The organism is Flavobacterium muglaense, from assembly GCF_014305155.1.
Taxonomy (GTDB): Bacteria; Bacteroidota; Bacteroidia; order Flavobacteriales; family Flavobacteriaceae; genus Flavobacterium; species Flavobacterium muglaense.
Window position 1 is genome coordinate 57672 of record NZ_JACRUK010000008.1, and the last position, 49041, is coordinate 106712.

Annotated in this window: 45 protein-coding genes (1 of these 45 cut by a window edge); 12 read left to right on the forward strand and 33 right to left on the reverse strand. The window is 34.1% G+C overall.

All coding sequences use genetic code 11. The features are described from left to right. Positions 1–1376: the beginning of an ABC transporter permease/M1 family aminopeptidase gene (locus H8R24_RS05555; RefSeq protein WP_187017565.1), read on the reverse strand. The gene continues 2275 nt to the left of window position 1, outside the view; 1376 of the gene's 3651 nt are visible here — the first part of the coding sequence; it begins with the start codon at positions 1374–1376; its stop codon lies beyond the left edge, outside the window. Then, the gene (locus H8R24_RS05560) at positions 1370–2254 is read right to left on the reverse strand and encodes an ABC transporter ATP-binding protein (protein ID WP_187017564.1); all 885 of its coding nucleotides are present in this window, start codon (positions 2252–2254) and stop codon (positions 1370–1372) included. Before H8R24_RS05560 ends, H8R24_RS05555 begins: the two co-directional genes overlap by 7 nt. A 165-nt stretch (positions 2255–2419) precedes the next feature. On the opposite strand from H8R24_RS05560, the gene thiL reads away from it, so the two are divergent. After that, on the forward strand, positions 2420–3466 hold the full coding sequence (gene thiL, locus H8R24_RS05565; protein WP_187017563.1) for a thiamine-phosphate kinase: 1047 nt from the start codon (positions 2420–2422) through the stop codon (positions 3464–3466). Positions 3467–3511: 45 nt separating this feature from the next. Here thiL and H8R24_RS05570 read toward each other — a convergent pair whose 3' ends face one another. The 6 genes from H8R24_RS05570 to H8R24_RS05590 form a co-directional block, all read right to left on the reverse strand. Continuing rightward, positions 3512–4168 (reverse strand): response regulator, encoded by a 657-nt coding sequence (locus H8R24_RS05570; RefSeq protein WP_225876771.1) that lies wholly within the window; start codon positions 4166–4168, stop codon positions 3512–3514. Positions 4169–4206: 38 nt separating this feature from the next. Continuing rightward, entirely contained in the window at positions 4207–6258 is a 2052-nt protein-coding gene (locus H8R24_RS05575; RefSeq protein WP_187017608.1) for a tetratricopeptide repeat-containing sensor histidine kinase, read from the reverse strand. 103 nt (positions 6259–6361) lie between these two features. Next, positions 6362–6628: a 3-oxoacyl-ACP reductase gene (locus H8R24_RS05580; RefSeq protein ID WP_187017561.1), complete on the reverse strand. Its 267-nt coding sequence runs from the start codon at positions 6626–6628 to the stop codon at positions 6362–6364. A gap of 175 nt (positions 6629–6803) precedes the next feature. After that, entirely contained in the window at positions 6804–7610 is an 807-nt protein-coding gene (locus H8R24_RS05585) for a LytR/AlgR family response regulator transcription factor (RefSeq protein WP_187017560.1), read from the reverse strand. Positions 7611–7617: 7 nt separating this feature from the next. Continuing rightward, positions 7618–7749: a hypothetical protein gene (locus H8R24_RS18265; protein ID WP_262891180.1), complete on the reverse strand. Its 132-nt coding sequence runs from the start codon at positions 7747–7749 to the stop codon at positions 7618–7620. Positions 7750–7893: 144 nt separating this feature from the next. After that, a complete protein-coding gene (locus H8R24_RS05590; protein ID WP_187017559.1) occupies positions 7894–9435 on the reverse strand; it encodes a glycine--tRNA ligase in 1542 nt (513 codons plus the stop codon). Positions 9436–9531: 96 nt separating this feature from the next. On the opposite strand from H8R24_RS05590, the gene H8R24_RS05595 reads away from it, so the two are divergent. Continuing rightward, complete coding sequence (locus H8R24_RS05595) at positions 9532–10215, forward strand: ComF family protein (protein WP_187017558.1); 684 nt, start codon at positions 9532–9534, stop codon at positions 10213–10215. Between the two features lie 173 nt (positions 10216–10388). Beyond that, positions 10389–10997: a superoxide dismutase gene (locus tag H8R24_RS05600; RefSeq protein WP_187017557.1), complete on the forward strand. Its 609-nt coding sequence runs from the start codon at positions 10389–10391 to the stop codon at positions 10995–10997. 376 nt (positions 10998–11373) lie between these two features. Here the strand turns inward: H8R24_RS05600 and H8R24_RS05605 are convergent, their stop codons facing one another. The 4 genes from H8R24_RS05605 to purN form a co-directional block, all read right to left on the reverse strand. Beyond that, a complete protein-coding gene (locus tag H8R24_RS05605; RefSeq protein ID WP_187017556.1) occupies positions 11374–13272 on the reverse strand; it encodes an amidophosphoribosyltransferase in 1899 nt (632 codons plus the stop codon). 231 nt (positions 13273–13503) lie between these two features. Next, on the reverse strand, positions 13504–14427 hold the full coding sequence (locus H8R24_RS05610; protein WP_187017555.1) for a PfkB family carbohydrate kinase: 924 nt from the start codon (positions 14425–14427) through the stop codon (positions 13504–13506). Positions 14428–14499: 72 nt separating this feature from the next. After that, on the reverse strand, positions 14500–14988 hold the full coding sequence (rnhA, locus tag H8R24_RS05615; protein ID WP_187017554.1) for a ribonuclease HI: 489 nt from the start codon (positions 14986–14988) through the stop codon (positions 14500–14502). Between the two features lie 45 nt (positions 14989–15033). After that, positions 15034–15594 carry a phosphoribosylglycinamide formyltransferase gene (gene purN / locus H8R24_RS05620; RefSeq protein ID WP_187017553.1) on the reverse strand — a complete coding sequence of 187 codons (561 nt, stop codon included), beginning with the start codon at positions 15592–15594 and terminating at the stop codon, positions 15034–15036. 176 nt (positions 15595–15770) lie between these two features. Here purN and H8R24_RS05625 point away from each other — a divergent pair, with 176 nt between their 5' ends. From H8R24_RS05625 to H8R24_RS05650, 6 genes are all read left to right on the forward strand, one after another. Next, the gene (locus tag H8R24_RS05625; protein WP_007137004.1) at positions 15771–16007 is read left to right on the forward strand and encodes an acyl carrier protein; all 237 of its coding nucleotides are present in this window, start codon (positions 15771–15773) and stop codon (positions 16005–16007) included. Between the two features lie 181 nt (positions 16008–16188). Further along, complete coding sequence (gene fabF / locus H8R24_RS05630; RefSeq protein WP_187017552.1) at positions 16189–17442, forward strand: beta-ketoacyl-ACP synthase II; 1254 nt, start codon at positions 16189–16191, stop codon at positions 17440–17442. Positions 17443–17450: 8 nt separating this feature from the next. Beyond that, a complete protein-coding gene (gene rnc, locus H8R24_RS05635) occupies positions 17451–18191 on the forward strand; it encodes a ribonuclease III (RefSeq protein ID WP_187017551.1) in 741 nt (246 codons plus the stop codon). A gap of 107 nt (positions 18192–18298) precedes the next feature. Next, complete coding sequence (locus tag H8R24_RS05640) at positions 18299–18793, forward strand: IPExxxVDY family protein (protein WP_225876770.1); 495 nt, start codon at positions 18299–18301, stop codon at positions 18791–18793. 5 nt (positions 18794–18798) lie between these two features. Continuing rightward, entirely contained in the window at positions 18799–20229 is a 1431-nt protein-coding gene (pyk, locus tag H8R24_RS05645) for a pyruvate kinase (RefSeq protein ID WP_187017550.1), read from the forward strand. Between the two features lie 108 nt (positions 20230–20337). Beyond that, entirely contained in the window at positions 20338–21102 is a 765-nt protein-coding gene (locus H8R24_RS05650; RefSeq protein WP_187017549.1) for a Bax inhibitor-1/YccA family protein, read from the forward strand. A 48-nt stretch (positions 21103–21150) separates the two neighbouring features. Here the strand turns inward: H8R24_RS05650 and H8R24_RS05655 are convergent, their stop codons facing one another. After that, on the reverse strand, positions 21151–21666 hold the full coding sequence (locus tag H8R24_RS05655) for a PAS domain-containing protein (protein WP_187017548.1): 516 nt from the start codon (positions 21664–21666) through the stop codon (positions 21151–21153). Positions 21667–21759: 93 nt separating this feature from the next. Further along, complete coding sequence (gene dinB / locus H8R24_RS05660) at positions 21760–22842, reverse strand: DNA polymerase IV (protein ID WP_187017547.1); 1083 nt, start codon at positions 22840–22842, stop codon at positions 21760–21762. A gap of 197 nt (positions 22843–23039) precedes the next feature. On the opposite strand from dinB, the gene H8R24_RS05665 reads away from it, so the two are divergent. Continuing rightward, positions 23040–23510 (forward strand): CYTH domain-containing protein, encoded by a 471-nt coding sequence (locus H8R24_RS05665; RefSeq protein WP_187017546.1) that lies wholly within the window; start codon positions 23040–23042, stop codon positions 23508–23510. On the opposite strand, the gene H8R24_RS05670 is transcribed toward H8R24_RS05665, so the two are convergent. From H8R24_RS05670 to H8R24_RS05730, 13 genes are all read right to left on the reverse strand, one after another. Then, entirely contained in the window at positions 23511–24008 is a 498-nt protein-coding gene (locus tag H8R24_RS05670) for a septal ring lytic transglycosylase RlpA family protein (RefSeq protein ID WP_187017545.1), read from the reverse strand. Between the two features lie 84 nt (positions 24009–24092). Then, complete coding sequence (locus tag H8R24_RS05675; protein WP_187017544.1) at positions 24093–24515, reverse strand: hypothetical protein; 423 nt, start codon at positions 24513–24515, stop codon at positions 24093–24095. A 93-nt stretch (positions 24516–24608) separates the two neighbouring features. Then, on the reverse strand, positions 24609–27917 hold the full coding sequence (locus H8R24_RS05680) for a TonB-dependent receptor (RefSeq protein ID WP_187017543.1): 3309 nt from the start codon (positions 27915–27917) through the stop codon (positions 24609–24611). A gap of 287 nt (positions 27918–28204) precedes the next feature. Continuing rightward, the gene (gene pgi / locus H8R24_RS05685; protein ID WP_187017542.1) at positions 28205–29848 is read right to left on the reverse strand and encodes a glucose-6-phosphate isomerase; all 1644 of its coding nucleotides are present in this window, start codon (positions 29846–29848) and stop codon (positions 28205–28207) included. Positions 29849–30041: 193 nt separating this feature from the next. Beyond that, positions 30042–31274 carry a peptidoglycan DD-metalloendopeptidase family protein gene (locus H8R24_RS05690; protein WP_187017541.1) on the reverse strand — a complete coding sequence of 411 codons (1233 nt, stop codon included), beginning with the start codon at positions 31272–31274 and terminating at the stop codon, positions 30042–30044. Between the two features lie 31 nt (positions 31275–31305). Further along, positions 31306–32235, reverse strand: a complete 930-nt coding sequence (locus H8R24_RS05695; protein WP_187017540.1) for a tryptophan 2,3-dioxygenase family protein — start codon at positions 32233–32235, stop codon at positions 31306–31308. Then, complete coding sequence (locus H8R24_RS05700) at positions 32235–33005, reverse strand: DUF3108 domain-containing protein (protein ID WP_187017539.1); 771 nt, start codon at positions 33003–33005, stop codon at positions 32235–32237. The genes H8R24_RS05695 and H8R24_RS05700 overlap by 1 nt, the downstream gene beginning before the upstream one ends. A 292-nt stretch (positions 33006–33297) precedes the next feature. After that, complete coding sequence (gene hppD, locus H8R24_RS05705) at positions 33298–34458, reverse strand: 4-hydroxyphenylpyruvate dioxygenase (protein WP_187017538.1); 1161 nt, start codon at positions 34456–34458, stop codon at positions 33298–33300. Between the two features lie 209 nt (positions 34459–34667). Then, on the reverse strand, positions 34668–35825 hold the full coding sequence (locus H8R24_RS05710; RefSeq protein ID WP_187017537.1) for a homogentisate 1,2-dioxygenase: 1158 nt from the start codon (positions 35823–35825) through the stop codon (positions 34668–34670). 184 nt (positions 35826–36009) lie between these two features. Continuing rightward, a complete protein-coding gene (locus tag H8R24_RS05715) occupies positions 36010–38295 on the reverse strand; it encodes a patatin-like phospholipase family protein (RefSeq protein WP_187017536.1) in 2286 nt (761 codons plus the stop codon). 72 nt (positions 38296–38367) lie between these two features. Further along, positions 38368–38868, reverse strand: a complete 501-nt coding sequence (locus H8R24_RS05720; RefSeq protein WP_187017535.1) for an XAC2610-related protein — start codon at positions 38866–38868, stop codon at positions 38368–38370. A 4-nt stretch (positions 38869–38872) separates the two neighbouring features. Continuing rightward, a complete protein-coding gene (gene uvrC / locus H8R24_RS05725) occupies positions 38873–40672 on the reverse strand; it encodes an excinuclease ABC subunit UvrC (protein ID WP_187017534.1) in 1800 nt (599 codons plus the stop codon). 75 nt (positions 40673–40747) lie between these two features. Beyond that, a complete protein-coding gene (locus tag H8R24_RS05730; RefSeq protein WP_187017533.1) occupies positions 40748–42076 on the reverse strand; it encodes a Fic family protein in 1329 nt (442 codons plus the stop codon). A 115-nt stretch (positions 42077–42191) separates the two neighbouring features. On the opposite strand from H8R24_RS05730, the gene H8R24_RS05735 reads away from it, so the two are divergent. Both H8R24_RS05735 and H8R24_RS05740 read left to right on the forward strand, forming a co-directional pair. Continuing rightward, on the forward strand, positions 42192–43163 hold the full coding sequence (locus H8R24_RS05735) for a succinylglutamate desuccinylase/aspartoacylase family protein (RefSeq protein ID WP_187017532.1): 972 nt from the start codon (positions 42192–42194) through the stop codon (positions 43161–43163). Beyond that, complete coding sequence (locus tag H8R24_RS05740) at positions 43150–43719, forward strand: 5-formyltetrahydrofolate cyclo-ligase (RefSeq protein WP_187017531.1); 570 nt, start codon at positions 43150–43152, stop codon at positions 43717–43719. The genes H8R24_RS05735 and H8R24_RS05740 overlap by 14 nt, the downstream gene beginning before the upstream one ends. A 33-nt stretch (positions 43720–43752) precedes the next feature. Here H8R24_RS05740 and H8R24_RS05745 read toward each other — a convergent pair whose 3' ends face one another. From H8R24_RS05745 to H8R24_RS05770, 6 genes are all read right to left on the reverse strand, one after another. After that, positions 43753–44169 carry a hypothetical protein gene (locus H8R24_RS05745; RefSeq protein WP_187017530.1) on the reverse strand — a complete coding sequence of 139 codons (417 nt, stop codon included), beginning with the start codon at positions 44167–44169 and terminating at the stop codon, positions 43753–43755. After that, a complete protein-coding gene (locus H8R24_RS05750) occupies positions 44169–45476 on the reverse strand; it encodes a phosphatase PAP2 family protein (protein WP_187017529.1) in 1308 nt (435 codons plus the stop codon). Before H8R24_RS05750 ends, H8R24_RS05745 begins: the two co-directional genes overlap by 1 nt. 231 nt (positions 45477–45707) lie before the next feature. Continuing rightward, positions 45708–46541 carry a hypothetical protein gene (locus H8R24_RS05755; RefSeq protein ID WP_187017528.1) on the reverse strand — a complete coding sequence of 278 codons (834 nt, stop codon included), beginning with the start codon at positions 46539–46541 and terminating at the stop codon, positions 45708–45710. A gap of 138 nt (positions 46542–46679) precedes the next feature. After that, entirely contained in the window at positions 46680–47435 is a 756-nt protein-coding gene (locus H8R24_RS05760; protein ID WP_187017527.1) for a hypothetical protein, read from the reverse strand. 187 nt (positions 47436–47622) lie between these two features. Then, positions 47623–48630 carry a hypothetical protein gene (locus H8R24_RS05765; protein WP_187017526.1) on the reverse strand — a complete coding sequence of 336 codons (1008 nt, stop codon included), beginning with the start codon at positions 48628–48630 and terminating at the stop codon, positions 47623–47625. Positions 48631–48736: 106 nt separating this feature from the next. Next, positions 48737–48937 carry a hypothetical protein gene (locus H8R24_RS05770; protein ID WP_187017525.1) on the reverse strand — a complete coding sequence of 67 codons (201 nt, stop codon included), beginning with the start codon at positions 48935–48937 and terminating at the stop codon, positions 48737–48739. Positions 48938–49041: the final 104 nt, after the last annotated feature.

Below are 49041 nucleotides of genomic sequence, written 5' to 3' on the forward strand. Positions count from 1 at the left end.
TGTACCAATTTAACAGCATACAATTCAAAAAGATAATGACCGATCTCAAAGTTAAAATAACCGTTATAACATTGTATCATAATCCCTCCAATCATGATGACGGCTAGTAACGCTACTTGCATTTTGATCAAGGCTAAAAACTTAGAGAACAACAATACCCAGTTTGGTGTTGGTGTTACATCAATTAAATGATTCATTCTTGCGGTTACGCCTCGATGCACAAGTATACCCGCAAAAAGAAAAGTCAAAACATTAATAAAAAGTCCAAAAGCACCTCCTGGTATAGCTAGCATTTGCCAAGTCATTGGATACGTATTTGTACCAAAAATGGCACCCGCGCTTAACGATGTAAGCAATATAAATACCAGTCCTACAATGACGATACTAATAAAAATCCAGTTTTTAACAATGAATCTAAAATCTATCTTAGACAAATTCCAAGCTGTTTTTAAATTATGTTTAATCGAATAATCGAACTGTATGTTGGGTAAATTAATCCTTGTAATGCCACCAAAATTATTCTTGGTTACACGCTCTTCCTTTTTACTTTTCCCAAACGTCAAAGCTGTTTGTGTAAACGAAAAGTAACGATACAAGAGAACAAATACAATTAATGAAATACCTAAGCACAATAATCGGTTGTATACAATAATCCCTTCAAAAGGCAGTAAGTTCACATTTTTTTCGGCAACGGTCCAATATTGTGTGTAATAACTCAACGCTTCACTACCAAAAGGATCTAAGATTCCCGCGAGGTAACGATTATCTGCATCATTGGTAAAACTACTGATCATGCTTTGAACAAAAAGCAATAGAATAACCGCAATAAATCCTACCGAAATATTTCGAGTTATCGTTACAATTGCAAATACAATCACTCCATAAAAAAATAAATTAGGGATAACGAAGATGAAATAAGCTTGCAAATACCCTATAATACTTACTGGTCCCAATAAACTTTGATTAATTCCTGGTAAATAAGACGCACAAAAAGCACCTAAACCGATACCCAAAACAACTAAAATCACAATGGTCAACGAACTCAAGAATTTCCCCAATAAATAATCCATTTTTGTAAACGGATAGGAAAAAAGAATGGTGTGCATATTGTATTTAAAATCTCGGTAAATCGAAGCTCCAACTATGGAAGGCAGTAAAAAGTAGGTCAATACAGAAAGTCCATTGATTATACCGTTCAAAGCAATAGGCGAATTAGCCAATTGATTGGAGGCAGTCGTGCTAGACATGCCATCAAAAAAGCCCAGATTAGTAGCCATCATTAACATCGATAGGACAAAAAATATCCCCATATAGATATAAAAAGTGGGGTTTTTAAACCATCTTTTTAATTCAAAAGTAAATATAGTTCCTAACATAATATCGAGTCGTTTTTAAGTGCTACAAAATACACGTCTTCTAGTTGAGGCGCAACAGCAACAAAGCTTTCATTAGGTTGCTCCTTACTGTAAACTCTAATATTCAAGCTATTATCTTGATTATAATTTGATGAAATAACATTGAAGTCCGTTTCATATTGTTCTAGTCCTTCTCGCTCAATAACTTTAGTCCAGATTTGCCCATTCAAAGCATCAGTAGTTGATTGTGGTGTACCTTGAGTTAAAATTTTTCCCCCATTCAAAATGGCTATTTCATTACATAGTTCTTTGACATCATCCACAATATGGGTTGAAAAAATAACAGTATGATTGGTCCCTATTTCACGCAACACATTTAAAAAACGATGTCTTTCGGCAGGATCTAATCCAGCTGTTGGTTCATCTACAATAATTAACTTGGGGTTATTCAATAACAATTGAGCAATTCCAAAACGTTGTTTCATACCGCCCGAATATCCATTTACATCCTTCATACGTACTTCATACAAATTAGTCACTTCTAAAACTTGTTTTACAATTGTAGCTCTTTCCGTTTTGGATGCTATACCTTTCAATTGTGCAAAATAGTGTAATAAGTCTTCTGCTGACATACTGGGATAAACGCCAAATTCTTGTGGCAAGTAGCCTAGAATTTTACGCAATTCCATTTGATCTTTTAAAGTATTAATCCCATCAAACTCAATCATACCTGAATCTGGTTTTTGCAAAGTTGCAATTGTACGCATCAAGGAAGATTTACCCGCTCCATTGGGACCCAAAAGTCCAAACATTCCTGTTCCAATTTCGAGATTTAAATTATCCAAGGCTTTTACACCATTTTTATAGGTCTTACTTAGGTTTGTAATTTTGAGTTTCATGCTAATTTGTTTTTTTGGTTTAATAGTAAGTAGACGCTTTACTATAAACGTTACAGTTTTTTCAATAAAACGGCATAAATAATCCTACAAAACACAAAATTCATCAAAAGTCAAAATTAACAACCTAATTATCTTCGTACCTTTGCTACTTTAAAAACAAACATAATGATTGAAGATAAAAACCCACAACGCACTAGCATAGCTCAATTAGGAGAATTTGGATTGATAGACCATTTGACAAAAAACTTTGAAATCACCCAAGCATCTACCTTAAAAAGCATCGGTGATGATGCTGCTGTACTGGACTTTAAGGATAAAAAAGTCGTAGTATCAACTGATTTATTGATCGAAGGCGTCCATTTTGATTTGGCTTATATGCCATTGAAACATTTAGGGTATAAAGCTGTAGTTGTAAACGTATCTGATATTTGTGCTATGAATGCCAAAGCTACTCAAATCACAGTTTCGGTAGCCGTATCCAATCGTTTCCCTCTAGAGGCATTAGAGGAATTATTTGAAGGAATCACACATGCCGCAGCCGAATATAAAGTTGACGTAATAGGCGGTGACACCACCTCATCTCAAAAAGGATTAATCATTAGTATTACTGCAATAGGCGAAGCTAACGAAGAAGAAATAGTGTATAGAAATGGCGCTAAAGAAACCGATTTATTAGTGGTAACTGGTGATATTGGAGCTGCTTATATGGGATTGCAAGTACTGGAAAGAGAGAAACAAGTATTTCAAGTCAACCCTAACTCTCAACCAGACTTAGACGCTTATACTTATTTAATTGAGCGTCAATTGAAGCCAGAAGCGCGCAAGGACGTTCGTACTTTATTACACGCTTTAGAAATAAAACCAACATCTATGATCGATATTTCGGATGGTTTATCATCAGAGATTATGCATTTGTGCAAGCAATCTAATGTAGGTTGTAATTTATACGAAGACAAGTTGCCTCTTGATCCACAATTGATCAGTGTATGCGAAGAATTTGATATTGACAGTACAACGGTCGCAATCAATGGCGGTGAGGATTATGAATTGCTATTCACGATTGCCATGGACGATTTTGAAAAAATAAAAGCAAATCCAAATTTTTCGATCATTGGACACATGGTTCAAGCTAGCGAAGGAATCCATTTAGTTACTAGAGCCAATACACGAATTCCGCTAAAAGCTAGAGGCTGGGACGCCATAAAAGAATAAAAAACAAAAAAGCGACATGTACAAAATGTCGCTTTTTTTATGAGTTTAAAACAATAACCCTATTTTCCTAGCTTCTCGTACCAGATCGATATCGCTACCACTGGTTATTTTTAAAAGCGCTTTGAGATTTAGTTTTCTAGCTTCAATTGCTTTTAATGATATAGGTATGTATTGCGGTATATCTGCCGCTTTGGTTCCTTTGGATAAATGAAAAAGAATTTGCTTGTCAAACAAATCAATTTCAATGTCGTTTTCATGTGATTCTAGCATTTCAAGAACCGATTTACTATAATAAAATTCGTTTTTAATTACTTTATTAAATGCAAATAGTAACTCATCAAAAGTCAAATCGTTTTTTATCACCAAACCGTTTGGGTTGATCGTACTTATAATTGTTTTGATTTTTAAAAACTCCGTAAACATGGTTAGCAAAATAATTTTGCAATTGGGCATCTGTTCCAAAATTAATTTTGCCAAATCCTCTCCTGAATATAGGTTTTTCTCTTCGTATGAAGGCATGCTGATATCAAAAAAAACAATATCAAACACAATTGAATCTGTATTTGTAATTAAATGATATCCTGACTCGCAATCCTTAGCCTCATAGATAACAAACTCAAATTTTTCTGGTTTGTATCGTGTTATAGCATTTTTATATCCTTGAATGATAAAAGGATGATCATCAACAATAAGAATATTCATTTTGGTTTTTTCAATGAAAACAGATTCGGGTGTCATTTCTAGATGGGTATTTGTTTTTGTTCAATTGGGACTGTAACGGTAATTGTAGTACCTTCTCCTTTTACAGAGCTAATATCAAAAGTTCCATTACACTCGTGTGTTCTAGAAATCATATTATTAATTCCTATCCCTTTAATTTTATTCTTCTTGATAAATCCTACACCATTGTCAGAAATTGTCAAAACTAAGTTTTCTTCTCTCTTTTTTAGCTCTACTCGAATGGTAGTGGCCTGTGCATATTTATTACAATTTTGCAAAGACTCTTGAATAATTCGATACAAATTAATCTTTACTGAGTTGATTAACAAGTCCCACTTAATAGCCCCATCAATATTTGATATCAAAACAGGATCAAAAGTATCACTTTGCTTCTCCAGCAAGTCACTCACAATAGCTACGAAGTTATTAATTAATTCCGACTTCTCTCTATTTAAGTCATGTGAAATTTCACGAATATCTTGTTCGATGTTTTTTAACTCATTCAAGAATATAACTCTCTGCTCTACTGCAAGTGCATCATCAAAGGGGTTAAGCCCTTCTAAATTCATACGAACACCAAACATCCTACCCAAAACACCATCGTGTAATTCCTGAGCTACCCTTTTTTTCTCTAGTACTCTATTAACATCGATTGTTTGTTGTTGTGAGATCATCAAGTTGTAAGTATCCTCATTGGCTTGTTGTTGCAGTTGCTTGTACAATAAGATTTTGTTTTTGCTTTGCTGCGCTTTAATAACATAAGTAAATAACCCCAGAATCCCGATAACACTAAAGATATAGATCAAATTCCTGTTTTGATCTTCTAGAATAGAATTCTGATCTTTAATCTTGTCCGTTTCATATTCAATACGGGAGAATTTCTCTCCCATACTTCGTTCTTCTTTTTGCAGCTGCTCATTAATCGTAATATATTCCTTTGAATAAATTGACGCATTTTCAGGATCTACAACAGAAAGTTGCTTCAGGGCAACGAGGACATCTCTAGGTATATTGGCTTTCTTAGATAGCGAAAGGGCTTCTTTTGCAAAACTTATTGCAGTTGATGTAGCTTTTACGGAGCTATAATATTCTGATAAATGAATTTTATTTATAAATATTCCTGAACTCAGTTTTATACTATCTCTTATTTTAAGTGCTTCATAAAATAGACCAGGAAGCTTATTGGTATCATTAGACATAAATTTAGCATACGCTAAGTTATCTATCAACATGGCATATAGGGCTGGTTTTTGAATTTTAAGATTATTTTCCTCTAATCCTTTTTTAAAATAAGTTTGAGCAAGAGCATATTTTTTTAAATTCAAATATAAAAATCCAATATTATTATAGGTTGTGGCTTTGGACTGAAATACTTTTGGTATAGCCTCATCATCACTCATCGTTAATGCTTTATTATGATATATAATTGCATTATCATATTCACCAAGCTCACTATAAATTATTCCTAAAAGATTATAGGCATCATATAAAATATTGCTTGTATTCTTTTCATTTTTTATTATCCGTAATACACTAAAAACTGATTTTTCAGAACCTAAAAAATCACCTGCCCTGTACTGTAAAGTAGCTTTGTTAATTAAAGTTTTAGCCAAATTGAAATTATCTCCCAATTCAGAATACATCTTCTCTGCCTTATAATAATACAAGAAAGAGCTATCTAAAATTGTTTGAGATTGATAATAGTCTCCTAAATAAGTATATGCTTTAATGATACTTGAAGTATCATTAACACGTTCTGAATTTTCTAAAACAAAATGTACCGTTTTATTAAATTCTTTCCAGTCATTGATATTATAATAGCGATTAGCAACCTTAAATAAGTTAACCCTGTTTAGGGAATCATTCTCGTCGCCAACAACAATATTATAAGCCTTTTTACTATATGTTGAGCGAACATTCTTAGGTAAACTAAAATCATTTGCTAAAGAAAAATAAATAGACAAGCTATCATTAGAAGAAGTAAAAGAAACCTCTTTCTCATCTTTTGGAGTACAACCAAAATAAATAATTAAAAAAATATATAATATATAGGAGAAATATTTGGCTTTCACTTTCAATACGGTTTTTTCAAAAATAGTGAAATAAAACTATTGACCTAAAAAAAAGGCTATCAAATAAATGATAGCCTAAGTATATTTTAAAATGAAAACCTATTTAATCTACTTTTACATTTCCACCTGCCGATTGGCCTCCAATGATATCATCCACTTTTACATTTCCTCCTGCTGATTGACCGCCAATAATGTCATCTACTTTTACATTTCCTCCTGCTGATTGACCACCGATAATATCGTCTACTTTTACATTCCCACCTGCTGACTGACCGCCGATTATATTCGCACTACCATTTTCAGGCGTTGTGAATGATGTTAATGTTACTACTAAAGAAAATAAACCGATTGTTAAGATTGCTTTTTTCATAATTTGGGGATTTTATGTGTTATTTAAATTTTACTTTTGCGACCTGCTTTATTGCAGTATCTTGTTGTAAAACTACACAGAGAATCCTTATTTTTAATTCGAAAAAAGCCGTATATGGTAAACACTATCAGTCTGATAGTGAATGAATGCCAAATTAGGGTAGATGGCTAATTTATCAAATTTCGAGGTAATTATCATTCGCAATTCGGTCGATAATTAAGGCCACATTGCTCTTAAAACTCTTGGAGAACGGGATTTTTCCTATGCCATTTTTTATGTGACAGGTTGAGTTTCCGGTGTGAATTCTTGATATAAATGAGCTGTTTACAATATAGCTGTTATGTATGCGTACAAAAGGATAATGAAGCGCAACCTCAAAATGTTTTAACGTTTTAAAAGCGGTTACCATTTCCCCATTATTCAAATGGATGTCGGTCGAATTATTGTCGGCTTTTAAATACGTGATGTCCCTAGTGTCGATATACCTATAATCTCCGTATGACTTAATGCACAAAATAAGCGGTTGCTCTTTTACTACTTGTACGGTTTTTAACTCAATCGCATCCAGTCGCTCCAGTATTGAGGTTGGAAAACTAAAAAGGCTACTATCTTTTTGTTTTAACTTTAAAAGCAACTTCACAAAATCTATTTTGGTAACTGGTTTCAATAAATAATCTGTGACTTGGTAGCGAATGGCTTCAAAGGCAAGCTTCTTTTTTCGGGTAGTAATAACAAACTCTGGTAATACCGTAAGATATTCTCGTACTTCATTGATAAATGATAACGACAATTTACTCTTTTCATTTAGTGGGTCTATTTCTAGAAAAACAATCTCGGGGGAATACTCTAATATTGCATTTAACCCCTTTTTTAGATTTGCGGCCGATCCCTTATAAGTAAGCTCAGGAAACCTACTAGCCATAGCCTTTGTCCTTAAGACACTTTCTTCGTCGTCATCTATAATAATATAAGAATAATTCATCTTGGGGCTAGTTGAATGTATGACTGTTGTTTTTGGCTTCAAATACTATATTCCACAAATCATCAACCCTCTTTTTAATCACTACTAATCCAAAATTAATTGGAATACTAGCATCGATTAAAAAACACGTTTGATCCATTTGCAAACACAATAATCAGCTAAAGGTAAATAAAATCGATGAAATACATGTTTCTGACGTTCAAATGATTAAAAATATTTTTTATGGACCAAAAAAAAGGCTTCCCATATCGAGAAGCCTTTTGTAAATACTAGGATATTAGGGTTATATGCGTTTCAACCAGTTTTTCATCGCAACCTCATTTTCTATAATATCTTTTAATGCTGTGATCTTAACACGGTCTTGTTTCATCGTATCTCTATGACGAATAGTCACTGTTTGATCTTCGATTGTTTGATGATCAACGGTGATACAAAATGGTGTTCCTAATGCGTCTTGCCTTCTATAACGACGACCTACCGCATCTTTCTCATCATAAGTTACTTGGAAATCCCATTTCAAATCAGCAATGATCTGATGTGCAATTTCTGGTAAACCATCTTTTTTAACCAAAGGTAAAACAGCTGCTTTAGTAGGAGCTAGAACCGCTGGCAATTGCAATACTGTTCTAGTTGATCCGTCTTCTAGTGTTTCTTCTTTTAAAGAAGTTGCAAAAACAGCCAAGAACATTCTATCCAATCCTACAGATGTTTCCACCACATAAGGAACATAGTTTTTATTCAATTCGGCATCAAAATACTGAAGTTTTCTACCCGAGAATTCTTCGTGTGCTTTCAAGTCAAAGTCGGTACGCGAATGTATTCCTTCTAATTCTTTAAACCCAAAAGGGAAATTAAATTCGATATCAGCAGCAGCATTAGCATAATGAGCCAGCTTTTCATGGTCGTGAAAACGGTAATTTTCTCTACCTAAACCTAATGACAAATGCCATTTCAATCTTGTCTCTTTCCAAAATTCATAGTGCTTCATCTCATCACCTGGACGTACAAAAAATTGCATTTCCATTTGTTCAAACTCACGCATACGGAAAATAAACTGTCTAGCAACAATCTCATTTCTAAACGCCTTTCCTGTTTGTGCAATACCAAAAGGAACTTTCATTCTTCCTGATTTTTGAACATTTAAGAAATTCACAAAAATACCTTGAGCCGTTTCTGGACGTAAATACAAATCCATCGCAGTATCCGCAGATGCACCTAATTTTGTTCCAAACATCAAATTAAATTGACGCACCTCAGTCCAATTTCTTGAACCAGTTTCGGGACAAGCAATTTCTAATTCTTCGATCAATGCCTTTACATCTTCAAGATCTTCATTTCCTAATGAACGTCCTAAACGTTCTAGAATTTCTCTCTCACGAGCTTTGTACTCAACAACTCTAGGGTTTGTTGATACAAACTCTGCTTCGTTAAATGCATCACCAAAACGAACTTTTGCCTTTTCGATTTCTTTAATTGCTTTTACATTAAGCTTTTCGGCATAATCCTCAATTAAAACGTCGGCTCTATATCTTCTTTTTGAATCTTTATTGTCAATTAATGGATCATTAAAAGCATCAACGTGACCCGATGCTTTCCAAGTTGTCGGATGCATTAATATCGAGGCATCAAGTCCTACAATATTATCATTCATCTGAACCATTGATTTCCACCAATATTCACGGATGTTCTTTTTTAACTCTACACCGTTTTGTGCATAATCATAGACTGCACTTAAACCATCGTAAATTTCGCTTGACGGAAAAATAAATCCGTATTCCTTTGCATGCGAAATTACATTCTTAAATATATCTTCTTGTTTTGCCATAGTAATGCAAAAATATAAAAAGTACACTGAAAAAAAAGAAAATTGATGAAGTTTGAAGCTTTGATTTTCATATTTTTATAAACAAATAACAATTGTATGCTCAAAAACATTATAAACCTATTTTTTCCTAAGGCATGTGCTGGTTGTGATGCTTTACTTGTTTCTAATGAAAATACAATTTGCACCCTTTGCAGACACCATATTGCTATCACAAACCACCATTTAAATCCAGAAAACGAAGCTTTTAAGAAATTTTATGGCCGGATTCCTATCGAATATGCTTCGGCTCATCTTTATTTTCATAAAAAAGGAATCTCTCAAGAAATCATTCACAAACTCAAATACAAAGGTCAAGAAGAAATAGGGACGGTATTAGGCCATTGGTATGCTGATGATCTAAAAAAAATATCCGTTCTACAAACCGCCGATTTTATTATTCCCGTTCCGCTGCATAAAAAGAAATTACAGGAACGTGGATACAATCAAGTAACTACTTTTTGTCTGGCTATTGCCAAAGAGTTGAATATCCCATACAATGACAGTGTTTTAATTCGAAAAACATATTCGACAACGCAATCCAAGAAAAACCTACTCGGTAGAACTGAAGGAATCGAATCCGTTTTTGACATCACAAGCAATACCGAACATCATAACAAACACTTTATACTCATTGACGATGTCATTACAACCGGCGCTACACTGGAAGCTTGTTGCCGCGCTTTATTGAAAATTCCGGGTATAAAAATCAGTATTGTTTGTATGGCGATGGCCGAATCTTAAAAAAAATATTAGATCAAAAAAACACTCTATAGAAAAATAAAGCCTCTAGAAAGTAACAACTTTTATTAATAATAGATTTTTTTAATGAAATTATAAGTAAATAGAATTTCCAATTCCAAAGTTAAATGTTTAAATTTGAATAAATTTTTATAAATCATTTAAACAAATATATTATGGCTTTTGAATTACCTCAGTTACCTTATGCATACGATGCATTAGAACCACACATTGATGCACGTACTATGGAAATACACCATTCAAAGCATCATAACGCTTATACTACAAACCTAAATGCTGCTGTTGCTGGAACAGACATGGAAGGAAAAACGATAGAGAATATCCTAATTAATCTTGATATGAAAAACGCTGCCGTACGTAACAATGGTGGTGGTTTTTACAATCACAACTTATTCTGGACTGTAATGACACCAAACGGTGGCGGACTTCCAACAGGAGATTTACTTGCTGCAATTGAAGCTGCTTTTGGATCATTTGAAGAATTTAAAGCTAAATTTAGCAAAGCTGGTGCAACTCAATTTGGTTCAGGATGGGCTTGGTTATGTGTTCACAAAGGCGGAAAAGTGGACGTATGTGGAACTCCAAATCAAGACAATCCATTAATGCCAGGCGTAGGTTGTGGTGGAACTCCAATCTTAGCAATGGATGTATGGGAACATGCTTATTACTTAAACTACCAAAACAGAAGACCTGATTATATCGAAGCTTTTTTCAATGTAATCAACTGGACTGAAGTTTCAAGAAGATTTGCTTCTGAGAAATAGTCTTTTTTTTTAGATAAAAAGAAAACAAAGAATAGACAGATAACTGAAAAGTTGTTTGTCTATTTTTTTTGTCCAAAATTCAATTTATAGATTAAATAAAAAAAAAACTTCACCCCAATAAAAAAAGACGAGCAAACTAATACGTTCACTCGTCTTTCTTATTTTATTTTCTATCTTTTCTTATCTTAATTTTTCTTTTCAGAAACTTTATTGCATAAAAAAGGTGGAATTACTTCCACCCTTTTTGCCCCAAATCTACCATAAACTTAACCTACTAATGTTATGGTGACCCAAATGTATGCTAGCAATTCGTTTTTACCAAATATTTAAGACGAACAACTCATAAAACCGATAAATTACATATTTTACCTTTTTACTAGTATGCTCTAGCGTCTTTTCCTTCGTAAAAATTCATAAACGCTCTATTAACCACCCTGTTACCTCCAGGAGTTGGGTAGTCTCCAGTGAAGTACCAATCTCCTAAATTCTTAGGACAAGCGATGTGTAAATCTGCTACTGTTTGGAAAATAATTTTTACTTCAGCGTTGATTTCTGGAGAGCTTAACATCTCCGAAATTTTATCCGAAACCTCTTGTGGTTCAAAAGGTGCGTAAATCGCCGTTACGTAATTTACTACATCTGTATCCTTGAAATCTTCTTGTGCTTTACACTTAGCATACACTTCATCAACAATATGATATAGATTTCTTTCCTTCAATAACTCTAAGGCTGCCCTAAAAGCAACTAACCCTTCCAGTTTAGCCATATCAATACCATAACAATCTGGAAAACGTATTTGTGGCGCCGATGAAACAATAACAATTCTCTTCGGGTTCAAACGATCCATCATTTTTATGATACTCATTTTTAAAGTCGTTCCACGTACAATACTATCATCAATGATGACTAAATTATCCGTAGGCTTGATAACTCCATAAGTAACATCATACACATGTGCAACTAAATCATCTCTACTACTATCCTCAGTAATAAACGTTCTTAGTTTAGCATCTTTAATAGCCACCTTTTCAGTACGAATCTTGACTTTAAGCAGTTCCTGCAAAGTCTCGGCTGTAAGCGTATTTCTATTTTCTAAAATAAAATTGTTTTTACGTTGATTCAAGAAATCCTGAGCCGCTTCGACCAAACCATAAAACGAGGTTTCAGCCGTATTTGGAATATAAGAGAAAACAGTATTATCTGTATCTTGATCAATGGCATCTAAAACTGCTGGCAAAATCAATCTTCCTAAAGTTTTTCTTTCTTGATAAATTTCGGCATCACTTCCTCTAGAAAAATAGATTCTTTCAAAAGAACACGCTTTTTTCTCAGTAGGCTCTAGAATCTCTTCCATTGTTACCGTTCCATTTTTCTTTATAATTAAAGCATTACCTGGATCAATTTCTTGTACTTTTTCGAATGGTACATTGAAAACGGTTTGAATCACCGGACGTTCTGATGCTACTACGACAACTTCGTCATCTTGATAGAAATAAGCCGGACGAATTCCCGCTGGATCTCTAAAAACAAAAGCATCTCCATGTCCTAAAAGTCCTGCCATTGCATATCCTCCATCTAAATTTTTAGACGAACGTCTTAAAATTTTAGCTACATCCAATCGTTCCGCTATTACTGGCGAAGCTTCTCTTTTTGACAAGCCTTCTTCTTTACAATCTTGATACAATTGCATCACTTCCTTGTCTAGAAAATGACCTATTTTTTCCATAATGGTAACCGTATCCGCCATTTCTTTTGGATGCTGACCTAATTCTACTAAATTTTCAAAAAGCTCCTTAACATTAGTCATGTTAAAGTTTCCTGCTAAAATTAAATTACGGTGCATCCAGTTGCTTTGACGTAAAAATGGGTGCACACTCTCAATACTGTTTTTACCAAAGGTTCCATAACGTACATGCCCTAAGAACAATTCGCCTAAATACGGAATATTCTCTTTTTGAAGAGCTACATTATCAGCATACTCAGGGTTCGAAGCCATTTCTTCGTTAATACGATCATTGATTTGAGCAAAAACATCTTGGATAGGCTGCGCATTATTCGAACGTACACGACTGATGTAACGTTCCCCAGGATTTACATCCAATTTAATACTAGCAAAACCAGCACCATCTTGACCGCGATTGTGTTGCTTTTCCATTAGGAGATACATTTTTTGTATTCCGTAAAAAGCCGTTCCGTATTTCTCTTTGTAATATTCAAGCGGTTTAAGTAGTCTAACTAAGGCTATTCCACATTCGTGTTGTAAAGCGTCGCTCATTGTGTTGTTGTTTTTATTCCGCTACGCCGCTTGTAGTTGAGCTGCGCCACGGTTGTTGTGTTTATTGTATGCTGACCCGTTGCTGGTTTTTCTTTTTTATGTTTGGCAAAGCCAAATTGCTACATTTTCTACTTTCTATCTCTTAATCTAGTTTAAGAAAACTATTTTTAATTGATAATACTTACAGATTATATAGAACAAAAAAAGCCTCGTCTCCGAGGCTTTAAGGCATTATAATTCTATATCAAATTGTGTTAACGACTTAAATTGCTTTAATCGTGCCACTACTTCTTCTTTATCTAAGCTAACCATCCTTTCTGTTCCAAATTTCTCCACACAAAAAGAAGCCAAATTAGAACCGTAGATAATCGCGTTTTTCATATTCTCAAAAGACACATTTTCACTTTGCGTAATAAATCCTGCAAAACCTCCTGCAAAAGTATCTCCAGCCCCTGTTGGGTCAAATACTTCTTCTAATGGTAACGCTGGCGCAAAGAAAACATCTTGCTCATGAAAAAGTAAAGCACCGTGCTCTCCTTTTTTAATCACAACATACTTAGGTCCCATTGTTTGAATTTTGGCAGCAGCCTTAACAAGAGAATGTTCTCCCGAAAGTTGTCTTGCCTCTTCATCATTAATTGTAATCACATCTACACGTTTCATTACAGCTAATAACTCCGGTAATGCACAGTCCATCCAAAAATTCATTGTATCCAAAACAATTAATTTTGGCTTAGTTGTCATTTGATCAATAACACTGCTTTGTACTAATGGATGTAAGTTTCCTAACATTACTACATCAGCATTTTTATAATTTTCTGGAACTTTTGGTTGAAAATCAGCTAAAACGTTTAATTGCGTATCTAGCGTATCTCTAGAGTTTAAATCGTTATGGTAGCGTCCGCTCCAAAAAAATGTTTTACCTCCTTTAACTACTTCAAGACCAGAAATATCAATATTTCTATCTGTTAATAAATCTAAATATTCTTGTGGAAAATCATCCCCAACCACAGAAACAATGGCAGATTGCAAATTAAAAAAAGCAGCCGATAGACCAATATAGGTTCCAGCTCCACCTAAAATTTTATCTGTTTTTCCAAAAGGAGTTTCAATCGCGTCGAAAGCAACGGTTCCAACAATCAATAATTTGTTCATTTTATGAGTTTCGAATTAAGGCGCAAAGATAGTTTATAAGTTTGATAGTTGCAAAGGTTCAAACTCTCAAATTTATCCTAAAAGTTTCTCTTCGACTTTCTCATAGAAAGCGTCAATAGAAACCACTTTTTGCATAGAAGCCATTACGGCTAGTTCATCACATCTTTCATTTTGCGGATGATTATTATGCCCCTTAATCCATTTAAAATCAACTTGGTGCTTTCTATAAACAATGAGAAGTCGTTTCCATAAATCGGCATTTTTTCGATCAACGAATTTCTTTTTCTCCCAACCAAATACCCATTTCTTAACCACCGAATCTACCACATACTTCGAATCAGAAACCACTAAAACTTTAGTATTGGGATTTTTCAATTTCTCTAAGCCTACAATAACAGCCAGCAACTCCATCCTATTATTAGTAGTCAATCTAAATCCTTCAAAAAATTCTTTTCTATAGGTCTTACCATCTACCACGGTTTCCATCACGACGCCGTAACCTCCCTTTCCAGGATTTCCTTTGGCCGCTCCATCTGTGTATATGTGTACTTCGTAGTTCATTTACTGTTTGTCTAATTTGCGTAAGCTAAAAAAACGCAAAATCTATTATTTTAAAAGGCTTGCTATTACTCCCGGAAAAAATCTTTGCTCTAAATCATGGATTTTTTCGGCAACAACTTCTGCGGTGTCTGTACCTAAAACGGCTACTTTCTTCTGAAAAATAATACCACCTTCATCATAATGCTCATTAACATAATGAATGGTAATTCCAGTTTCGGGCTCTTTATTTTCTACAACTGCTCGATGAACATTCATGCCATACATTCCTTTTCCACCATATTTTGGCAACAATGCAGGATGGATATTTATCACTTTATTGGGGTATGCTTGAATAATCGCTTCGGGAAATTTCAATAAAAATCCAGCCAGAACGATCAAATCTGGATCAATTGATTTTATTTTTTGTAATACAATACCTTCAATTAGTTCGTCTTTCGAAAAAACTTCTGTTTCAATTTCATATTTACCAGCTCGCTCGACAACCATCGCTTTGGAATTATTTGTAAAGACCGAAACCACCTTAGCTGATTTGTTTTCTATAAAATACTTTATAATATTTTCAGCATTAGTACCCGATCCAGAAGCGAAAACAACTATTTTTTTCATAATGAACATCATTTTAATAACGCAAAAAAAGGCATAAAAATCGAAAATAAATAACATTGAGAAGCCTTTGTTTTAATTTATTTTATAATTTAGTTGACACATTTATTAACTTATTGGTTGTTTTAAAATAAAGTTTTTTATTTTTGCCAACAAATTAAATTCTAAAATTAAAGATTATGTCAGACATTGCATCAAGAGTAAAAGCGATTATCGTAGACAAATTAGGCGTTGACGAAAACGAAGTTGTAACAGAAGCAAGCTTCACTAATGATTTAGGAGCTGACTCATTAGACACTGTTGAGCTTATTATGGAATTCGAAAAAGAATTTGACATTCAAATTCCAGACGATCAAGCAGAGAACATTGCTACTGTAGGTCAAGCTATTTCTTATATCGAAGAAGCTAAAAAATAATAAACACACACTCGCTTGCAACTTTGTAAGCGGGTGTTATTATTTTTTTAAATATGAAATTCAGGATTGAAGTTCAATCCAAAAGATATTTATAATCTAATACCCACGGCTTTTTTGTAATAACAATACAGCAAAGAAAGCGTGGGTTTTATTTGTTTAAAGATAACAAAACACATAAGTCATGGTATTAAAACGAGTTGTAGTAACAGGTTTAGGTGCCCTTACTCCTATAGGGAATAACATTCAAGAATATTGGAATGCGCTTATTAACGGAGTTAGTGGAGCTGCACCAATTACATATTTTGACGCTACAAAATTTAAAACACAGTTTGCCTGTGAATTGAAAAACTTTAATGCTGAAGATTTTCTAGACAGAAAAGAAGCTCGAAAAATGGACCGTTATGCACAATACGCAATGGTTTCATCGGAAGAAGCGGTAAACGATGCTGGTTTTAACTTTGAAAAATTAGACAAAGACAGAGCAGGTGTAATCTGGGGTTCAGGAATAGGTGGTTTAGAAACGTTTCAAATTGAAATGTTGAACTTTTCTGCTGGTGACGGAACACCAAAATTCAATCCTTTCTTTATACCAAAAATGATCTCAGACATTGCTTGTGGTCATATATCAATAAAATACGGTTTTAGAGGACCCAACTTTGCAACAGTTTCTGCTTGTGCTTCTTCTACTAACGCTATTATTGACGCATTCAATTACATTCGTTTAGGTCATGCTGACGTAATGGTAACTGGTGGGTCTGAAGCCGCTGTAACCATTGCAGGTATGGGTGGATTTAATGCAATGCATGCACTATCAACAAGAAATGACGACCCAAAAACAGCTTCAAGACCAATGGACAAAGACAGAGATGGATTTGTATTAGGTGAAGGTGCCGGAGCTTTAATTCTTGAAGAATACGAACACGCTATCGCTCGTGGAGCAAAAATCTATTGCGAAATAGGTGGAGGAGGAATGTCTGCAGATGCACACCATATCACCGCTCCACATCCAGAAGGTTTAGGAGCCAAAAATGTAATGTTAAACTGTTTAAGAGATGCAGGTTTAAAACCTACAGATGTTGACGGATTGAACATGCACGGTACCTCTACGCCTCTTGGAGATCTAGCCGAATCAAAAGCAATTGAACATGTATTTGGAGAGCATGCTTACAGCATGAACTTGAATTCAACAAAATCAATGACAGGTCACTTATTAGGAGCTGCTGGTGCTGTTGAAACTATTTCTTCAATACTCTCAATGCAACACGGTATTGTACCTCCTACAATCAATCACTTTACTGATGACGAAAACATCGACTCAAAATTGAACTTTACCTTTAATGTAGCTCAAAAAAGAGAAATGAACGTTGTTATGAGTAACACTTTTGGTTTTGGTGGACATAATGCTTGTGTATTAGTTAAAAAGCTTGACTTTTAATATTTCATATGCGTATATTAAAAAAAATATTTTCAAAATCCCGTTCTCTTGAAGACGGGATTTTTTTTGATGCTATCGAAAAAATTCTCGGATTTACCCCAAAAGATATCCATCATTACAAAAAAGCGTTTACCCACCGATCTTCTAACAGAATGTCATCCGAAGGGAAACCCATTAATTATGAACGCTTAGAATTTCTAGGTGACGCCATGTTGAGCTCTGTAATTGCAGCACATCTATTCAACAAAGCTCCTGATGGTGATGAAGGATACCTCACTAAAATGCGCTCAAAAATTGTAAGTAGAGAACATTTGAACGAATTAGGGAAAGACCTTAACTTAATTAAATTCATTGAAAGCAAAGTACCCGTCAATCATTTTGGCGAAAATATCCACGGAAACATTTTCGAATCACTCGTGGGCGCAATCTATCTCGATAGAGGATATGAGTATTGCGAAAAATTTATTCAAAAAAGAGTCATCATCCCTTATGTTGACATCTCTAAACTAGAAGGAAAAGTAATAAGCTATAAAAGCCTTGTTATCGAATGGTGTCAAAAAGAGAAAAAAATATTTCACTACGACATCTTTGAAGACAACGGCATTGATGGAGAACGCCTTTTTGGTGTAAAATTAAGCATCGATAATAAAGTCATTGCAAAAGCGAGAGCTACTTCAAAAAAGAAAGCAGAAGAAAAAGCATCACAAAGGGCTTATTTTGCATTTCAAGAAAAAATGGATAAAAAATAATATCAAATTCATTAAAACTACAACGTTTTCGTTCATAAATTAACGAAATCATTACATTTTCAGCTCTTTAACTTCGATAGAAATGCTATATTTACAACATATTTTACATGAATATGGCTGTTCATAAACTGGATCTTGGCGAATTTGACGAAATTGACTACAATCTCATTGCGATACATACCGCATTAGAAGATTATAGATTGGCTTATTTTATCAATCAAAAACTTCCAATAATTCTAGGAAAAAGCAACGACGAAGTTCAAATTAATATAAAAGAAGGAGAAACAAAATTCTCTCGATTTTATTATTATGATTCGGAAAACGCAATTTCATGGAATTTAGTCCAAAACAAAAACGAAGTATTTCAGGATAAAAAGGATAGTACGGTTAATTTATTTTCAACAATTTCAATGGAGATTTCGACGAAAGTCTACTTACTCCCAGAATTTAAAAAAGCGGACTACTTTTTAAAAATTGAAAACACTCAGGACTGTATGAATATGCAAGAAATTAGAACAATACTAAACTCAATTGATAGTGTATCTACTGTGTACAGTGTAGACACGAATCAAATAAAATCAAAAAACAATTTAATTTTTTAATACAAATGATTCCAAACAAAAAAACCAAAATTGTAGCCACACTAGGACCAGCGTGTAGTACAAGAGAAATTATAAAAGACATGATTGACGCAGGTGTCAACGTATTTAGAATAAACTTTTCTCACGCAGACTACGAAGGTGTTAAAGAAAAAATCAATATCATTCGTTCTCTAAACGAAGAATTTGGATACACTACAGCGATTCTAGGAGATTTACAAGGGCCTAAACTACGCGTAGGAGTTATGAATGAAGGTGTTGTTGTAAATGACGGTGATCTAATCACTTTTACAACTGCCGAAGAAGTTATAGGTACTGCCGAAAAAGTATTTATGAAATATAAAAACTTTCCTAATGATGTAAATCCAGGAGAAAGAATTTTATTAGATGACGGAAAACTTATTTTTGAAATTGTTTCAACTGATAAGAAAACTGAAGTTGTTGCTCGTGTTATTCAAGGTGGAGAATTGAAATCTAAAAAAGGAGTTAACCTTCCTAATACTAAAATATCACTTCCTGCATTGACAGAAAAAGATATTGCTGATGCCATTTTTGCCATTGGTCAAAAAGTAGACTGGATCGCACTTTCGTTTGTAAAAACACCACAAGATCTTAAAGACTTACAAGACTTAATTAACGAACATTCAGACGTTAAAATCCCTATTGTTGCCAAAATCGAAATGCCAGAAGCATTAGAGAACATGGATAAAATTGTTGCTTATTGCGACGCTTTAATGGTTGCTCGTGGAGATCTAGGAGTTGAACTTCCTGCTCATGAAGTACCATTAGTACAAAAAGATTTGATTCGTAAAGCTAAAATGGCTCGTATTCCAGTAATCGTTGCAACACAAATGATGGAAACAATGATCACAAGCTTAACTCCTACAAGAGCCGAAGTAAATGACGTTGCCAACTCTGTAATGGATGGTGCTGATGCCGTAATGCTTTCGGGAGAAACTGCTGCTGGAAATTATCCAGTACAAGTTATCCAAAAAATGACACAAATCATTCAAGCTGTTGAAGATTCTCCGCTAATTCAAGTGCCTCAAAACACACCTCAAATTAAAACAAAACGTTTTATCACTAAAACAATTTGTCGTCACGCTGCAATTATGGCCGATGCTATCAAAGCTAAAGCAATTTGTACATTGACAAATAGTGGTTATACGGCTTTCCAAATTTCGGCTTGGAGACCATCTGCCCATATTTTAGTTTTTACTTCTAATAAAAGAATTGTAACGCAATTGAGTTTATTATGGGGAGTAAAATCATACTACTATGACAAAACAGTTAGTACCGATGATACAGTTACTGATATCAACGAGATTGCTAAAGAAAAAGGATATGTTACTAAAGGTGATTTCTTGATCAACCTTGCAGCAATGCCTATTAAAGAAAAAGGAATGGTAAACACCATGAGAGTTTCTGAAATAGAGTAAGAAAAAACCATAATTATAAAAACCGTCTTGTAAGAAATCAAACAAGACGGTTTTTTTTTGTGCCTATTTATTTTTCATTTATCTTTGATAAAAAATAATCCAATTATTATGGAATTCAAATCGAAAAATCCTTTTTTAAATAACAAATCTTTTACTGCTACTAGTAAAGATCAAGTACATGAAGCTACTGTTATTGACTATAATCAAGAAATGACATTGTCTGGAACAATTAACAAAACGTTTCTTTTATTTTTAATCCTTACTGCTTCGGCCATGGTCACGTGGTGGATGACATTTAACGATATCAGCCCAATGGTTCCCGCTTTTGGTGGCGCAATTGTTGGATTAGTATTAGTACTGATTGCTGCTTTCAAACCACAATATTCGCCTTATCTAGCTCCTGGCTACGCTTTATTTGAAGGGCTTTTCATTGGCGGCATCTCGGCAATATTTGAGCTCAGTTATCCTGGGATTGTGCTGCAAGCTGTAGGAGCGACCTTTGTAACCTTTATTGTGTGCTTAGGATTGTACAAATACAAAATTGTAAAAGTAACAGAGCAATTCAAATCAGTAGTAGTGGCTGCTACAATGGCTATCGCTACTTATTATTTGATCTCTTGGTTGTTTTCTATGTTTACCAGTTTTCAACCGGTACATTACGGAAACTCCATGATGAGTATCGGGATTAGCGTATTTGTTATTGTAATTGCAGCTCTTAATTTATTTTTGGACTTCGATAGAATTGAAAAAGGAGTTCAACAAAAAATGCCTAAATACATGGAATGGTTTGGCGCGATGGGATTGATGATTACCCTAGTTTGGTTGTACATCGAGTTCTTACGATTGCTTTCAAAACTGTACAGTAAAGATTAATACAATTACAACCCACAAAAAAACCTTTCAGATCGAAAGGTTTTTTTTTTATGCTGCTATTTCAAAGGCTATAAAGTGACACAACTCTCCTTTATCATTAAAAATAGGATATCCTTTAATCATACAAATATAAGTGTCTCCATTCTTTTTATAATTGACAACCGTTTTCTCAAATGGCTGACGCATTTGTATCGCTTGTCCTATTTGTCTTGACACTACAGCACTTGTGCTTTTACCTTGAAACATTGTAGGTCGTTGGCCTATTACTTCTTCCGGTTTGTAACCGTTCATCTTAGTAATATTTTGCGATGCAAATACTATAGACAAATTAGCGTCTGTAACAATGATAACCTCGTCTGAATTTGTGCTTTTTAAATCCCAAATATCTTCTTGCCATTTAAAAGTAATTCCCAGCTGCGCTATAGTATTTGCATCTACAAATGCATTCCTTAATTCCTGTACTAAGCTATGGTGAAAGTTCCAAGAAGAGATGGGAGTCGTTTTTATATTTAGGTCGGTATGATACTTTGCCACAGCATTATCATATTGTTTAAAATCAATCATTGCCTATATTTTTACCAAATATAATTCAAAATAAAAATAAAAAATACCTTTAGATCGCTTTTAACTATTGTTGAACGCTAGACCTTCAAGGACTTAAAACGAAAATTTCAACTGCACAACCACCGCCTTCTTTAATTCGGTATTTAAATTACTCATCGAAATACCTAGCAACCGAACAGAATTTTTCATTTTTTCTTGGTACAAAAGCTCTTTTACTGCTTCTAGAATCAATCCTTTATCGGCAATAAAATACGGCAAAGTTTTACTCCGCGTTTGTTGTGTAAAGTCACTGTATTTGATTTTTAAGGTCACCGTTTTTCCAGAAATCAACTGTTTTTTTAACCTGCGTTCTAAGGTCGCTGCAATTTTATCCAATTGTTCCATCATAAAAATTTCTGAGGAGAGATTGACATCAAATGTATGTTCGGCCGCAACTGATTTTGTAATTCTATCTGACTTCACTTCACTGTTATGAATTCCTCGCACCACTTGATAATAGAAAGCGCCCGATTTTCCAAAATGTTTTTCTAAAAACTCTACTGATTTGCTCTTTAATTCCAAGCCTGTAAAAATACCCAATTGATACATTTTTTCGGTAGTTACCTTTCCCACGCCATAAAACTTACGAATAGGCAAGACTTCTAGGAACGCCTCGACTTCATCCGGATTGACTGTTTTTTGACCATTAGGTTTGTTGTAGTCACTTGCAATCTTAGCAACAAATTTATTTACCGATATACCAGCCGAAGCCGTAAGCCCTAGCTCGTTAAAAATACGCAGTCTAATTTCTTCGGCCAATAAACCAGCACTGGGATTGCCTTTTTTATTGTGTGTCACATCAAGATAGGCTTCGTCTAGCGAGAGTGGCTCTATCAAATCCGTGTAATCGCGAAAGATTTTATGAATTTTGGTCGAAATCTCCTTATATCGTTCAAATCGAGGTGCTACAAAAATAAGCTCCGGGCAGTTTTTCTTTGCCATTACACCACTTATTGCACTACGAACTCCAAACTTTCGAGCCTCATAACTCGCCGCGGCAACAACGCCTCTACTCTCTGAACCCCCAACTGCAATTGGCTTACCTCTTAATTCTGGATTATCCATTTGCTCCACAGACGCATAAAATGCATCCATGTCAACATGAATTATCTTCCTATGTAATGGGGTTTCCAGCATACCGCAAATTTAATTAGGTTTTAGCTCAAATCATCCTTATGAAACAAATATTTGATACATTTGGAGTCGTAATCTAGCCCAGATCGCAACGGCATCTCCCGATTTAGAAAAACAAGACTTTTTTTAGCCTTAGTTTTTATTAGCGGGAATACAGTGAAGAGCTGGAAATAGCTCCAAAAAATTAAAATTAAAACGAAATGATTGAAATTGAACGCAAATTTTTAGTAACCAATGATGATTTCAAACAACAAGCTTTTAGACAAAACCGCATTAAACAAGGTTATTTGAGCGCTGTTCCTGAACGAACAGTTAGAGTGCGTATAAAAGGAGATCGTGGATTTATGACCGTAAAAGGAGTCTCTAGCGCAACTGGAATGTCTCGTTTTGAATGGGAAAAAGAGATCTCACTAGAGGATGCTAATCAATTACTACTATTGTGCGAAAGAGGAGTGATCGACAAAACACGATTTGAAGTTAAAAAGGGCAACCACATTTATGAAATTGATGAATTCTACGGCGAAAACGAAGGCTTAGTCATGGCCGAAATCGAGCTCAACTCAGAAAACGAACCCTTTGAAAAACCAGAATGGCTAGGTGATGAAGTAACAACCGATCCTAGATATTACAATTCGTACTTAAGCACGAATCCCTACAAGAGCTGGAAATAACTACTTAGAAAACACCTCGATAGTAACTGTCATTACCCCTATTCCTTTATTCTTAGCAATTTCCATAAATGCTTTTTTCGAAAGATCAATTTCTCTTGATCTAACGAACGGACCTCTGTCTAAAACTTCGACAATCACCCATTTGCCATTGGCTTCATTTGTGACTTTTAGTTTTGTACCAAAAGGAAACTTTTTATGTGCTGCTGTGTTTTTATGCATGTCAAATATAGCTCCACTAGCGGTTTTTCTGCCATGAAATTTATCGGCATAATAGGAAGCATGCGCACCTGTTTTATAAGGCGATAACTTTCCGTACTTTTCGGCTACGGTGTCTTTCACCACCTCTGGCTGCACCACAACGGCCTTGCCTTTTTTGACAGTATCTTTAGCAACAGCCGTTTTTTGAAGGGAGTTTTTTATCTTATCTGCAATTGATGTTTGACTAGTTGCCAAACCAATAATTGCAATTAAAAAAAATAGTGTTGTAAATTTTCTCATATTTATTTTGTGTCTAATGCGTATTTTACAAAAACCATACCTAGATAAAAAAAGCCCCAGAAAAAGGGCTTTTTTTTTATGTTTTTAGATCCATAAACTCCAAGGTATTCTACTTAAAATTAGTAGTAATCCCAAAGTATAAAAAATAGTAAACGTTTTGAATTTAGATTCGCTAGTCGTTAATTTCTTATGCTTTGACCAACCAACTGTAATAAGGGTAATAGCAATGATATTCATTAATGGATGCTCCAATGATGTAAGTCGTAACGCTTTATCGGCCATGTTTCCTAAAGAAGAAAAACCTAATGGAGAAACAAAATACAATATCAATCCAATTAACAATTGCGTATGTGTTCCTATTAGCCCAAAAATAGCAATTTTTCTATCCTTAGCAGTAAACTCTTTCTTACCTACTAAACCTACAATTGCATTAACAACTGCAACAACTAACAATAAAAGAGCCCCATAAGCCCAACCTGAATGAAATTCTTTTAAAAATTCGTACATATAATAATGATTTTTTAAACACAAATATAAACAAAAAAGCATAAAAAAACCACGCTAAAAGCGTGGTTTTGAATTTAAATAGTACTCTAAGAATTATTTACCAAAAATATATCTTAATGTAAATTGCGCTTGCCATACATCATATGTAGAAGCATTTTTACTAAATGTATCTTTGATTAACTCTTTAGACCCATCAGCATTTGTTTGCGTAGCCAATTGATATACCGGCACACCAGCTGTTGTAGTTCTATAATTTAATACGTTAGCATTTGTAACTCTTTGCGTAACTCCCCAATTTTTATTGATCATATTAGTGAAGTTTAAGATGTCCGCTCTGAATTGGAATGAGTTCTTTTTACCACCAATTTTAATGAAAAAGTCTTGAGTTAATGACAAATCCAATCTGTGTAACATTGGTAATACACCACCATTTCTTTCAGCATATTGACCTCTTCTTGTAGAAAGATACGCGTCTTGATTGATATAAGCATCAAAAGCTGCTTGTTGTTGTGCTTGAGTGTACGTTGTTACTACATTTACTCCATTTACAACATTAGTTACTGCTAATGATTGAAAGCTAAGTTCATTTGCATTTTTAGGAACGTAGATTAAGTCATTAAATGTAACTCTATCACCATTCATATCACCTGCATACGCATAAGAAAACGCACCTGTTTGCTCGCCAATATATCCTAAACTAATAGAAGTCGAAGCGCCTATAGTTTTACCATAATCAATTTTATATCCTAACATACCAACTATTCTATTTGGCGTGTTGTTATTAGATAATGTAACTGGTAAGTCATTATTACCATTTACAGATCTAGCACCTGTCCACGATCCCGAAGCAACTGAACCCGCAGATAATAAATCATTAGCGCTTGAATGAGTATATGCTAAAGATCCCCATAATCCTTTTTTGTATGGGTACTCTAATTTTACTGTAGTTGAATAAAAATACCCTTTGTTGGTATTAGTTAAAACAATTGCATTAGATACATTATCATTAATACGTACCCCATTGTCATTTCCTGCATATCTAGGTCTGTTGTCAGTTCCTACAAAAGTTCCAATCGGCGCATCAAAATTAGCATTGTAATAGTTGATTGCATTGATGTTTGATTGATAGATTCCTTCAATCGTTCCTCTAAAACCAAAAGGAAGTTTTTGCTCTACAGCAATATTCGTTTTCCAAACTTGTGGGAATTTGAATTTAGTATCTGTCAAAGCCAAATCAAAAGTAGATGGCAAAGTTGGTGTTGAAGGTATGAAATAATCATTAGGATTAGCAGTAAATCCATATCCACCAGTTCCTACAGCAGCACCACTTACATCAACATATCCAGTAAGCACACCATTATTTCCGATTGAATTAGATAAATAAACTCCAGGAGCTCTACCTGTGAAGATACCACTACCTCCACGTAAAAGCGTAGAAGAATCACCATTTAAATCAAAGTTGAAACCAACTCTAGGCTCCAATAATGTTTGAGCACCTGGCATTGTTCCTGTGTTGAATTTCTCACCATCTTTAAAAGTCATTGCAGTTACTGCAGGATTCTCTAAAGCTGTGTTAGCAAACCAAACTCTTGACGCACGTAAACCTGCAGTAAGTTTGAATTTTTCGCTAAATTTAATTTCATCTTGAAAATATAAATCTAATTTATTAGACTTGTAAATTTGTAAAGGCTCAGCAGCGCCAGCTAAAGCTGAATATCTAAATTGTGTACGCGCTGGCAATACAGTTGTAGAAGGAGCATTTCCATTGGCAGCAGATTGATTTGCAGCAGCATAAAAATCCGTAAGAGAGTTAAAAATAAAAACTCCATTTGAAGCAGGGAAGAATAAGTTACTTGACTTGAAATATTCAAAATTTCCACCAAATAAGAAAGTATGCTTTCCAACTGTTTTAGTTAAATTATCTGTAAAGTGTAAAGTTGAGTACGATAATTTATTACCGTTTGTAAAAGGATCTAAACCTGCAGAAACAAGAGTAGTCGCTCCTTCTAAGATGTCAATTGTAGGGAAAACTCCACCACCAATTAATCCTCTATCTTCAATTTGCTTGTCATAACCAGCAACGAAGTTATTATACCAAGCATTATCAATTTTACTGTTTAATTCTAAAACAATAGATCTTGTATTATCCTGTACAGTATAACCACTGTTTTTGAAAGACATTGCATTCACATTCGTTCTTCTATTTCCATATCCAGCTGAGCTTGAATTTGACGTTAAGTTATCTGAACTTGAATTATGAAAAACGTATCTAGCTGTTAATTGATTGTTATCATTGATATTCCAATCTAGTCTAGTAAGGAATTTTTTAGAAACACTTTCTGCATCATAGTTTTCCCATGGCCCAGTAGTGTATCCAAACTTGTCTTGTAAAAACGTAGAAAGTGTTTGCATCTGCGCATAAGTAGGACGAGATATTTGTCCACTTGGATTAGGAGAACCTGTCGAAGTCCAAGTAGTTGCTGGACTAGTATTTGTTACTGTCTCGAAGTTTCCAAAGAAAAACAATTTATCTTTAATAATTGGAGCTCCAATTCTACCACCTAATATTTTCTCTTCAAACTTAGCTGGCACAATAGTTACAGCACCTGCTTTAGTACCAATAAAACTTTTATTATTACTTCTGCTTGAAGTATAAACAGAACCTTCAATATCGTTTGAACCAGATTTAGTAACGGCATTAATTCCAGAACCTAAAAATCCTGATTGACGTACATCATAAGGAGCTATATTTACTTGTAATTGCTCGATAGCATCTAGAGAAATAGCTGTAGAACCTGTTCTTCCTCCTGCTTGCGCATCAGAACCAAGACCAAAACCATTATTAAATACAGAACCGTCAATTGTAAAATTATTCAATCTTGAATCTTGACCACCAAATGAACCATTAGCACCTGCATTAGCATTGTACTTAGTTACTGCGTTGATAGATCTTGAACCAGTTACAGGAATTGCAGTTAACTCTCTGTTTGAGAATTGCTGAGAAGCTCCTGTTCTACCTTTATTAAATGCTCCGTTTGATTTTGTTGAAACAATAACAACTTCTTTCAATGCATTTGACTCTTCACCAAGTTCAACATTAACCACAAGACTACTACCTAAAGGTGCATTAATCTCTGTAATTTCAGTTGTTTTGTAACCTACATAAACCACCTTAACAGTATATGGACCACCCGGTCTCATACCTTGTACCGAGTAACCACCAGTAGCACTTGTAGTTGAAAAGTACTTTGTTCCAGTTGGCTTATGAACCAATTCTACTGAAGCGCCCGGAAGCAATTCCCCAGTACTTGATTTAACAGTTCCTGATATTGCTGAAGTAGTTACCTGAGCATGACCAATAGCTGATAAAAAAGTAATCAAAATAAAAATAATTTTTTTCATTTTTGTTTCTCGTTTAATTTATTAATTTTTGGCAAAATTATAACATTTTTACCTATAATAGTTAACGCAATGTTAAGAAAAATTGCTTTTGAAAAAATAATTTGTTACAAAAAAATCAGCAAAAGAAACTTTTTACTCTAAATATCGAAAAATCAGCACCATTTGAGGCTGTTTTATCACTATTCGTTAAAAAATTATAGCAAAAAAAACAAAGTATAAAAAAAGCAAAAAACTCGATTTTATCTAAAAATCGAGTTTTTTTTATTTCAAATAGTAAGAAATTGTCTTTATTTATTCTTTAAAAAATGGTTCAAAAGAAACAAAGTTGAGCTATCGTGCTCCTCAACTTGCTTAGTATTAATTTCTTCCAATATAGAATTAGCTAATTGCTTCCCTAACTCTACTCCCCATTGATCAAAACTAAAAATATTCCAAATCACCCCTTGAACAAATATCTTGTGCTCGTATAAAGCAATTAAAGAGCCTAAAGCCTTAGGTGTTAATTGATCGATAAGAATTGTATTAGTAGGCTTGTTTCCTGCAAACACTTTAAATGGTCGTAAAAAAGCTGCTTTATCCGCTGCCAGTCCTTGTTTATCAAACTCTGCTTGAACCTGAGCTGCTGCTTTTCCTTGCATCAAAGCTTCGGTTTGCGCAAAGAAGTTAGACATTAACTTATCATGATGATCCTCGTCTCCGTACAATGGTTTAACAAATCCTATAAAATCCGAAGGGATGATTTTAGTCCCTTGATGTATTAATTGAAAGAAAGCATGTTGCGCATTGGTTCCCGGCTCCCCCCAAATAATTGTTCCAGTTTGATAGTTCACAGGTTTTCCGTCACGACCCACACTTTTTCCGTTACTTTCCATGGTTCCTTGCTGTAAATAAGGAGCCAATTTTTGTAAATACTGTGTATAAGGAATCAAAGCTTCACTTTCGGCACCAAAGAAATTGTTGTACCACACACTTAATAAAGCAAGTGTAACCGGCATGTTTTCATCAAAATTGGCTGTTTTAAAATGATCATCCATTTCATTAGCCCCATCTAACAAAGCGTCAAAATTATCAAACCCTATAGCCAAACTTATTGTTAGCCCTACCGCACTCCATAAAGAAAAACGTCCTCCAACCCAATCCCACATTGGAAAAACATTGTCTGGATTTATTCCGAATTCTGATACTTTTTGAATATTTGTGGAAACGGCAACAAAGTGTTTCGCTACATCCTCTTGTTTTGCTGATTGCAAAAACCATTTCCTGATAGTTTCAGAATTTGTTAATGTTTCTTGCGTTGTAAACGTCTTCGATACAATAACAAACAGAGTAGTCTCTGGATCTAATTTTTTAATTACTTCGTTTACGTGATCACCATCTACATTAGACACAAAATGCACGCCCAATTGATTGTTGTAAAACTGTAACGCTTCAACCACCATTGCAGGCCCCAAATCAGAACCTCCAATTCCTATGTTGACTACATCTGTAAAAGCTTTACCTGTATATCCTTTTCTTGCTCCCGAAATCACTTCGGCAGTAAATGCTTTAATTTTAGCTTTAACTTCGTAAATTTCCGGAACAACATTCTCGCCGTTTACGTTAATCACGGCTGTTTCTTTGGCTCTTAATGCCGTATGCAGTACCGCTCTATTTTCGGTTTGATTAATTATTTCTCCACCAAAATAATCAGCTATTGCGCTTTTTAACCCAATTTCATTTGCTAAACTCAATAACAAATCAACTGTTTCTTGATTGATGATATTTTTAGAATAATCAATTAAAAAATCATTCCATTGTATATTGAATTTTTCAGCTCTTGTTTTGTCTTGTGCAAACAGTTCTTTCATAGACGCTTTTTGCATTTCAGCATAATGAAGCTGTAGCTTTTCCCAAGATTTAGTTTCGGTAGGATTTATTGTATTTAGTGCCATATATCGAGATTATTTATTTACAATTATATTTTTACCAAAAATACTGAATTTAGATTGAAATGATAAACCCTTTTTAAGCAGTCTTTCAAATTGAGAGAAACTCAAAACCAAATCACCCTACAACGAAATAGGGAGAATAAACCAACTCTAATAATTGTTTTATTCTCCCTAAAAGATTTAAATCGTTATGAAATCATAAATTAGCTATACTATCTAATTTAAACTTCAAAGGTTCTATTTGTTTCAAAAAACGTTCTTTATTTGCTCCGTACATTGGCTCTCCATTTGGCAAGTTAAGTTTTAAAGCATCCACTTGCACACCGTTTTTCCAAAAACGATAACATACATGTGGTCCTGTGGCCAGCCCCGTACTTCCTACTCGACCGATCACATCTCCTTGATTGACACGCTGCCCTCTACGTACTAAAATCTTTGACATGTGTAAATACTGAGTAGAATAAGTTGCATTGTGTTTTACTTTTACAAAATTACCATTCCCCGCAGTATAACCTGCTTGCTCTACCACTCCCGAAGCCGTTGTGGTAATAGGCGTTCCTGTAGGCGCAGCATAATCGGTTCCTTTGTGTGCTTTCCATCGGTGTTGCACCGGATGAAATCTATTCATTGTGAATCGAGAGGTGATTCGACTAAATTTAATAGGTGTTTTTAGAAAGAAGTTTTTCAATGTTTTCCCCTCTTCATCATAGTACTCAATTTTACCTGAAGCTTCATTTTGCGCAAATGGGAACGCATAAATAATCTTTCCTTTATACTCAAAAAATGAGGCTTCGAGTTCCTCAACTCCATCGTAAATAGAATCATTTATGTATCGCTCTGTAAAAGTGATTCCAAATCGATCTCCTTTTTTAAGTTTAAAAAAGTCAATTGACCACGAATATATTTTTGTGATTTTATTTGCCAATGCAGCTTCTACCCTAGCATTACCAAGTGTTTCAGACAATGACCCTTTCAAAACTCCTCCTATAGATCTGCGTCTAATTGTTATGGGTCTTGTTTTTTTATGCGCTACAATAACCGAATCTCTCAAATCAAAAATATAATAATTGATCGCATCCGGCTGGTAAATAAAAACCTGTAGTTTGTTTTTTTTATCTTTGGATCTTAACATCGTATAAGGCTTATTAGGTCTTATTACTCGGACATCAAAAGTATCTTTTACACTTTGAACTATCTCATAAACCTTTCTATCACCAATATTTTGTTTTTCTATAATAGTCCCAAAGGTATCTCCATTCTTTACAGTATCTTGAATGACATTAAAATCAGCATAATTAAAACCAAAATCACTCTTTTCTGCAACTGGTTTTACTGCCTTAGACTTCCCTAAAACATCTGATTTGTCGGTCGATTTATTACAAGATAGTACCGTGGCTAATACTATGATTATGATGAATACTTGCTTCAAACTGTATTTTTTTTTCTAATTTAACTTACTTTTATAAACCCCAATTAACCAATTCATCTTCGCTCCATAGCTCTGGAAAAAAGATTCTTCTTTGGTATTTTGGATGCATGTATTTTTTCCAGTCACTACCTCCAGTAGCTTCACCATCTCCTTTACCGCTTTGATCAATGTATTTTATAGCAACGTTTAAATGCTGCATCACCCAAGTAATATTTACGGTATGATCAAAATGACGCATGGCTTTTACCAGTTCTGGATTTTTTTGATCTGAATCTGGAAGCTGTTTGAACTTTTGCCAAATATTAATAGAATTGTATTTTTCCATGTGTTTTAAAAACACTTCTTTGTACTTGTGCTCAAACTCTTCTAACAGGTACGATTTTTTTCCAGTATTGTAATCCTTACCTGCTGCTTGCCAGTACAAATGCTCAAAAGCATTTTCATAAGGTGTATTCCTGTCGATCTTGCTTCTAAAACGATTATCAATTAGATTTATCAAATCAGTCGAAGTAAACTCAATCAATCTATATTGCGCACTTTGAAACCCACTTGCAGGAGTCAAGGTGTTTCTAAATTTCATGTACTGCTCCACTTCCATTCCTTCCTCCATAATACTAAAAGAAGTGGTTAGCATGTCAAAGTAGCGCGTCACACGCATTAATCTTTCGGTAAAGAACGAAGTTTGTATGTTTTCGCAATGACAGATTTGTTGCATTTCCCAAAGAATCATCTTAAAGATGAGCTCGTTTACTTGATGGTACATGATAAAAACCATTTCATCCGGAAGCGTAGTCCTTTGCGTTTGCAAACTTAAAAGCGCATCCGTTTGTATATAATCCCAATATGTTATTGGTTTTGACCAAAGTAAACCCTCAAGTTGCGTTTCGGTTTTTTGATTTATTGCATCGTATTTAAGCTCAATTTCTTTTAAAATAGCTTCTTTACTGTCATTAATGTTCATTATTTTTTTATTTTAAACGAATTGCTTAATCCTTTAAATGCATCTAAATCTGCTTTGATGGACCCTACAGCCAATTCTGCTTTAATACGAAGAGGCAATCTATTCGCATCATCCGAAATCCATACCGTTACACTTTCTTGTTCTTTAAAAACGCGGCCCGATTGAACCATTGGCCTAAACACCATAGAAGACACAACCCCAAATTTAGTTGTAATATCTTGACGACCTATAAACTTTAACTTAAATTTTGTGGTTTCATCATCAAAAAACATATCAATACTAATAGATTCGCCTGGATTGATTTTGTCAATGGTAGGATAATTTCTTAAATAATAAAATGCCGATAAGATATCTTGACTGTTTTTTGGGATAACAAATGTTTTCTCGCTCTTGTTTTTGTAGTCTTTTACTAAAATCCTATTGGCAGATTGATTAAAGAATCCCTCTTGATTTTTAGTATAACCGCCTTCATCTATCTTCCTTACAAATTGCAATGGGTTTCCGCTTTCCTTATCAATGTAACTTTCATATTGATCATCGACTTTAAAGAAAAAACGAGACATACCAGTGGTATATCCTTTACCTATAACATGAAAAGCTTTTTTATTGTTTACAGTAGCGTCCTGTACTTCAAGTGTAGCGTAACCCGCGTTTACAAAACCATAATGAATGCGAAATTTAAACCATTCTCCCACATCGTAGGCATCATCATTACGTGAATCAAAACTCACAGTTAGTATCAATATTAAGATCAGTAGTATCTTTTTCATAATTTACTTTTTATCTATTTATTGATTGGAAATGCAAATTTTGTTCCAAATATATCAAAACAAAAAAACTCAGTCAAATAATGACTGAGTTTTTATGCTATTAACTAACCAAAAAACTATAAATTATGAAATTTATATCAAATCGGAAGGAAACCACCCCTTCCATTTTGCGACTGCAAAGGTAGAGAACAAATCGAGTTCTTTCTACTAAAAAAAAAGTTTAACAAAACATTGATATAATCCCAAATGGTTCCACGGTTATTTTTTCACATAATGTAAAAAAAAGCAGCTTTTATAGCGTTCCTCGCAATTCCTGTTCTCTCTCTATTGATTCGAATAAAGCCTTGAAGTTACCAGCACCAAAGCCTTTAGCTCCCATTCTTTGAATTATTTCAAAAAACAAGGTTGGTCTATCTTGCACTGGTTTAGTGAATATTTGCAATAAATACCCATCTTCATCAGCATCTACCATAATGGCTAATTTTTCGATCTCGTTGATATCTTCTTTCATCATGCCCATGTGCTCTCCTAAGCGTTCTGGGATTGCTTGGTAGTACGTATGTGGCGGCGCTGATAAAAACTCCACTCCTCTTGCTCTTAATTGACTTACGGTTTTAATAATATCATCTGTAGCAATGGCAATGTGCTGTATTCCTGGTCCTCCGTAGAAGTCTAAATATTCTTCAATTTGTGATTTTTTCTTTCCTTCGGCTGGTTCGTTGATTGGAAATTTGATTCTACCATTTCCGTTTGACATTACTTTACTCATTAATGCCGAATACTCTGTTGTGATTTGTTTATCATCAAAAGACAAGAAGTTTACAAACCCCATTACTTCTTCGTAGAACTTCACCCAAGTATTCATCTCGTTCCAACCTACATTTCCTACCATGTGGTCGATGTATTTCAATCCTGTTGCTTCTGGATTATAATCCGATTTCCATTCTTTATACCCTGGCAAGAAAACACCATTGTAGTTTTTACGTTCTACAAAAATGTGCACTGTTTCTCCATACGTATAAATTCCAGAACGCACTACTTCACCGTGCTCGTCTTTTTCTACTGTTGGTTCCATAAAAGAACGCGCGCCACGTTTCATCGTTTCTTCGTAAGCAGATGTAGCGTCTTCAACCCATAGGGCTGCTACTTTTACTCCGTCACCATGTTTTTTAAGGTGCTCATGAATAGGAGAATCTTGTGTTAATGGAGTTGTTAACACAATGCGTATTTTATCTTGCTTCAAGACATAAGAGGTTCTGTCTCTTACTCCAGTTTCTAGTCCGGCATACGCCAATGATTGGTAACCAAAAGCGGTTTTATAATAATGTGCGGATTGTTTTGCGTTTCCTACGTAGAATTCTACATAATCTGTTCCTAATAACGGAAGGAAATCTTGTGCTCCTTCAAATATTTTCTCTAATCCGTATTCTACTGATTTTACTTCTTTTGCCATTGTGTTTATTTTTTATGTGAAACCTAATTTTGGAACGCAGATAATGCGGATCAAACTGATTTTCACTGATTTTTTCTAAATTAAAATTTGTGCATTAATTACACTTAACGCTAGCCCTGATGGTAGCGGCATCCTTTATGTTTTTTCTTTAAAAACATAAAGATATAGCGAACAGCAGGAAATAGCTCCCGCCTCTACTCAGGAAATTGTTACTCTACCCAAGATTTGTAGTACTGACCATCGTCCAGCCCCATAGCCTCCTCGGTAACCATTAAAGGACGAAATGTATCGACCATGACAGCCAATTCCTCCGTACCGGTGTGGCCAAGACTGCGCTCCATTGCTCCTGGCGCTGGTCCATGCGGAATCCCTTTGGGGTGCAATGTGATGTGTCCTTGCTCGATATTATTACGGCTCATGAAATCGCCATCTACGTAATAAAGTACTTCATCACTATCAATATTACTGTGATTGTACGGTGCTGGAACAGATTTTGGGTGGTAATCGTACAGTCTTGGCACGAATGAACAGACTACAAAAGTTGCCGTCTCAAACGTTTGGTGGACTGGTGGCGGTTGGTGAACGCGTCCAGTTATAGGTTCGAAATTGTGAATGCTAAATCCGTATGGAAAATTGTATCCGTCCCAACCTATGACGTCAAAAGGATGCGTAGCATAAACCACTTCGTGCATCATTCCTTCTTTTTTGATTTTGATTAAAAAGTCGCCTTTTTCATCGTGGGTTTCTAATTCATTTGGCAAGATAAAATCGCGTTCGCAAAACGGCGAATGCTCTAAATGTTGACCCGACTCGTTTTTATAGCGTTTTGGAGTATAAAAAGGAGCAAACGACTCGACGTAAAACAAGCGATTATCCTCAGTGTCAAACTGAATTTGGTAAATGATTCCGCGTGGGATAATCAGGTAATCGCCGTATTCAAACGGGATATTCCCTAACATAGTGCGTAGTTTCCCTTTTCCTTTATGGATGAAAATCATCTCATCGGCATCGGCATTTTTATAGAAATATTCGGTTAGTGATTTTCTAGGTGCAGCAAGACCTATGGCACAGTCTTTATTGACTAACATGGGTTTGCGGCTTTCTAAGAAATCGTCGGCTGGTTTTAACTCAAATCCTTTTAATAATAAGGATTTAATGTTTTTTCCAATAGCGATTTTTGGTTCTACCGAATACGACTTTAAGATTTCTTTGACCTGAGTGGGCCTGTGTACATGATATGACAATGACGCGTGGCCATGAAAACCTTCGGTACCAAACAGCTGTTCGTAGTAAAAACCACCATTGGGTTTTTCAAACTGTACGTGTCTTTTTTGAGGGAATGTCCCTAGTTTATGATATAATGGCATGTTTTTTTTGTTTAAAAGTGTAATTAAATAAAGCGATAAAGGCTTTGTAATTTGTTATTCTAAATCAAAAAAAAGTGCCCTATTCAGGATTTCTCTTGATAAGGAATTGCAAATATTCTAATAAACCGGTCCATTTTGTTTTCATTATAACAAATATCGGAATTATTATTGAAATAGATTATATTTAAAATAAAAAACCAATGGTAAACCAAGTATAGCCCTTGGCGTTTTCTGGCGACCATGAATATTTAACTTCTAGCGGACCAACAACAGTTTCTAAACCATAACCTACTGCATAGCCCGAATATTTAGGTATCGACACCCAATCAACTGATTCGAAAATGTTATTTCCTACGTTTGCAAAATTGGCTGAAAAGTTCAAATGGTTCTTTTTATAAAACTCGTAATCGATGGTTCCCGTGGATTTTATATAACTATTCCCGCTCACGCTAAGAAAATCATACCCATAGAATGACCTGAAATTATTGACGGGATGAAAACCATAACCACCTAAAACAAAATTAAAGAAGGGAACACTTTCATTGCCAAATGAAAAACCAGCTTCGGTTTGAATTTTTAAAGTCGCATTTTTAAACAAGCGCGCAACAGCTCCAAAGTCGGCTTTTGCAATTGTAAATGGTTTGAATTTATTGGTATAATCCGATGATTGAAAGTACGAATGAATATCTCCGGAGAAATACCACCCTTTTCTAGGGAAATCCTTATTGTCAAAAGAGTCATAACGCATGTACCCAAACCCACTAAAATAACTACTTTTGTCAATTATAGGGTTTGCATTTGCAATAGTGGTCGATTTTATTTTTAAATATTTATACTCTACTCCACCACCTATTAAAAATTTCTGAACAAATAAAGATTGAAAATAAGCTTGACTACTTAGATCTGAAAAATCGACAAAAATGGAATTTATTCCTAAAGCAACATAATCTAAACCGCTCACTTCGCCCGGCAGATTACGACTGAACTGATTAAAATTAGACTTAAACCCTAAACTTAAATTGTAACCATTCTCTACATAATAATCTAAGTCATACCTGAAATTATCACCCAAAACGATATCTAAAGAAGCGATATCATTCTTGAACAATGTTTTTTTACGAGTGAAATTAACTAAAACACCACTTTTATACAAATCGTCATAATGCAACCCAAACTTCAAATAGGTTTTTATTGGGTTTTCTCGCAAATTCAGGTTTAGATCATCTCCTCCATTATTTGGTTCGAACGCATAATTGATTACACTAAAGTTATTTGTAGCATTGATATTATTGATTCCTTTTTGTAATTGTTGATAGGTTATTGTTGATCCTGCTTTAAAACGAAGCTTTCCTAAAACGTAATCTTTGGTAAAATTATCCAACTCATTGCTGTTGACATTTCGTATTTGTAGCGTATCTGATGCGATTTTCAACTTTGGTTTAGTGTAAAAATGAGTTCCTTCTCCCAGCACTTTTATTTTTTCATAGACCGCAAAAGTTGCATCTTCTCCCTTTTTAATAATCTCTGTTCCCTTGTCAAATGAAATCACACCATAATCCTTAATGTCTGGTTTAATGTAGATGTCTGTTTTCTCGATATTCAGTTTCATTTTTTCTATCGAATGCAAATTAGTGATCTGCACCAAGATTTTAGTGGCGTCTTTCAGGGATTTTCTATCGCGCAAATCATCTTGCACATCGACACCAATAATGATATCAGCACCTAATTTCCTGATTTCATCTATTGGATAATTATTTATTACTCCACCATCTACTAGCAGTTGCCCATCAATTTCGACAGGCGAGAACAACGATGGAAATGCCGAACTTGCAATCATTGCCAGAGCCAGATTACCCTTGTCTAATATCACTTGCTTACCCGTTTCAATATTAGAACCAATGCATAAAAACGGAATAGGCAATTGATTAAAATCGCGTACATGCCTCACATTTCTTGTAATATTACTTAGTAAGTTAAAATTGTACATCCCCTTAGAGAGTGCCTCAGGAATCCCTATTCTAAAACGATCAAAAGGCAGCACTACGGCATACAATTCGTCATTTCTTTTTTCATAAAAATTCTTAGAAGATCGAGGTATAAAGTCATTAATTAAATCATCAAAATTTGTTGTTTGAAAAATAGAATCAATCTGTGCCGCATTGTAACCAGAGGCATACAAGCCTCCTACAACTGATCCCATACTGGTTCCGCCTATAAAATCAATTTTCACACCCGCTTCTTCCAATACTTTTAATACACCTATGTGAGCAAAACCTTTTGCACCTCCTCCACTTAAAACCAGACCTACTTTTGGACGATGCTGTATTGCTGTTTTAACAGTGTCTTGAGAAAATGAATTTTGTGAAAAGCCAAATAAAAAAAACAAAAACCATCCTCCAAAACCAAAAGAGGCATTAGCAACAAATTTTTTTTGAAAAATATTCGAATAACACAATTGAATTTGGCTCATATATAATTTTGAATCAATTTAGTAAAAATCAGTATTGTTACTGAAATCTAAATATTAGTATGCTTAAAAAAACTATTTTTTTGCTAATAGTAATTTGTTGTTTTTATCAAATTTCCAAATATCAACATGCCATCGGGCTCCAGCTTGACAAGAGGACTGCATGGTTTTGTTTTTTTTATCAATTTTAATATCACAAAACTCGTCACAATTTGGATTATAAACAGAGGGGATTTGCAACAATTTAAATTGCTCATTAATCCTTTCATACAAAAATATTTGGTAAATGGTATACACACCCATTCCGTCATCCGTTCTGTAACATGCAAAATCTTGGTACCCATCAAAATTGTAATCTGCTACTTCCAAATGCATTTCCTTACCGGTTATCGAAGTTTGAATGCTATCAATTATTTGTGTTTTATGATTTTTTGAAGTACTAATTTCAATTTTTTCAAAATTATTAACTGGCTTTATTAGAATTTGTATTTTATTTTTTTGATGAAATGTAATACTTTTTTTACTGTAACAATAAAACGAAAAAAACAGAAAACTAAATAAAAATAACGATTTCATAGTATTACGCTTTATTATTATTGTAAAAGTCGACAATTTTTTTGGCTTTTGACAGCCCTACAACCTCCGTTATGTCTTTTTCTGAAGCTAATTTCAATCTTTTCACACTTTTAAAATGCTGAATCAACGACAACATCGTTTTTTCGCCAATTCCAGGAATCGATTCTATAGACGAATTTAAGGCCGCTTTACTTCGTTTATCTCGATGGTGTGTAATTCCAAAACGGTGCGCTTCGTTACGCAATTGCTGAATTACTTTTAAGGTTTCGGATTTTTTATCTAAATATAAAGGAATAGAATCTCCGGGATAAAACAGCTCTTCCAAGCGTTTTGCAATACCTATAATGGCTATTTTTCCTCGTAATTCCAACGCATCTAAACTCTTTAATGCCGACGATAATTGCCCTTTTCCACCATCAATAATAATTAAATTAGGTAATGGTTGCTTTTCATCCAATAATCGTTTGTAACGGCGGTACACCACCTCTTCCATCGAAGCAAAATCATCTGGTCCTTCGACTGTTTTTATATTAAAATGGCGATAATCCTTTTTACTGGGTTTCCCATCTTTAAAAACCACACAAGCTGCCACGGGATTTGTCCCTTGGATATTAGAGTTATCAAAACATTCAATATGTCTTGGCTCCACAGGCAAGCGCAGGTCCTTTTGCATTTGTGCCATAATTCTGTTAGTATGGCGATCTGGATCTACAATTTGCAACTGTTTTAACTGCTCAATTCTATAAAACTTAGCATTTCGAATAGACAAATCTAGTATCTGTCTCTTATCACCCAGCTGTGGCACAGTAACCTTTAAATTCTCGCCTAAATCTACCAAAAAAGGAACAATAATTTCCCTTGAAAGCAATTGAAAACGCTCTCTCAACTCTATTATGGCTAACTCTAGCAACTCTTCATCCGTTTCTTCCAGTTTTTTCTTGATTTCCATAGTATGCGACCGAATAATCGAACCGTGGGAAATTTGTAGAAAATTGACATAAGCCGCAGCCTCATCAGAAACAATGGAGAACACATCGATATTGGTGATTTTTGGATTTACAATTGTAGAACGCGATTGATAATTTTCAAGAACTTCAATTTTTTCTTTTATTTTTTGGGCTTCTTCAAAGTGCATATCTTGTGCCAAATCAATCATAACACGTTTAAAATCCTTCATGCTTTCCTTGAAATTCCCTTTTAGAATTTCGCGAATTGCATCAACTTGCTTTTGATAATTTTCTAAACTTTCATACCCTTCACAAGGTCCTTTGCAATTCCCAATATGATATTCTAGGCAAACTTTAAATTTTCCGCTGTCAATATTCGATGCGCTCAAATCATAATTACACGTACGCAAGGGGTACAATTCTTTTATTAATTCTAAAATGGTGTTGACCGTCTTGAAACTGGTATATGGTCCAAAATATTCCGACCCATCTTTAACCATTCTCCTTGTAGCAAATATTCTTGAGAAAGGTTCTTTCTTGATGCATATCCAAGGGTAACTTTTATCATCACGCAGCAATACATTATAGCGCGGTTGCAGGGTTTTGATAAGATTGTTTTCTAATAAAAGTGCATCTGTTTCCGTAGGAACCACAATATGCTTGATGGTTACAATTTTTTTTACCAATACATTCGTCTTGGCTGTATCATGAATTTTATTGAAATAAGAAGAAACTCTTTTCTTTAAATTTTTGGCTTTACCTACATACAATATTTTCCCGTCCTTGTCGTAATATTGATAAACACCTGGTCCATCAGGCAAGGTTTGTATTTGAAGATCTAGGGTTGGGTTTTGCATTATTGACTGCAATTTTTAGTATTTTAAATTTTAAAATTAGCCATGGATAAAGCAAATTTTACAGATTTTCACTGGTTAATAATTCTCTTTTGCAGCTATCTTTTGTTCAATGAATTTAAGATGACTTTGAGAAACTGACATTATTATGGTACTAATCTCTTTATCGGTCAACTTTTCTGTATAATTTTTAGATATTTTATCATTGCCAATAATACCACTACCGTAAATTACATATTTATTTAATTCAAATTTAATATGCAATATGCTAAAGTGACTAAATCTATCGCAAATACCGTTATTAAAAAATTTAAAAGTATAATCAAAATGAATGTCTTGAATATTTTTATCTATTACATCACTCCCCAATGGCAAAATATTTGTCCTTAAATTAACATCATTAATAAAAATATTATTTTTAATTAGATCATAAAAATGTTCGAATTTTCCACAACTTTCTAGGAATTTTTCATACAATCTTTTTATAGAGTTGTCATAAACACTCAAAATCGCTTCTTTACTTCTTGTAGCTTCACTTTTACCTTCTGAAAACTTAATTCTTTGTTCTAACAATGCAATCTCCTTATCCAAATCATCCTCTTCCTCAATTCTTTCTCCCATTGCACCAGCAATCATAATTTCAAGTGAGTAAACTAAATTTCGGGCAATGTATTCGACAAAAGCTTCAACATTACCCGCATCTGCTAGTTGTAACACAGCAAAATAATTAGCTTTGTCTTCTGTCTTAATTATTACAGGTGGTAAATCAAATTTCATCAGAATAAAATTCATTAAAATCCTCGCTGTTCTTCCGTTTCCGTCATCAAAAGGATGGATTCGAATAAATTTATAATGGAATTCAGCCGCTAAAAAAATCGGGTTAACCTCTTTTTTCTCACATTTCTCTCTATACCAATTAATTAAATCGGTCATTTTAGAAGGAGTCTCTTCTGGACTAGCAAAATAAAATATTTCACCTGTCTTTGTTTTCACATGATTAGGAGATGTTTTGTAACTCCCTACATTTATTCTCTTTTTAGTCGGTTCACCATCTGGAGTAATTGCATCAACTTCATAAGATTGTTTTAACAAAAGAGTATGCAACTCCCTAATAAAATTTTCATTTAATGGATAATCCCCTTTCACTACATCAATTACCCAATTAACAGCTTCGTTATGCCCAGTGATTTCAAAATGATCTTGCAAAGGCTTGCCTTGCGCAGTTATACCAAATAATAGTAATGCCTTTGTCTCTCCATAAGTCAACGAATTACCTTCTAGATGATTTGAATGATAATTCCAATCCAAACGGAATTTTTGCATTATTCGTTGTTCTTGTGCTTTATCAATTGGACGTAAATCATCTAATTCATTTTTAAGCTTTAATGCATGTACAATCTCTTCCATTTAAAACAAGAATTTAATTCAAACAAATTTAACTTTAAAATTAGCATAAACCAAATTCAAAAACAGCTCATCAGTATCAATTTAATTATTACTACATTTAGCTTTTTAATTCAATATGAGACGTACAATTACCATTCTAGGAGAGACTGTTTTACCGGGACAAAGCAAAACCATTGACATGGAAATTGCAAAATTACACAACACTGCAAAACTTAAAATTCCAATCATCGTGTCTCGTTCCAAGATCGATGGCCCTACTGTGCTATTTTCGGCTGGGATTCACGGCGATGAAATTAATGGTGTCGACATTGTTCGTCAAATTATCACTAAAAAAATCAACAAACCAAAACGAGGCACTATCATTTGTATCCCTATTGTTAATATGTTTGGTTTTGTCAATATGTCCCGTCAATTCCCTGATGGACGTGACTTAAACCGCGTTTTTCCCGGAAGTAAAAACGGTTCACTAGCCAGTCGTTTTGCATATCACATTCTCACAGACATCATGCCGCTTGTTGATTACGCTGTCGATTTTCACGCTGGTGGTGCAAGCCGATTTAACGCACCCCAAATAAGACTAGCTCCCAACAATGCCGAATTAAAAACGCTAGCCGATGTTTTTAATGCTCCGTTTACCTTATACTCTAAAAATATTTCGGGCTCTTTTAGAAATTCAAGCCAAAAATTGAATGTAAAAATGCTGCTTTTTGAAGGCGGAAAATCATTAGACATCAACACCTCTGTTTCTAACACTGGTATTCAAGGGGTCAAACGAATTTTGGACCATTTAGATATGTTAGACCCAAAACAAACCCTCGAAAAACAAGAAAACAAAACGATTTATATCGAAAAATCAGCTTGGATTAGGGCCAAATGGTCTGGTTTACTGCACGACAATGGTTATATAGGCGCGTTTGTAAAACGAGACACCGTCCTTGCCATAATTACTGATCCCTTTGGTAAATTTGAACACAAGGTAAAAGCGCCAAATGATGGCTATATTATCAATGCAAATCATGCACCAATTGTTTATCAAGGTGATGCTGTTTATCACATTTCGAAAACACTAGTCGATGGAAACAAATAAAAAAGAATTACGTCAAAAATACAAAACACTAAGAAAATCACTAACTGAAAGTGCTATTGATGAAAAGAGTTTGGCTATAGCCAATGCTGTAACTAAACTACCTATTTGGGAAAAAAATTATTTCCATATTTTCCTTCCCATAGTAGAACATAAAGAGGTTAACACCGAATTGATTTTACATCTACTTGCCGGAAAAGACAAAGAAGTCCTTATCTCTAAAGCGGATTTTGAAACTCACGAGATGACTCATTTTTTATTGACAGACAACACCAAAATTAAAAAAAACGAATACAATATTCCCGAACCTCTTGATGGAATTGAAGTTCCGTCTCAGAAAATAGATGTAGTTTTTATTCCGCTATTGGCTTATGATACAAAAGGAAATAGAGTAGGCTACGGAAAAGGATTTTACGACAAATTCTTAGCTGATTGCAAGCCCGATGTTATTAAAATAGGGCTTTCATTCTTTGAGCCTGAAGCATTAATTACAGATGTATTTGAAGGCGATGTAAAAATGGATTACTGTGTTACTCCCGATAATATTCATTCTTTTTAGTTCTCAAATAATGAATAAATCATTAGATCCAAGCTAAGACAGAAGCAATATAACAAGTCCGCCATAACATAACAAATGTAGCACCAGCAAGACAAAAGCACCTTTTACCAGTTTATAACAAGACGTAATTCTGACTTGTATTGTTTTTCCTTGTATGTTTTTGCGAAATAAACGCATAACTATTTGATCAACATCTGAAAGCGACCGTGTTCTATCACCCAGACTTTTCAACAAACGACTATCAAAATTCAAATGTCCGCTTCTAAGCCCAAAAAGAAAACCTGTCAATAAAAATACAACAAAAACAACCTCTTCAAGCGTATTGAAAGCATGGTCCTGAACCATTATACAAACAGTAGGAATTGTGATAAATACCAATAAACCTAGCAGACTAACTTTCTTTAAAACAATTGCTGCCACTAGACACTCTTTACAATCCTGATCTGACATTAATTGCTGTTTTTACAATATGTTTCTAATAACTCTTTATGCTTTCCCGATAAACTAAATTGAAATTTATTATCCTCAAAAAAAGCAAAACCTTCTTTAACGGACTCTATTTTATGGGTGTACAACAACCAAGCAAAAACTACCGTGGCACTGCGAGACATTCCTAATGCACAATGAATAAAAACAGTTTCGTTGTTTTGAATTAACTCATCCAGTTTTTTTACGCCTACTATTAATTCATCAATTGTAGGAGCAGCCAAATCAATAAGTGGATAACTTACGTAATTCTGACTACTATTCTTTAATTTCTTATACTCCGAACAGACATCAAAAATGGCGTGGTAATCCTGTTTTTTTGTCATCCAAAATGCTCCTAAATACAACTTCTCTGTTATTTTTTGAGGCGATTGATAGGATTTAAAAAATACATTCCTTACCAATCTTGATATCCAACGGTACGGGAAAAATAAAATAGTAGCGGCAAAAGTAAATGAACCATTCTCTTTTTTTTGAAAAATAATAGCCCCTAAACCAAAATACCCAAGTCCAATAAAAAAGAGCGAAATACCCATCCAAATCAAAATAACTGCGATAGCAATAGGACATAAAAATGCCAAAACAAAAAATAACAATCCAACTATTACATGAAGTATTGCTAATCGTTTTGATTTAATTTCTCCCCATTTCCAGTAATGAGCCTTTGACAAAGGAAAGAGATAACAGATTATTAATCCCGTCAAAAATCCTGCTGGGATGTCTATAAAATGATGCTGAAAGGTAGTCAAAACCGAAACTCCGATGAGAAAACACCAAACATTCCAAATAGCTTTACCTACTTTATTAAAATGTGGCAAATAGATCCTCCATAAAATAACCAATAAGATAATATGCAAAGAGGGCGATTGATTAAACGGCTTATCAAACCCCATTAAAGCATCAAATAATGACTTCCAAACTCCAAAACATTCCGGCTTTATAGTTGAAAAAGTTAATGGAAACAACAGAAAAAACAATACTGCGATAGGAGTAGCCACCAAAAGCCGTAATGCATGTTGCCGTTGAGCAAACTTAGTCATTGGTAAAAACAGTGACAATCCATACAGTAAATCGATACTCCAATAAGGGAGTATGGTTGATGGTAAAAAGGGAATGTGTTTTTCCCAATCGTATACAATTTCGCCAACGTTTTCTTTAGGTAATAAAGCCGCATAGCCGTTTGCCCAGCCATACAGGATAAAGAATAAAGGAGCTAACACTAGCAACCAAATAAATCCATTACGCCATTGTATTTTATTTTGTTCTATCATAAACTTAAGTTCTACTTCGTTGCCCCTTACATACTATTATCACTATTTTTATCATTCTGCTTTTGTACTTCTGACCGTAAAAAAGACGTCATCAAAAACTTATGTGGCTTTTTATTAGTGTCGTTAAACCAACTAACAGATCATACCACAAATCAATTTTAAAACTTTATCCTTCGCTTTTTTTATAATTTTCAAAATATGTAGCGTCAAAATCAATACTATTACACACGCTTAACAGTCATGTTGAATACTAATTTCGGATACTTTTTCTTCTACTTTATTTCCTTTAGCTTCAGAAGATAAAAATAAAATTACTCTATCTTCCTCATAGTCTCTATTGGCTTCGAAAATAAAATCAAGTTTACCATCTTTGTCTAAATCTCCCACAAAAAGGAGTTTCACAAACGTATCATTAAAACCTTTTTCAGAAAGCAGCAATTCTTCTGCTGCTGTTTCTGTTTTTATAAACAACTTATAATCTTCAACATTATGCCACAACTGATCCTTTTGACCTTCTTCACCCGGTATTCTTTCAGTACTTTTTATTCTACCTTCGGCACGCAGAGAATACTTTTGATTATTGAAAACAAACTCTTGTTTTTCTGTAGGCCAAATATACTGATTGGGAATCGCCAGATGATCGATTTTTCCAACAACTAACTTTTTATAATCTAACAATAAAAGTGTTTTTCTTTTTGTGTCAATGGATTTTGTTTCCGTCCCTACACACTCGTCATAACCTTTTGAAATAGTGTATTTTGCTTTTTCAATAAAGAAATTCCCATCCTTTTCAAACAAATCAAACCAATCGGTATTTAATTCCTTTGTGGGATCATCATTATCTACTATCCGATATGAATTTGGCAACAATATAGCAAACAAATCGGGTTCACTTTGAGCAGTTTCAGCTTCTGCAACAACTTCGGGGGTAGTTTGATTTTCAACAATTTTTTTAGGAGGATTTATAGTAATGGTTTTCTTTTTTGACTCCTTACAAGAAAAACAGAGCAATAATACTAGAACTATTACACTGTTTACAATATGTTTACTTCGTTTTTTAACCATCTTTTTTATTTTTTTATCTCTACTTTACAAGCTATTGAAAATGTCATTTGGAATTGTTTTTCTCCTTCGATCCTTATTTTAAAATGCACTGCAACATCGTATTAAACCGAAGCAACCTGAGTACTTTTTTTTCAATTACTATTCAGTAACATCAAGCTCGTCAAAATCTTTAATTTCAGATAATTTAATTAGTTTACTTCTTTTAATCTTTGTCACGGTTTCCTCAAAAATCTCATCACCCCCTTCTTCTATATCTTCGTTCGTATTCACTTTCGACACCTGCTTTTTAATTAAAAAATTGATGCTTGTTTCACTGTCTACTATTGGCCCTGTATTATTGCTGTCATCATATCCAATAAGTTCAAAATCTGAATTTTGAAATCTAAAGGTATAGCTCCAATAACCATATCTTCCGTGAGCATAGGATATGTATAAATTTCCTTTTTTTATTTCAACGCCTAGTTCTGGTGCATAATAATTGCCCCCCTCTTCGTTTTCTGAAGAAAAACAATCATAATTTTTGACAGCCAATTGATAATTGCCTTTTATCTTAAACAAAACAATAATCCCTCTTCGATTACGGTCCAATTCACCTCGATATTCATCTTTAACGATGTTTTTCATGTCTATTCCTTTAATAATTAAAAGACAATCTTCTATACCGTCTTTATTCAAATCACCATAAACCGTGTCATAAACAACATAGCCTTTTGGCATAAAATCGGATATATTATTTGCAGCCTCGCTTGTTGTCATGATTTCTTCAGAGTCCTTCCTTTCGCCTTCTAAATTATGCTCTACGGAGGTTGACACTGTATCTTTATTTAATCCATTACAACTATAATTTCCAAATAGAGCTAAAATTGCTCCTGTAAAAAACAAGTATTTCTTCATACTATTTATTCTGTTTTACGTGATGTTTTGATAGTATTGCTTATCAATTCTGCTAGCTCACCGCTAGAAGAAATTATTTTAATTCTTTGTATTTTGACTCTTCATAAAATCTTTTTCGCTCTGATATAATTGAATTTCCAAAGTTATCTTTGAAACTTGATTTTAAATTAATAGTGAAGTCAAAAAATCATTTATCACAATCGTAAATAAAAATCGCTTTTTCATCAATGTTGAATTTTTTATCAAACTTAATATAGGAATCAATCCTTTTATATTGATTTAAAATATTGGTGTTATTATATTCATAATCGCTGGTATTTTCTTCATTTTCAACATAATTGAATTTATCTATAAAAGCATTTTTACTTTCTTGAAAAGAATATTGAGCATTAAAAAGTTCTTTATCATCAATTTCATAGTCTTTATATAGAGGTGTAATTAGTATTTCTTCGGGACTAAAAACTGTTTTTGATATTCCTGAAAAACTAGATTCTTTTAAATACTCTTTTAAATCTTCTTTTTTTCCGCCGTGATCACCATAATAAAGGATATTGTCTTTAAAAAAATACGAGAAAGGTTCGTATTTGTAATCTTGTTTATAATGAATTACAATAAAATCATTGTAATGATTCGCATTGTAAAAAGTATATATCGTTGGTAGTGATTTTTCTGCCTGACTGCCGTAAGGAATGGACGATAGCGAAATTGTATCCCCCTTTTGTTTTGTATTATAAATTTCTGGGTATTTGAAACAGTGATTGTTTTTTTGAAAAATTCGCTTTAATTGAGGCGTTTTGTTATCTAAAGCGCCAACTTTTATAAATGTCTCTTCTTCCCCTAGGCCATTTGACAGCATGAATTTTGATTCGCTTTTTAATTTTTTATCATGCCTCCCATAAATATAAAATGATTCCTCAGGACGATCTGGGGTAAATATAACTTCGCCTTGCTTCTTTAAGGCCCATTTACCTGTTATCAAAGTAGCATATCCTATAATTACAAAAGTACTATCGGCCTTCAAATAATGGGAACCGCCGCGTAACTTATAAAAACCAACTAGGTCTTGTTGTTTTTGCGCAACTGTTTGTTGTATGTTTACAGCAAACAACACAAATACTAAAATTAGTTTTACAGCTAAGGAATTCAATTGACTTTTCCCCGTATTTGATTTTAATTTTGGATTATCATAAAGCATCAGTTGTATGTATTTTAAGTGTGTTAATGATCCAAATATTGGATCTAATTTTGGCAGCTCTTATTTTATTGTAAAAAACTTAAATGCCTTATGCCATTTTATCTTATCATTCTCCTTGATCCATACTAAAAATACTATCCAAAACAGTTTCGGGATCATCTTTGCTGAACACTATTTGATGTTTTAATTTTAAAACTTTTTTCGTCAAAGTACTTGGCATACTATCAATCATAGTGTTTACTTCAACAAAACTAACATCACCAGTAAGTACATTATAATCCATGGTTGATTGTCCGCCAGCTCCCATATTAAAAGTATTAATACTAATTAATATTTAGAGGTGTAAAGTTATGTACTTATTTTAATTATTTGTAATCCAATGTGTTTATGCTTCATCATCTTAATAATTAG

Excerpts from the sequence above, each read along its gene's own strand:
- H8R24_RS05750 (WP_187017529.1), bottom strand. The coding sequence starts at position 45,476 with ATGATAGAACAAAATAAAATACAATGGCGTAATGGATTTATTTGGTTG.
- H8R24_RS05590 (WP_187017559.1), bottom strand. The coding sequence starts at position 9,435 with ATGGCAAAACAAGAAGATATATTTAAGAATGTAATTTCGCATGCAAAG.
- H8R24_RS05595 (WP_187017558.1), top strand. The coding sequence starts at position 9,532 with ATGCTCAAAAACATTATAAACCTATTTTTTCCTAAGGCATGTGCTGGT.
- H8R24_RS05730 (WP_187017533.1), bottom strand. The coding sequence starts at position 42,076 with ATGGAAGAGATTGTACATGCATTAAAGCTTAAAAATGAATTAGATGAT.
- H8R24_RS05755 (WP_187017528.1), bottom strand. The coding sequence starts at position 46,541 with ATGGTTAAAAAACGAAGTAAACATATTGTAAACAGTGTAATAGTTCTA.
- H8R24_RS05585 (WP_187017560.1), bottom strand. The coding sequence starts at position 7,610 with ATGAATTATTCTTATATTATTATAGATGACGACGAAGAAAGTGTCTTA.
- H8R24_RS05765 (WP_187017526.1), bottom strand. The coding sequence starts at position 48,630 with ATGCTTTATGATAATCCAAAATTAAAATCAAATACGGGGAAAAGTCAA.
- H8R24_RS05695 (WP_187017540.1), bottom strand. The coding sequence starts at position 32,235 with ATGAACATTAATGACAGTAAAGAAGCTATTTTAAAAGAAATTGAGCTT.
- H8R24_RS05570 (WP_225876771.1), bottom strand. The coding sequence starts at position 4,168 with ATGAATATTCTTATTGTTGATGATCATCCTTTTATCATTCAAGGATAT.
- H8R24_RS05710 (WP_187017537.1), bottom strand. The coding sequence starts at position 35,825 with ATGCCATTATATCATAAACTAGGGACATTCCCTCAAAAAAGACACGTA.
- H8R24_RS05580 (WP_187017561.1), bottom strand. The coding sequence starts at position 6,628 with ATGAAAAAAGCAATCTTAACAATCGGTTTATTTTCTTTAGTAGTAACA.
- H8R24_RS05700 (WP_187017539.1), bottom strand. The coding sequence starts at position 33,005 with ATGAAAAAGATACTACTGATCTTAATATTGATACTAACTGTGAGTTTT.
- H8R24_RS05665 (WP_187017546.1), top strand. The coding sequence starts at position 23,040 with ATGATTGAAATTGAACGCAAATTTTTAGTAACCAATGATGATTTCAAA.
- H8R24_RS05640 (WP_225876770.1), top strand. The coding sequence starts at position 18,299 with ATGAATATGGCTGTTCATAAACTGGATCTTGGCGAATTTGACGAAATT.
- H8R24_RS05600 (WP_187017557.1), top strand. The coding sequence starts at position 10,389 with ATGGCTTTTGAATTACCTCAGTTACCTTATGCATACGATGCATTAGAA.
- H8R24_RS05770 (WP_187017525.1), bottom strand. The coding sequence starts at position 48,937 with ATGGGAGCTGGCGGACAATCAACCATGGATTATAATGTACTTACTGGT.
- dinB (WP_187017547.1), bottom strand. The coding sequence starts at position 22,842 with ATGCTGGAAACCCCATTACATAGGAAGATAATTCATGTTGACATGGAT.
- pyk (WP_187017550.1), top strand. The coding sequence starts at position 18,799 with ATGATTCCAAACAAAAAAACCAAAATTGTAGCCACACTAGGACCAGCG.
- purN (WP_187017553.1), bottom strand. The coding sequence starts at position 15,594 with ATGAAAAAAATAGTTGTTTTCGCTTCTGGATCGGGTACTAATGCTGAA.
- H8R24_RS05760 (WP_187017527.1), bottom strand. The coding sequence starts at position 47,435 with ATGAAGAAATACTTGTTTTTTACAGGAGCAATTTTAGCTCTATTTGGA.
- pgi (WP_187017542.1), bottom strand. The coding sequence starts at position 29,848 with ATGGCACTAAATACAATAAATCCTACCGAAACTAAATCTTGGGAAAAG.
- H8R24_RS05655 (WP_187017548.1), bottom strand. The coding sequence starts at position 21,666 with ATGATTGATTTTAAACAATATGATAATGCTGTGGCAAAGTATCATACC.
- hppD (WP_187017538.1), bottom strand. The coding sequence starts at position 34,458 with ATGGCAAAAGAAGTAAAATCAGTAGAATACGGATTAGAGAAAATATTT.
- H8R24_RS05605 (WP_187017556.1), bottom strand. The coding sequence starts at position 13,272 with ATGAGCGACGCTTTACAACACGAATGTGGAATAGCCTTAGTTAGACTA.
- H8R24_RS05745 (WP_187017530.1), bottom strand. The coding sequence starts at position 44,169 with ATGTCAGATCAGGATTGTAAAGAGTGTCTAGTGGCAGCAATTGTTTTA.
- H8R24_RS05625 (WP_007137004.1), top strand. The coding sequence starts at position 15,771 with ATGTCAGACATTGCATCAAGAGTAAAAGCGATTATCGTAGACAAATTA.
- H8R24_RS05670 (WP_187017545.1), bottom strand. The coding sequence starts at position 24,008 with ATGAGAAAATTTACAACACTATTTTTTTTAATTGCAATTATTGGTTTG.
- H8R24_RS05610 (WP_187017555.1), bottom strand. The coding sequence starts at position 14,427 with ATGAACAAATTATTGATTGTTGGAACCGTTGCTTTCGACGCGATTGAA.
- H8R24_RS05740 (WP_187017531.1), top strand. The coding sequence starts at position 43,150 with ATGGAAACAAATAAAAAAGAATTACGTCAAAAATACAAAACACTAAGA.
- rnhA (WP_187017554.1), bottom strand. The coding sequence starts at position 14,988 with ATGAACTACGAAGTACACATATACACAGATGGAGCGGCCAAAGGAAAT.
- H8R24_RS05650 (WP_187017549.1), top strand. The coding sequence starts at position 20,338 with ATGGAATTCAAATCGAAAAATCCTTTTTTAAATAACAAATCTTTTACT.
- H8R24_RS05715 (WP_187017536.1), bottom strand. The coding sequence starts at position 38,295 with ATGAGCCAAATTCAATTGTGTTATTCGAATATTTTTCAAAAAAAATTT.
- H8R24_RS05560 (WP_187017564.1), bottom strand. The coding sequence starts at position 2,254 with ATGAAACTCAAAATTACAAACCTAAGTAAGACCTATAAAAATGGTGTA.
- H8R24_RS05735 (WP_187017532.1), top strand. The coding sequence starts at position 42,192 with ATGAGACGTACAATTACCATTCTAGGAGAGACTGTTTTACCGGGACAA.
- rnc (WP_187017551.1), top strand. The coding sequence starts at position 17,451 with ATGCGTATATTAAAAAAAATATTTTCAAAATCCCGTTCTCTTGAAGAC.
- H8R24_RS05720 (WP_187017535.1), bottom strand. The coding sequence starts at position 38,868 with ATGAAATCGTTATTTTTATTTAGTTTTCTGTTTTTTTCGTTTTATTGT.
- thiL (WP_187017563.1), top strand. The coding sequence starts at position 2,420 with ATGATTGAAGATAAAAACCCACAACGCACTAGCATAGCTCAATTAGGA.
- H8R24_RS18265 (WP_262891180.1), bottom strand. The coding sequence starts at position 7,749 with ATGGATCAAACGTGTTTTTTAATCGATGCTAGTATTCCAATTAATTTT.
- fabF (WP_187017552.1), top strand. The coding sequence starts at position 16,189 with ATGGTATTAAAACGAGTTGTAGTAACAGGTTTAGGTGCCCTTACTCCT.
- H8R24_RS05675 (WP_187017544.1), bottom strand. The coding sequence starts at position 24,515 with ATGTACGAATTTTTAAAAGAATTTCATTCAGGTTGGGCTTATGGGGCT.
- uvrC (WP_187017534.1), bottom strand. The coding sequence starts at position 40,672 with ATGCAAAACCCAACCCTAGATCTTCAAATACAAACCTTGCCTGATGGA.
- H8R24_RS05680 (WP_187017543.1), bottom strand. The coding sequence starts at position 27,917 with ATGAAAAAAATTATTTTTATTTTGATTACTTTTTTATCAGCTATTGGT.